This window comes from Methylobacterium sp. UNC300MFChir4.1, from assembly GCF_900110155.1.
Lineage (GTDB): Bacteria > Pseudomonadota > Alphaproteobacteria > Rhizobiales > Beijerinckiaceae > Methylobacterium.
Genome location: NZ_FOCS01000001.1, coordinates 648874 through 704930 on the forward strand (window position 1 = coordinate 648874; position 56057 = coordinate 704930).

At 72.2% G+C, this 56057-nt stretch carries 53 protein-coding genes, 1 riboswitch and 1 other annotated feature (2 of these 55 only partly in view); of the genes, 19 read left to right on the forward strand and 34 right to left on the reverse strand.

The features are described 5' to 3' along the window. The 3 genes in view from BMY19_RS03135 to BMY19_RS31570 are tightly spaced (at most 47 nt apart) and all read right to left on the reverse strand, a layout consistent with a single transcriptional unit that may run on beyond the window. Window positions 1-203, reverse strand: the 5' end (the start) of a protein-coding gene (locus tag BMY19_RS03135; protein WP_100250856.1) for a metal ABC transporter permease. Its footprint begins 622 nt before the window's first position; 203 of the gene's 825 nt are visible here — the first part of the coding sequence; its start codon is at window positions 201-203; its stop codon lies beyond the left edge, outside the window. A gap of 47 nt (window positions 204-250) precedes the next feature. Beyond that, window positions 251-1048, reverse strand: a complete 798-nt coding sequence (locus tag BMY19_RS03140; protein ID WP_100250804.1) for a metal ABC transporter ATP-binding protein — start codon at window positions 1046-1048, stop codon at window positions 251-253. After that, on the reverse strand, window positions 1045-1179 hold the full coding sequence (locus tag BMY19_RS31570) for a hypothetical protein (protein ID WP_020094646.1): 135 nt from the start codon (window positions 1177-1179) through the stop codon (window positions 1045-1047). The genes BMY19_RS03140 and BMY19_RS31570 overlap by 4 nt, the downstream gene beginning before the upstream one ends. Before the next feature lie 124 nt (window positions 1180-1303). On the opposite strand from BMY19_RS31570, the gene BMY19_RS03145 reads away from it, so the two are divergent. After that, on the forward strand, window positions 1304-1789 hold the full coding sequence (locus tag BMY19_RS03145; protein WP_020094645.1) for a transcriptional repressor: 486 nt from the start codon (window positions 1304-1306) through the stop codon (window positions 1787-1789). A 37-nt stretch (window positions 1790-1826) separates the two neighbouring features. On the opposite strand, the gene BMY19_RS03150 is transcribed toward BMY19_RS03145, so the two are convergent. Further along, the gene (locus tag BMY19_RS03150) at window positions 1827-3332 is read right to left on the reverse strand and encodes an undecaprenyl-phosphate glucose phosphotransferase (protein ID WP_020094644.1); all 1506 of its coding nucleotides are present in this window, start codon (window positions 3330-3332) and stop codon (window positions 1827-1829) included. Window positions 3333-3667: 335 nt separating this feature from the next. Next, window positions 3668-4027, reverse strand: coding sequence for a heme-degrading protein HmuQ (locus BMY19_RS03155; RefSeq protein WP_100250805.1), 360 nt, complete (start codon window positions 4025-4027; stop codon window positions 3668-3670). Between the two features lie 355 nt (window positions 4028-4382). Here BMY19_RS03155 and BMY19_RS03160 point away from each other — a divergent pair, with 355 nt between their 5' ends. Next, complete coding sequence (locus tag BMY19_RS03160) at window positions 4383-4820, forward strand: helix-turn-helix domain-containing protein (protein WP_020094642.1); 438 nt, start codon at window positions 4383-4385, stop codon at window positions 4818-4820. A gap of 60 nt (window positions 4821-4880) precedes the next feature. On the opposite strand, the gene BMY19_RS03165 is transcribed toward BMY19_RS03160, so the two are convergent. From BMY19_RS03165 to cbiE, 4 genes are read right to left on the reverse strand one after another with little or no spacing between them, the layout of a single operon-like run. Further along, window positions 4881-6200, reverse strand: a complete 1320-nt coding sequence (locus BMY19_RS03165) for a cobyrinic acid a,c-diamide synthase CobB (RefSeq protein WP_091926854.1) — start codon at window positions 6198-6200, stop codon at window positions 4881-4883. Then, entirely contained in the window at window positions 6197-6973 is a 777-nt protein-coding gene (cobM, locus tag BMY19_RS03170; protein ID WP_100250806.1) for a precorrin-4 C(11)-methyltransferase, read from the reverse strand. The genes BMY19_RS03165 and cobM overlap by 4 nt, the downstream gene beginning before the upstream one ends. Further along, window positions 6970-7374: a cobalamin biosynthesis protein gene (locus BMY19_RS03175; RefSeq protein WP_244534817.1), complete on the reverse strand. Its 405-nt coding sequence runs from the start codon at window positions 7372-7374 to the stop codon at window positions 6970-6972. The genes cobM and BMY19_RS03175 overlap by 4 nt, the downstream gene beginning before the upstream one ends. Further along, entirely contained in the window at window positions 7371-8591 is a 1221-nt protein-coding gene (gene cbiE / locus BMY19_RS03180; RefSeq protein ID WP_100250808.1) for a precorrin-6y C5,15-methyltransferase (decarboxylating) subunit CbiE, read from the reverse strand. The genes BMY19_RS03175 and cbiE overlap by 4 nt, the downstream gene beginning before the upstream one ends. On the opposite strand from cbiE, the gene BMY19_RS03185 reads away from it, so the two are divergent. Then, window positions 8590-9402: a cobalt-precorrin-6A reductase gene (locus tag BMY19_RS03185; RefSeq protein ID WP_100250809.1), complete on the forward strand. Its 813-nt coding sequence runs from the start codon at window positions 8590-8592 to the stop codon at window positions 9400-9402. The two genes, cbiE and BMY19_RS03185, sit on opposite strands and share 2 nt — an antisense overlap. On the opposite strand, the gene cobJ is transcribed toward BMY19_RS03185, so the two are convergent. The 9 genes from cobJ to BMY19_RS03230 all read right to left on the reverse strand — a co-directional run bounded on the left by cobJ (window position 9369) and on the right by BMY19_RS03230 (window position 18681). After that, the gene (gene cobJ, locus BMY19_RS03190) at window positions 9369-10130 is read right to left on the reverse strand and encodes a precorrin-3B C(17)-methyltransferase (protein ID WP_091680790.1); all 762 of its coding nucleotides are present in this window, start codon (window positions 10128-10130) and stop codon (window positions 9369-9371) included. The genes BMY19_RS03185 and cobJ overlap by 34 nt on opposite strands. Next, window positions 10127-10906 (reverse strand): precorrin-2 C(20)-methyltransferase, encoded by a 780-nt coding sequence (locus BMY19_RS03195; protein WP_012320065.1) that lies wholly within the window; start codon window positions 10904-10906, stop codon window positions 10127-10129. Before BMY19_RS03195 ends, cobJ begins: the two co-directional genes overlap by 4 nt. Further along, window positions 10906-11598 carry a precorrin-8X methylmutase gene (locus BMY19_RS03200; RefSeq protein WP_280141596.1) on the reverse strand — a complete coding sequence of 231 codons (693 nt, stop codon included), beginning with the start codon at window positions 11596-11598 and terminating at the stop codon, window positions 10906-10908. Before BMY19_RS03200 ends, BMY19_RS03195 begins: the two co-directional genes overlap by 1 nt. Continuing rightward, window positions 11595-12854 (reverse strand): precorrin-3B synthase, encoded by a 1260-nt coding sequence (locus BMY19_RS03205; protein WP_244534818.1) that lies wholly within the window; start codon window positions 12852-12854, stop codon window positions 11595-11597. The genes BMY19_RS03200 and BMY19_RS03205 overlap by 4 nt, the downstream gene beginning before the upstream one ends. A 74-nt stretch (window positions 12855-12928) precedes the next feature. After that, window positions 12929-16258, reverse strand: coding sequence for a cobaltochelatase subunit CobN (gene cobN, locus BMY19_RS03210; protein ID WP_100250811.1), 3330 nt, complete (start codon window positions 16256-16258; stop codon window positions 12929-12931). 46 nt (window positions 16259-16304) lie between these two features. Further along, window positions 16305-17339, reverse strand: a complete 1035-nt coding sequence (cobW, locus tag BMY19_RS03215) for a cobalamin biosynthesis protein CobW (protein WP_100250812.1) — start codon at window positions 17337-17339, stop codon at window positions 16305-16307. Beyond that, complete coding sequence (locus BMY19_RS03220) at window positions 17336-17737, reverse strand: DUF1636 domain-containing protein (protein ID WP_020094630.1); 402 nt, start codon at window positions 17735-17737, stop codon at window positions 17336-17338. The genes cobW and BMY19_RS03220 overlap by 4 nt, the downstream gene beginning before the upstream one ends. Beyond that, on the reverse strand, window positions 17730-18482 hold the full coding sequence (locus BMY19_RS03225; protein ID WP_020094629.1) for a CbtA family protein: 753 nt from the start codon (window positions 18480-18482) through the stop codon (window positions 17730-17732). Before BMY19_RS03225 ends, BMY19_RS03220 begins: the two co-directional genes overlap by 8 nt. Window positions 18483-18498: 16 nt before the next feature. Further along, window positions 18499-18681 carry a CbtB domain-containing protein gene (locus BMY19_RS03230; protein ID WP_026605173.1) on the reverse strand — a complete coding sequence of 61 codons (183 nt, stop codon included), beginning with the start codon at window positions 18679-18681 and terminating at the stop codon, window positions 18499-18501. Between the two features lie 34 nt (window positions 18682-18715). Continuing rightward, a riboswitch (cobalamin riboswitch) is annotated at window positions 18716-18911 on the reverse strand. Between the two features lie 161 nt (window positions 18912-19072). On the opposite strand from BMY19_RS03230, the gene BMY19_RS03235 reads away from it, so the two are divergent. Continuing rightward, entirely contained in the window at window positions 19073-20437 is a 1365-nt protein-coding gene (locus BMY19_RS03235) for a discoidin domain-containing protein (RefSeq protein ID WP_100250813.1), read from the forward strand. 22 nt (window positions 20438-20459) lie between these two features. Here the strand turns inward: BMY19_RS03235 and BMY19_RS03240 are convergent, their stop codons facing one another. From BMY19_RS03240 to secG, 4 genes are all read right to left on the reverse strand, one after another. Continuing rightward, a complete protein-coding gene (locus BMY19_RS03240; protein ID WP_100250814.1) occupies window positions 20460-22049 on the reverse strand; it encodes a S10 family peptidase in 1590 nt (529 codons plus the stop codon). Window positions 22050-22051: 2 nt separating this feature from the next. Continuing rightward, window positions 22052-22504, reverse strand: a complete 453-nt coding sequence (locus BMY19_RS03245) for a DNA polymerase III subunit chi (RefSeq protein WP_020094625.1) — start codon at window positions 22502-22504, stop codon at window positions 22052-22054. A gap of 58 nt (window positions 22505-22562) precedes the next feature. Then, window positions 22563-24191: a CTP synthase gene (locus tag BMY19_RS03250; protein ID WP_020094624.1), complete on the reverse strand. Its 1629-nt coding sequence runs from the start codon at window positions 24189-24191 to the stop codon at window positions 22563-22565. A gap of 156 nt (window positions 24192-24347) precedes the next feature. Next, window positions 24348-24782 (reverse strand): preprotein translocase subunit SecG, encoded by a 435-nt coding sequence (gene secG, locus BMY19_RS03255; RefSeq protein ID WP_100250815.1) that lies wholly within the window; start codon window positions 24780-24782, stop codon window positions 24348-24350. 305 nt (window positions 24783-25087) lie between these two features. Here secG and BMY19_RS03260 point away from each other — a divergent pair, with 305 nt between their 5' ends. Beyond that, on the forward strand, window positions 25088-25546 hold the full coding sequence (locus BMY19_RS03260; RefSeq protein WP_100250816.1) for a nuclear transport factor 2 family protein: 459 nt from the start codon (window positions 25088-25090) through the stop codon (window positions 25544-25546). A 55-nt stretch (window positions 25547-25601) separates the two neighbouring features. Here BMY19_RS03260 and tpiA read toward each other — a convergent pair whose 3' ends face one another. After that, window positions 25602-26363 (reverse strand): triose-phosphate isomerase, encoded by a 762-nt coding sequence (gene tpiA, locus BMY19_RS03265; RefSeq protein WP_020094621.1) that lies wholly within the window; start codon window positions 26361-26363, stop codon window positions 25602-25604. Between the two features lie 186 nt (window positions 26364-26549). Here tpiA and BMY19_RS03270 point away from each other — a divergent pair, with 186 nt between their 5' ends. The 7 genes from BMY19_RS03270 to glp all read left to right on the forward strand — a co-directional run bounded on the left by BMY19_RS03270 (window position 26550) and on the right by glp (window position 34361). Then, the gene (locus tag BMY19_RS03270) at window positions 26550-28451 is read left to right on the forward strand and encodes a peptidylprolyl isomerase (RefSeq protein ID WP_100250817.1); all 1902 of its coding nucleotides are present in this window, start codon (window positions 26550-26552) and stop codon (window positions 28449-28451) included. A gap of 3 nt (window positions 28452-28454) precedes the next feature. Beyond that, window positions 28455-29975: an anthranilate synthase component I gene (trpE, locus tag BMY19_RS03275; RefSeq protein WP_100250818.1), complete on the forward strand. Its 1521-nt coding sequence runs from the start codon at window positions 28455-28457 to the stop codon at window positions 29973-29975. Window positions 29976-30069: 94 nt separating this feature from the next. Continuing rightward, window positions 30070-30684: an anthranilate synthase component II gene (locus BMY19_RS03280; RefSeq protein WP_042672235.1), complete on the forward strand. Its 615-nt coding sequence runs from the start codon at window positions 30070-30072 to the stop codon at window positions 30682-30684. Window positions 30685-30718: 34 nt separating this feature from the next. Next, on the forward strand, window positions 30719-31756 hold the full coding sequence (gene trpD / locus BMY19_RS03285) for an anthranilate phosphoribosyltransferase (protein WP_100250819.1): 1038 nt from the start codon (window positions 30719-30721) through the stop codon (window positions 31754-31756). Continuing rightward, window positions 31753-32640, forward strand: a complete 888-nt coding sequence (gene trpC, locus BMY19_RS03290) for an indole-3-glycerol phosphate synthase TrpC (RefSeq protein ID WP_056528117.1) — start codon at window positions 31753-31755, stop codon at window positions 32638-32640. Before trpD ends, trpC begins: the two co-directional genes overlap by 4 nt. 3 nt (window positions 32641-32643) lie before the next feature. Next, window positions 32644-33135, forward strand: coding sequence for a cyclic pyranopterin monophosphate synthase MoaC (moaC, locus tag BMY19_RS03295; protein ID WP_056528122.1), 492 nt, complete (start codon window positions 32644-32646; stop codon window positions 33133-33135). Further along, window positions 33132-34361: a molybdopterin molybdotransferase MoeA gene (gene glp, locus BMY19_RS03300; RefSeq protein WP_100250820.1), complete on the forward strand. Its 1230-nt coding sequence runs from the start codon at window positions 33132-33134 to the stop codon at window positions 34359-34361. Before moaC ends, glp begins: the two co-directional genes overlap by 4 nt. Before the next feature lie 3 nt (window positions 34362-34364). Here glp and BMY19_RS03305 read toward each other — a convergent pair whose 3' ends face one another. Beyond that, a complete protein-coding gene (locus BMY19_RS03305) occupies window positions 34365-36149 on the reverse strand; it encodes a hypothetical protein (protein WP_100250821.1) in 1785 nt (594 codons plus the stop codon). A 208-nt stretch (window positions 36150-36357) separates the two neighbouring features. Between BMY19_RS03305 and BMY19_RS03310 the strand changes: the two genes are divergently transcribed. The 3 genes from BMY19_RS03310 to BMY19_RS03320 all read left to right on the forward strand — a co-directional run bounded on the left by BMY19_RS03310 (window position 36358) and on the right by BMY19_RS03320 (window position 39878). Continuing rightward, the gene (locus tag BMY19_RS03310; RefSeq protein ID WP_020094612.1) at window positions 36358-37860 is read left to right on the forward strand and encodes an NAD(P)/FAD-dependent oxidoreductase; all 1503 of its coding nucleotides are present in this window, start codon (window positions 36358-36360) and stop codon (window positions 37858-37860) included. Between the two features lie 268 nt (window positions 37861-38128). Then, window positions 38129-39412 carry a PQQ-dependent sugar dehydrogenase gene (locus BMY19_RS03315; RefSeq protein ID WP_020094611.1) on the forward strand — a complete coding sequence of 428 codons (1284 nt, stop codon included), beginning with the start codon at window positions 38129-38131 and terminating at the stop codon, window positions 39410-39412. A 148-nt stretch (window positions 39413-39560) separates the two neighbouring features. Continuing rightward, the gene (locus BMY19_RS03320) at window positions 39561-39878 is read left to right on the forward strand and encodes a c-type cytochrome (RefSeq protein ID WP_091680759.1); all 318 of its coding nucleotides are present in this window, start codon (window positions 39561-39563) and stop codon (window positions 39876-39878) included. Between the two features lie 107 nt (window positions 39879-39985). Here the strand turns inward: BMY19_RS03320 and lepA are convergent, their stop codons facing one another. The 3 genes from lepA to BMY19_RS03335 form a co-directional block, all read right to left on the reverse strand. After that, a complete protein-coding gene (gene lepA, locus BMY19_RS03325; protein WP_100250858.1) occupies window positions 39986-41788 on the reverse strand; it encodes a translation elongation factor 4 in 1803 nt (600 codons plus the stop codon). A gap of 225 nt (window positions 41789-42013) precedes the next feature. Then, on the reverse strand, window positions 42014-42214 hold the full coding sequence (locus BMY19_RS03330; protein ID WP_010682254.1) for a hypothetical protein: 201 nt from the start codon (window positions 42212-42214) through the stop codon (window positions 42014-42016). A 61-nt stretch (window positions 42215-42275) separates the two neighbouring features. Beyond that, on the reverse strand, window positions 42276-43061 hold the full coding sequence (locus BMY19_RS03335) for a HugZ family pyridoxamine 5'-phosphate oxidase (protein WP_091680758.1): 786 nt from the start codon (window positions 43059-43061) through the stop codon (window positions 42276-42278). Window positions 43062-43374: 313 nt separating this feature from the next. On the opposite strand from BMY19_RS03335, the gene BMY19_RS03340 reads away from it, so the two are divergent. From BMY19_RS03340 to BMY19_RS03355, 4 genes are all read left to right on the forward strand, one after another. Next, the gene (locus tag BMY19_RS03340; RefSeq protein WP_020094607.1) at window positions 43375-44085 is read left to right on the forward strand and encodes a response regulator transcription factor; all 711 of its coding nucleotides are present in this window, start codon (window positions 43375-43377) and stop codon (window positions 44083-44085) included. Window positions 44086-44102: 17 nt separating this feature from the next. After that, window positions 44103-45908 (forward strand): sensor histidine kinase, encoded by a 1806-nt coding sequence (locus tag BMY19_RS03345; RefSeq protein WP_020094606.1) that lies wholly within the window; start codon window positions 44103-44105, stop codon window positions 45906-45908. After that, on the forward strand, window positions 45908-46348 hold the full coding sequence (locus BMY19_RS03350) for an HPr kinase/phosphorylase (protein WP_100250822.1): 441 nt from the start codon (window positions 45908-45910) through the stop codon (window positions 46346-46348). Before BMY19_RS03345 ends, BMY19_RS03350 begins: the two co-directional genes overlap by 1 nt. A gap of 174 nt (window positions 46349-46522) precedes the next feature. Next, window positions 46523-46924 (forward strand): PTS sugar transporter subunit IIA, encoded by a 402-nt coding sequence (locus BMY19_RS03355; protein ID WP_010682249.1) that lies wholly within the window; start codon window positions 46523-46525, stop codon window positions 46922-46924. A gap of 10 nt (window positions 46925-46934) precedes the next feature. On the opposite strand, the gene BMY19_RS03360 is transcribed toward BMY19_RS03355, so the two are convergent. From BMY19_RS03360 to BMY19_RS03390, 7 genes are all read right to left on the reverse strand, one after another. Then, window positions 46935-47822 (reverse strand): EamA family transporter, encoded by an 888-nt coding sequence (locus tag BMY19_RS03360; protein WP_100250823.1) that lies wholly within the window; start codon window positions 47820-47822, stop codon window positions 46935-46937. 161 nt (window positions 47823-47983) lie between these two features. Next, a complete protein-coding gene (gene hslU, locus BMY19_RS03365) occupies window positions 47984-49297 on the reverse strand; it encodes an ATP-dependent protease ATPase subunit HslU (protein WP_100250824.1) in 1314 nt (437 codons plus the stop codon). 100 nt (window positions 49298-49397) lie between these two features. Continuing rightward, window positions 49398-50894 (reverse strand): SulP family inorganic anion transporter, encoded by a 1497-nt coding sequence (locus BMY19_RS03370; protein WP_100250825.1) that lies wholly within the window; start codon window positions 50892-50894, stop codon window positions 49398-49400. A 60-nt stretch (window positions 50895-50954) separates the two neighbouring features. Further along, window positions 50955-51010 (reverse strand) — a sequence feature (sul1 is cis-regulatory element that is thought to sense ions involved in sulfur or methionine metabolism; They are found in Alphaproteobacteria). 129 nt (window positions 51011-51139) lie between these two features. Continuing rightward, window positions 51140-52810, reverse strand: a complete 1671-nt coding sequence (locus tag BMY19_RS03375; protein ID WP_020094600.1) for a methyl-accepting chemotaxis protein — start codon at window positions 52808-52810, stop codon at window positions 51140-51142. A gap of 148 nt (window positions 52811-52958) precedes the next feature. Beyond that, a complete protein-coding gene (locus BMY19_RS03380; RefSeq protein WP_100250826.1) occupies window positions 52959-54647 on the reverse strand; it encodes a methyl-accepting chemotaxis protein in 1689 nt (562 codons plus the stop codon). Window positions 54648-55117: 470 nt separating this feature from the next. Beyond that, on the reverse strand, window positions 55118-55645 hold the full coding sequence (gene hslV, locus BMY19_RS03385) for an ATP-dependent protease subunit HslV (protein WP_020094598.1): 528 nt from the start codon (window positions 55643-55645) through the stop codon (window positions 55118-55120). A 124-nt stretch (window positions 55646-55769) separates the two neighbouring features. Further along, window positions 55770-56057 carry the 3' portion of an SGNH/GDSL hydrolase family protein gene (locus tag BMY19_RS03390; protein ID WP_100250827.1) on the reverse strand. Its footprint extends 522 nt past the window's final position, so 288 of the gene's 810 nt are visible here — the last part of the coding sequence; its start codon lies beyond the right edge, outside the window; it ends in the stop codon at window positions 55770-55772.

Sequence of the window (56057 nt, forward strand, 5' to 3'; positions counted from 1 at the left end):
GCGACCGCGAGGCCGGCCGCGAGGCCGCCCAGCGTCATCGCCGGCAGCGACAGGCCGGCGACGAGGAAGCCGACCGCGGCGCCGGGCAGGATCGCGTGGCTCATCGCGTCGCTCATCAGGCTCATACGGCGCAGCGTCAGGAACACGCCGATGGGCGGCGCCGAGACCGACAGGGCGAGGCAGCCCGCCAGGGCACGGCGCATGAAGCCGAACTCCACGAACGGCGCGAACAGGGATCCGAGCGGATCGGTCACGCGGCGTCCTCGTGGTGGTGATGGTCCGCGCCGCCATGGTCGTGCGCCGCCGCGACGGCTCGCGGCCCGGCGCAGATCGCCGCGCCCTCGTCCCAGGCCTCGGACAGGTTGCGGGCGCGCGCGAGGTTCTCGGCCGTCAGGACCCGCTCGGTCGGTCCCCAGGCCACGGGCTCCCGGGCGAGCAGCAGCGTCGTCGGGAAATGCGCCCGGACCTGCTGGAGGTCGTGGAGGGCCGCGACCACGGTCCGCCCCTCGCCGTGCCACGTGCGAATCAGCGCCAGGAGATCGTCGACCGTCCGCGCATCGATGCCGGTGAACGGCTCGTCGAGGAGCACGACCTGGCAGTCCTGCAGGATCAGACGGGCGAACAGGGCGCGCCGGAACTGTCCGCCCGACAGGGTACCGATCGGACGCGCCGCGAAGCCGTCGAGGCCGACCGCGGCCAGCGCCGCCTCGATCGCCGGGCGCCGCCGGGTGAGGCTGCGCCACGCCCCCGCGCGCCGCCAAAGGCCCATGCCGGCGAGATCCATGACGGTGAGCGGGAAGCTCCGGTCGATCTCGTCGACCTGCGGCATGTAGGCGAGGGCGCCCGCGCGCTCGATGCGGCCGTCCAGGCACCGGATCTCTCCGGCCATGCCCTTGAGGAGCGTCGACTTGCCGGCCCCGTTCGGGCCGACGAGGGCGAGCAGGTCGCCGGCCCGCACGGACCCGTCGAGGTGGTGGACCGCCGGATGCCGGTCGTAACCGAGGGTGAGACCGACGAGGCGGATCGGATCCGGGCGCGCGCCGCTCATGTCGCCAGCGCCCAGGCGATGGTCAGCCAGACCAGCGCCGAGAGCAGCGCGGCGAGCGCCAGCCGCAGGCCGATCCCGCTCTGGAACAGCGATCGCCGCGCCGCGTGTCTCGGGCTGGGAATGGTCGGCACGGAGTCCTCGTCGCGCGCTCACGCCGGCGCGGGCACCGCGCGGGGCTACTGGTGCGGTGCTGGGCGGCGGTGATACACTGTAACAAACCCGCGGGACAACCTGCGGATCACGTCTGGAGCGATCATGCACCGTCACGAGGGTCACGACGCGTGCCACGCCGGCACCGGTGACATGCTCGCGCGGGCCGAGGCCCTGTGTCGCGAGCGCGGTCTTCAGTTCACGCCCCTGCGCCGGGAGGTCCTCGAGGCGGTGGCCGAGTCCGCCAAGGCTCAGGGCGCCTACGATATCGCGGAGCGGCTGAGCGCGCCGGGCAAGCGCGTGGCCCCGGTCTCTGTCTACCGCGCCCTCGACTTCCTCATGGAGCAGGGGCTGGTCCACCGGATCGCGAGCCGCAACGCCTTCATCCCCTGCGCGCACGGCCACGCCCCCGGGGAGGGGGTCATCTTCCTGATCTGCCGCACCTGCGGCGGCGTCGACGAGGCCTCGTCGGAGGAAGTCGAGGGCAGCCTGGGGCGCACGCTGGAGCGGGCCGGCTTCACCCCGACCCACAGCATCCTGGAGGTCGAGGGCGATTGCGGCGCCTGCCGGGAGCGGAAGCAGGCCCCCTGAGGCGCCACTTCCAGGGCGGACGGGCGCCGGGTGCCGGTCAGAAGGCGTTCTGGTAGGCGCGGCGCGAGACGACCGTCTGGATCATGATCTGGATGTCGAACCAGATCGACCAGTTGTCGATGTAGTGCAGGTCGCAGGCGACGCGCCGCTCCATGGCGAGGTCGGTCTGCGTCTCGCCGCGGTAGCCGTTCACCTGGGCCCAGCCGGTGATCCCGGGCTTCACGTTGTGCCGGCGGGCGTAGAGGGCGATCCGGCGCTCGAAGCTCCGATCGTGCGCCAGCGCGTGCGGACGGGGTCCGACCAGCGACATCTCTCCGCGCAGGACGTTGATCAGCTGGGGCAGCTCGTCGAGGTTCGTCCGGCGCAGGATCGCGCCGATCCGGGTGATGCGGCTGTCGTTGCGGGTCGCCTGCCGGAAGGCGGCGTTCGGATCCGCCCGCATCGACCGGAACTTGAAGACGCCGAACGGCTGCTGGTTGAAGCCGTAGCGCTTCTGCCGGAAGAAGACCGGGCCGGGGCTGTCGAGCTTGATCGCCACCGCGATCGCGGCGAGCAGCGGCGACAGCGACACGAGGGCGATGGTCGCCACCGTCAGGTCGAGGGCGCGCTTCAGCATGACCTCGCCGACGTTGAGCGGACGGCGGCCGATGTTGATCCCCGAGACGCCGCCGACCCGGGCGACCTGCAGGTCCGGGAACCGGTCGAGGACCGCGCCGGGACGCAGGTGGAGGGCCGAGGGCACCCGCAGGAAGGCGTCGATGCAGCGCTCGACCTCCGCGGTGTCGGCCCAGGGCACCAGCACGAAGACGTCGTCCGGCCGCAGGAAGCGGACGACGGAGACGGCGAGGTCGAGATCCTCCTGCAACTGGTCGTGGCGCGTGGCCGCGTCGGCGCCGGGATCGACCCGCCGCAGGTAGCTCGTCCCGATGATCCGCGAGCCGAGCTGGTCGACCTCCTTGCCGGCGTAGAAGCGCGCGATGTCCTCCTCGTAGCCCACGAGGTGGATCCGGCTGGCGGTGGCCGATCCCGCGCTCAGCCGCTCGCGCACGAGCCGGCGCACCGCGGCCCGCGCCGCGATGAGCACCGGCAGGCCGGCGGCGAAGATCCCGAGCGAGACGAGCCGCGAGTAATCGTTGGTCGTCTTCGTCATGAAGCTGACGACGAGCACGGCGGCCCAGGCGATCAGCCAGAGCGAGGCCACCCGCTGGACGCCTGGCTTCTGCGCCATCACGTTCTCGAGGCTGTACTCCTCGCGCAGGACGTTCGTGGCGACGATCACCAGCGCCAGCAGCGCCGACAGCCGCGAGCCGCGGACGAGACCCGCCCACACCGTGCCGTCCTGCGCGAGGACTTGGTACGCGCATTCGAGGCCCAGCGTGACCGCCACGATCGCCGCGATGTCGGTGGCGGCGAGAGTCATGGACAGGGCGATGCGTGCCAGCGCACGGCCGCGGCGCGGCAGCAGGGCCGACCACACATTGCGGCGGCGCTCCGCCGAGGTCGGCAGCGCCTGAAACGTCTCCGGAAGCCGATCGTGAAACATCTGACCCGCAACGTCCCGTCTTAGTCGGACTCTGTACCAGTCTGAGACACGAAAGGTTTCAGCGCCGCCTGGTGACGGTCACGGAGCAAGCCGCGGGCCCGGCGGGTTCACGATCGCAGTCGCGGATGAGCGCTGCGACTTAGGGCCTGCTTCCGGAGGAGGCAATACATAGTTAATGCTGAGTGACTGTTCGGCGCAGCCGGCCGTCGCGAGGTTTGACGGGCGGGCGTTTTCGCCGGAGCTATTTCAATTCACGCGAGTTTCTTTCATCGCGGTTTCAACCGGATCGGCGCCTCGAATGACCCCGGCCGAAGGGCAGCCGGGGTCCGCCGCGTTCAGACGGCGTCCGCGTCCTGGCGCGCGTCCTGGCGCGCATCGGCCGTCCCGCCGACCGTCTGGATCGTCTCGAAACCCTCGAATTGGGGATGGCCGAGATACAGGGGCTTGGTCGATGGCACGCGGCCATGCGCCTTGCGGAACTGCTCGGACCGGGTCCAGGCCTCGAAATCGGCACGCGATCGCCAGATCGTGTGCGAGGCGTAGAGCACGTGGTCCTCGTGCTCGGGGCCGCGCAGCAGGTGAAACTCGACGAAGCCCGGCATCTCGCCGAGGTGGCTGTCGCGCCCGAGCCAGACGGCCTCGAAATCCGCCGTCGCGTCCTTAACGACCTTGAAGCGATTCATCGCGATGAACATGCGTGCCTCCTGCGCGGTACCGAACCTACATGCCTCTGTGGTCCTAAGGGGTACCGCCGCGCGGCGACAAGGCGCACCTCGAAAGCAGCCGTGACCTCCACGTCGACATTTGAGCAACAATGTTGCAAAGATGTGTGGGCTTAAACTAGAAGATGTAACCTTCGACTTGCGAAGCTTGACAACTTGGTGTCCTACTGCGCCGCGGTTCACCTGTGTCGGGATCAGGGCTATAGCCGGACATCGCCACGGAGTACCGGCAACCTGACGTGCAGGACATGCGACTAAGGGGCGGACGGTGAAGCGGCGCGACAGCGAGGCGAAGACACCCCGTCCGCAGGAGGATGCAGCCCACGCCATGGACAAGGATTCCTCCGGCCAGACGATGCCGAAGCAGACGACGGACGTCGATCGCCTCGTCGGCATCCGGATCACAGCGCTGCGCAAGGCTCGCGGCATGAGCCAGACCGCGCTGGGCAACGCGGTCGGCGTGACCTTCCAGCAGGTTCAGAAATACGAGAAGGGCCAGAACCGGGTCGGGGCCGGCCGGCTGCGCGAGATCGCGCGCCTCCTCGAGGTTCCGGTCTCCGCGTTCTTCGAGGAGAACGAGCCGCGCGAGAACGCGCAGGAGGACGTGTTCGGCTTCCTCAGCGCCCACGGCGCCATCGAGCTGCTGCGCGCCTACGCCCAGATCGAGGACGAGCAGATGCGCCGCGACGTGCTCGCGCTGGTCCGCAGCGCCGCGCGACTCGCGCAGAACCGCGGCGCAACCGCGCCGACGACGGATCCGGCCTGACCGGCGCGCGAAACAGGCTTCACCTCGGGGACCTTCGAAGCGGCTGCGCCGAGCCCGGCGTCACGGCGGATCGGTCGCGATCAGGTGGAAGAAGCTGCCGGTGACGGGTCCGACCCGGTGGCCGGCCAGTCCCAGATCGACACCTTCGGCATCCGTCACGCGGGCGAGCGCCGTTTCCTCAGGCGCGATCGGCGAGAGTTCGCTGGCGTAGTGGAATTCGTGGCCGACGAGGCGCGTGCCCGCGGCGCCGAGCAGGCCGGATTCGCAGAGTTGCGCGACGCGATAGCCGAGATGCAGCTTGCGCCGGTGATACGAGGTCGCGACCGGTAGCAGTCCGGCCATGGCATGGGTCGCTCCGTCGGCATCCTGCAACGTCTCGCCCAGCACCATGTAGCCGCCGCACTCCCCGTGGACCGGCCGGGTCCGCGCGAAGCGGCGCAGCCCGTCTAGGAAGCGGGTCGCGCCGGCGATCGGGCCCGCGTGCAGTTCCGGATAGCCGCCCGGCAGCCAGCAGACGTCGCAATCCTCGGGCGGTCCCTCGTCGGCCAAGGGCGAGAACGGCACGAGTTCGGCGCCGGCCATCCGCCACCCGGTCTCGAGATGCGGGTAGAGGAAGCTGAACGCGGCGTCCCGGGCGACCGCCACGCGCTGTCCGGGCGGCCGGGGCAGGCGGCCACCGGAGGGCGGTACGGTGCCGCTCGCGCAGGCCGTCACGGCGTCGAGGTCGATGCCCGCCTCCGCGAGGTCGGCGAGCCTGTCGAGGCGCGCGGCGAGATCCGCGGTCTCGCCGGCCTGCACGAGCCCCAGGTGGCGCTCGGGCAGGACGAGCTGCGCGTCGCGCATCAGCGCGCCGAGCACCGGCAGCCCTGCGCGCTCCATGCCGGCTTCGACGAGGCGCCGGTGACGGGCGCTCGCCACCTTGTTGAGGATCACGCCGGCGATCCGGATGCGGGGATCGTAGAGCTTGCAGCCGAGCGCCACGGCGGCCGCCGATTGCGCCGCGCCCGACACGTCCACCACGAGGACCACCGGCCAGCCGTAGCGCGCGGCGATATCGGCGTTCGCCCCGGTGCGGTTCTCGGCCGCCCGGACGCCGTCGAACAGGCCCATGGACCCCTCGGCGATCAGCAGATCGGCCGCCGCCGCCGTCGCGCCCGCCAGCGCGTCGAGGAGCGGCGGCGCCATGGCGAAGCTGTCGAGGTTGAAGCTCGGATGGCCGGTCGCGGCGTGGTGGAACGCCGGATCGATGTAGTCCGGGCCGCACTTCGCGCCGCGCACCCGCAGGCCGCGCCGGGTGAGGGCGCGCATGAGCGCGAGGGCGACGGTCGTCTTGCCGGAGCTGGAGCGCGGCGCCGCGACGAGGAGGCCGGGGGCGCTCACGACCGCGACCCCATCGTGCCGCCGGGACGGTAGCGCCGGTCGTAGTCGGGCGCGTAGAGGGCGCTCTCGCGGAACTCCGCGGCGCCCAGCGCCGGTCCGACCAGGATCAGGGCGGTGCGCTCCAGACCGGCCTCCGCGACGAGCCCGGGCAGCGCGGCGAGATCGCCCACGAGCGCCCGCTCGTCCGGCCAAGAGGCTCGGAACACCGCCGCCGCCGGGCAGGACGGGCCGTAGAAGGGGATCAGCTCGGCGGCGACGGCCTCGACGACGTGGATCGACAGGTGAATCGCCAGGGTCGCGCCGGTGGCCGCGTAGGCCGCGAGCGTCTCCCGCTTGGGCATGGCGCTCGCCCGCCCGGAGGTGCGGGTCAGGACCACGGTCTGGGCAACGCCCGGGACCGTCAGCTCCCGACGCAGCAGCGCGGCCGCGGCCGCGAAGGCGGGGACACCCGGCGTCACCGTGTAGGGAATGGCCAGCGCGTCGAGCCTGCGCATCTGCTCGGCCAGGGCGCTCCAGATCGACAGGTCGCCGGAATGCAGGCGCGCCACGTCCTGGCCGGCCGCGTGCGCCGTCCGGATCTCCGCCAGGATGGCGTCGAGGTCGAGGGGCGCCGTGTCGATGATCCGGGCACCGGGCGGGCACCAGCCCAGGATCTCGGGTGCGACGAGCGACCCGGCGTAGAGGCAGACGGGGCAGGCCGCGATGCGGTCGCGCCCGCGCACCGTGATCAGGTCGGCCGCGCCGGGGCCGGCGCCGATGAAGTGGACGGTCATGGTTCCCGTGTCGTGTCGTATCGGACGGCCAGGGCGCAAGTGGCGCCGCCGCTCGCGATCCGGGGTAGGGCGAGGCGGCTCCGGGGCCCGGCGCCGGCGAGGGCCGCCGCCTCGGCCAGCGAGCCGACGCCGCGCAGGCGCTCGATCCGCGCCGAGCGGGTGACGATCTCGGCGTCGCGGGCCTCCAGCGCGGCGGCGGCGATGGGATGCGGTGCCAGGCCGAACCGGGCCGTCGCCGCGCGGATCGCCGGGTCCGACGCCCGGTCGTCCGCCGTGGCCACGGCCGCGAGGCTCGACCGCGCGGCGCCGACCAGGGCGAGGGCGCGCTCGATCAGCTCCGCGATCTCCTCGGCCTCGGTGCCCCGGCGGAACCCGATGCCGGCGACCAGCGCTCCGGTCACGTTTTGGTCCAGGCCCACTGGATCACCGTCATGGCCGGGCGCCAGCCGTGCATTCCCCCGACCGGGCTCGCCCGCTCCACGCCGTAGCGGCGCAGGCTCCCGCCATGCGCCGCGAAGGCCGCGAGCAGCGCGGCCTCTCCCTCGAGGGTCACGGCGTTGGCGACGCAGCGACCGCCGCCCCGCAGCGCCGCCAGCACGGTCGCGAGGACCCCCGGCTCCGAGACGCCGCCGCCGATGAAAACCGCGTCCGGCGCGGGCAGGCCGGCGAGCGCGCCCGGCGCCGTGCCGGCAACGACGGCGAGGTCCGGGGCGCCGAGCGCGACGGCGTTGCGGCTGATCCGCTCGACGCGGTCCGGCCTCCCCTCGATCGCGGTGGCGCGCAGGCTCGTGTGGCGCAGCATCCACTCGATCGCGATCGAGCCGGCGCCCGCACCGACATCCCAGAGATGCTGTCCCGGATGCGGGCGCAGCGCCGACAGGGTCAGGGCCCGGATCTCGGACTTGGTCAGCTGCCCGTCATTCTCGAACAGGTCGTCGTCGAGGCCCGGCGCGAGGGGCAGGGCGCGGCCGGCACCCGCCACCGCGAGCGCCACCGTGTTCAGCGGATCGAAGTCGGCGCCGTCGAACGCGTCGGCGCGGAGCGTGCGGACGCGTTCGCGCGGCCCGCCCATCGCCTCCAGCACCGTCAGCGTCGACGCGCCGAAGCCCCGGTCGCGCAGCAAAGCGGCGAGGGCGCCGGGCGTCGTGCCGTCCCACGACAAGACGAGGAGCCGCGCACCCGGCTGGAGATGCGGGACGATCCGGGTCAGTGCGCGACCGTGGAGCGTGACCAGGGCGCACTCGGCGAGCGGCCAGCCGAGCAGAGCGCAGGCGAGGCTGAAGGCCGAAGGCTGCGGGAAGGCGCGGATCTCGTCCGTCGGCACCAGCCGGGCGATCTCGGCGCCGATGCCGTAGTGGAACGGGTCGCCCGTGGCGAGGATGCAGGTCGGCCGGCCGCGCCGCGCCAGGATCTCGGGATAGGCCTCGTGGATCGGGCTCGGCCAGGGCCGCGTCTCCGCGTCGAGCGGCCCGGCGAGGGCGAGGTGGCGCCGGCCGCCATAGACCACTTTAGCGGCGTCGAGCGCGGCGGCGGCGGACGGCGTCAGCCCGGCCCGACCGTCCTCGCCGATCCCGATGATCGACAGCCACGGGGCGCTCGACAGCGAGTCAGCGCTCATGGACAAGGCGCCCATGAACACGCCGCCCCCGATCACCGGCACGATGCGGATCCTGATCCTCGGCGGGACCGGTGAGGCGAGCGCCCTGGTGCGGTCGCTCGCGGGTCAGGCGGATCGCGCCGTGACCCTCTCGCTGGCGGGACGGACGGCGGCGCCGAAGCCCGAGCCGGTCCCGACCCGGATCGGCGGGTTCGGCGGCGCCGAGGGCCTCGCCCGCTACCTGGAGGCCGAGGCGATCACCCGCCTGATCGACGCGACCCACCCGTTCGCCGCGCGGATCTCGGCCAACGCCGCGCGCGCGGCGGCCCTGACGGGCGTGCCGCTCCTCGCGATCCGCAGGCCGGCCTGGAGCCGGGAACCCGGCGACGACTGGGTCGAGGTCGACGGGATGGAGGAGGCGGTCGCCGCCCTCGGCGCGGAGCCCCGGCGCGTGTTCCTGACGATCGGTCGACAGGAGGCCGGGGCCTTCGCGGCGGCGCCCCAACACAGCTACCTGGCGCGGACGGTCGAGCCGCTGGGCGGCATCCTGCCGGTGCCGCATCTGATTGCCCTGGAGGCGCGCGGACCGTTCGACGCCGCGTCCGAGACGGCCCTGATGCGGGCGAGCCGGATCGAGATCGTGGTCAGCAAGAACGCGGGCGGCGCGGCGACCTACGGCAAGATCGCGGCGGCGCGCGGCCTCGGAATCCCGGTCGTGATGGTGCGGCGGCCGGGCAAGCCCGACGTGCCGAGCGTCGCGGACGCCGCGGGCGCGCGCCGCTGGCTGGACGCGGGCGATCACGCCGGTCCCTCGACCTTGCGGGCCGTGTAGACGAAGGGCGCCCGGCCCGCGCGCGGGATGAGCCGCGTCGTCGAGGCGCCCAGGATCACCATCGTGGCCATGTCGGCCGGCACCGCGGGCGCCTCGGCGAGGGTCGCGACGCGGATCGCCTCGTCCGGCCGGCTGACGGCGCGGGCGAACATCACCGGCGTCTCGGGCGCGCGGATCCCGGCCGCGATCTCCAGCGCCGCCCCGAGCTGCCAGGGCCGGGCGGTGGAGATCGGGTTGTAGAGCGCCACCACGAAATCCGCGCGCAGCACCGCCTCCAGCCGCGCGGTCACGACCGGCCAGGGCTTCAGGTTGTCCGAGAGCGAGAGCGCGCAGAAGTCGCCGCCGAGCGGTGCCCCGAGCCGGGCCGCGGCGGCGAGCATCGCGGTGATGCCCGGCTCCACCGTGATGGCGAGGTCGCGCCAGCCGGGCTCGCCGTACTCGACCGCCTCGAACACCGCCGCGGCCATGGCGAAGACGCCGGGATCGCCGCCGGAGACGACCGCGACCCTGCGGCCGGAGGCGGCGAGCTGCAGCGCATGGCGCGCCCGGTCGACCTCCACCCGGTTGTCGCTGGCGTGCCGGACGAGGCCGGGACGCTCGGGCACGCGGGCCACGTATGGGAAATAGCCGACGACGTCCTCCGCCGCGTCCAGCGCCCGGCGGGCCGACTCGGTCAGCAGGGCCGCGTCGCCCGGCCCGAGGCCGACGACGGTGAGGCTTCCGCTCACGGTCGCCGGCCCTCTCCGGGCAGGAGCACCATCGAGAAGTAGGGCGCGTCGTCGTCGGCCTTGTCGGCCAGCATCACGACCCGCTCGCCCGCCATCGTGCCGCGCTCCACGTAGACCGCGCGCGCGAGCAGCCCGGCGGCCGACAGGGCGGCCCGGACCTTCGGCAGGTGCCGCCCGAGCTTCATCACCACGGCCGCGTCCGTGCCGCGCAGGCGCTCGGTCAGCGCGTCGAGCGACAGGGTCGCCGGCAGGACGGTGAGGACGTCGTCGCCCCAGGTGATCGGCGTGCCGGCCCGGGTCCAGCAGCCCGACATGCCGGTGACGCCCGGAACCACCTCCACGGGGAAGCGGTCCTTCAGGCGCCGCCACAGGTGCATGAACGACCCGTAGAAGAACGGGTCGCCCTCCGACAGGATCGCGACGTCCCGCCCGGCGCCCAGGTGGTCGGCGAGCTGCCCGGCCGCGTCGTCGTAGAAGCCGGCGAGCGCCGCCACGTAGTCCGGGTGCTCGGGGTGGATCTCGGTCGTGTAGGGATAGGCGAGGGCCATCTCGCGGGCCGGGTCGCGCAGGATCGCGTCCGCGATGGTGCGGGCGTTGCCGCGCCGGCCGCGCTTGCAGAAGTGCACCAGCACCGGCGCGCGCATCAGGATGCGCTGCGCCTTCACGGTCAGCAGCTCCGGATCGCCCGGGCCCATGCCGACGCCGTAGAGCGTGCCCGTCACCGCGGCCGCGGGGATCTCCTCGGTCGGGCCATCGAGGCGCTCGAAACCGTCCATCACTCGACCTCGCTGGCGAGCGCGTTGACCGCCGCGGCCGTCATGGCGCTGCCGCCGCGCCGCCCGTGCACGACCACGCACGGCACGCGGCCGTCCCGCGCCAGGGCCTCCTTGGACTCCGCCGCGCCGACGAAGCCGACCGGGATGCCGATCACCGCGGCGGGTGGCGCCACGCCGGCATCGAGCAGTTCCAGGAGCCGGAACAGGGCGGTCGGGGCGTTGCCCACCGCCACGACGCTGCCCGGGAGGTGCTCCCGCCACAGCTCCATGGCGGCCGCGGACCGGGTCGTGCCGAGGCTCTTGGCGAGATCCGGCACGCGCGGGTCGCCCAGGGTGCAGATCACCCTGTTGTCGGCGGGCAGGCGCGCCCGGGTGACGCCGTCGGCGACCATGCGGACGTCGCACAGGATCGGTGCGCCGGCCTTCAAGGCCGCGACGCCGGCCTCGGCGAAACCGGGCGCCATCTCCACGTCGGCCGGCAGGTCGGTCATGCCGCAGGCATGGATCATGCGGACGACGACGCGCTCGGCGGCGCCCGACCAGCGCCCGAGATCGGACTCGGCGCGGATCATCGCGAAGGAGCGCGCGTAGATCGCGCCGCCGTCGCGGATGTAGTCGTAGCGGGACGGGGACTCGTGCGCCGCGGCCGGCTCCGATCCTGTCTGGCGCAGGGCGTTCTGGCTCGCGCTCATGCCGGTCTCCTGGTCCTCCCGCAATCTGAAGGGGTGATCTCCGGCGCGAAGGCGGCGGAGAGCCCGTCGATCTCGGCCCTTCCTAGCCGCTCCAGCACGGCCTCGATAGGGAGATCCATCGCCGGCTCATCGCCGGGCGCGCCCCCGATCACCACGCCGTAGAGCCCGTCGCGGCCGACGAGGGTCAGGTCCGCCGGGCCCGGCCGCGCGCAGCCCTTGGCGCAGCCCGAGACGTGCGCGGCATGCCCCGCGACCGCCAGGGGGCCGAACGCCCCCGCGAGGCGGGCCGCGTCCGCGAGCGTGGGAGTCGATCCGGAGGCGCAGCCCGGCGCCCCCGTGCAGGCCGCGATCGCGCGCCGCGGATCGTCGGGGACGACGATGAACTCGGCCGCGAGCGCCGCCGTCGCGGCCGCATCCGAGCTCGATGCCGGCACCAGCATCACGAAACCGCGCGTGGGGGAGAGGCGGATCTCGTCCGCCCCGAGCGCCGCCGTTGCGTCGATGATCCGGTCGAGGGCGTCGGCGGTACAGCGTCCGAATGGCGCGTCGACGGCGACGCTTCTAAGGTCGCGTCCGCCCGCCGGACGTGCCGGCTCCCATTCCCGTGCGAAGCTCCGGTGCGCCTGCGCCGGTCCTGCGGGGGACTCTCCTGACGGAAGCGCCTCGGTCAGCGCGGTCCGCTCGTCGTCCGAGAGGTCGCGGATCCGGCGCCGACCGGTCCGCGCGAAGGCGCCGAGCAGGGCCGCCACGTGGCCGGGCGCCGCGTCGGCTGCGCAGGTCAGGAGCTTCCGCGGGGTCTCACCCTGCGCGACCGCGATCGCGACGCGGCCGGGTCCCTCGGCGACGACGCAGAAATCCGCTTCCGGCAGCGCCCGGCCGGGGCGGCCCTCGACAGCGACCAGGGTCTTGGCCGGCAACTCCGGGATCGCGAGCCCCGCGGTCTCGATCGCCCGGGCGAGGGCCGGCACGTCGATCGTCTCGTCCGGGTCGTGGCCGGCCAGGGGGCTCGTGAGCGTCAGGCGCTGGGGGCCGCCGTCGGCGCGCACGTCGCCGAGGCCCCGGGCCGCGAGCCAGGTGGCCAGCGGCGCGCGCGTCGCCTCGGAGACGCCGCGGATCTGGAGATTGGCCCGGGCGGTGAGATCCAGGTGCCCGTTCCCGAAGCGCCGCGCACCCTCCGCCACGGCGCGGGCCTGATCGAGGGTCAGGATCCCGAGCGGCGGGTGGACGCGCGCGAGCAGGCCGTCGCCCGTCGGCATGGGACGCGTCAGACCGGGGCACCAGCCCCGGCGGGCCGGCGCCTCGGGCAGGGCGCGCCGATGCGGGGCCGCGCTCACTCGGCGGCCTCGCGCAGCAGGGCGTCGGCCGGGAGGGCGTTGCGTCGGCTGTGCCAGAGGCCGCGGTCCCGGGCGGCGTCGAACCGCTCCAGGATCGCGCGGGCCGCGGCGGGGTTGGCGGCGCGCAGGCGCTCGAACACCTCGGCGTCGGCGATCCAGGCCGCGTAGAGCGCCTCGAAGCCCGCATTTGTCACCGCGTCGCTCGCGGCGGCCAGGACGAAGACCGCGTCGAGCCCCTGGGCGAGCTCCTGCGCGCCCCGGTAGCCGTGGCGCAGCTGGGCCGCGATCCAGCGGGGATCGGCGAGGCGCCCGCGGATCAGGCGGGCGGAATCCTCCCGGGCCGTCCGCGCCTTCGGCCGTTCCGGGACCGACACGTCGAGGCTGTAGAGGGCGGGGCTCGCCCCCTCCAGGGCCGCGGCCGCCGCGAAACCGCCCATCGCGTCGACGGCGGCGTCGCCGTCGAACAGGTCGCGCTCGGCCACGTCGAAGGCGTGGAGATAGGCGTCGGCCGCCGCGACGCGGGCGGCGAAATCGGCGTCGGGCCCGTCGCGGTCGCCGTAGGCGTGGCCGCTCGCGGCCAGGTAGGCGCGGCCGAGGTCGGCGCGGCCGTCCCAGGCGCCGTCGAGGGCCGTGGCGGCGGTGCCGGCGCCGTAGCGGCCGGGCGCGGCCCCGTAGACGCGCACCGACGCATCGCCCCGCCGGCGCGCCGCCGCGAGGGGATTCTCGTCGTCGGCCTCGTCCCGGTCCGCCACGGCGCGGGCGGCGCGGTCGAGCAACGCCAGCGTGTCGGGGAAGGTGTCGCGGAACGCGCCGGAGACGCGGACGGTGACGTCGATTCGCGGCCGGTCCAGCATGGCGAGGGGCAGGATCTCGAAGCCGGTGACGCGGGTGCTGGCATGGTCCCAGACCGGCCGCACGCCCATCAGGGCCAGGGCGTGGGCCACGTCCTCGCCACCGGTGCGCAGGGTCGGCGAGGCCCAGAGATCCATGACGATCCGGGCCGGATAGGCGCCCTCGTCCTGGAGATAACGGGTCACCACGGCGGCGGCCGCCCGCTCGCCGAGGAGCGCGGCGGCGCGGCTCGGGATGGCCCGCGGGTCGAGGGTCGCGAGGTTGCGCCCGGTCGGGAGCACGTCGGCCCGCCCACGGGACGGCGAGCCGGAGGGGCCGGGCCGGACGAACCGCCCGTCGAGGGCCGCGAGCAGGCCGGCCCGCTCGGAGGCGGCGCTCGCCGCGACGGCGTCCGCGGCCCCGTCCGGGGCGCGGGCGAAGACGTGCAGTCCGTCGCGGAAGACGGTCTCGCCGAGATCGCAGAGATGGGCGTCGAGCCGCGTCAGCGCCTCGTCCATCGGCGTGTCCGCGCCGATCCCGGCACCGTCCAGCAGTCCGGCCGCCCCGGCCTCCTCCAGGATGGCGCGGGCGATGAGGTCGGCGCGGCGGGGGTCGAGCACGCTGGCCGCCGAATACTCCTCCACCAGCTCGCGGAGCCGGGCCGCCTCGGGCGTCAGCGCGTGGACGGCGGTGTCGGGCGTCAGGTGCCCGAGCGCGACCCCGCCCAGGCGGCGCTTGAGCGGCGCGGCCTCACCCGGGTCGTCGACGATGAACGGGTAGATCACGGGCAGCCCGCCGACGCAGAGCGCCGGGAAGCAGTCGGGCGACAAGGCCACGGCCTTGCCCGGCAGCCACTCCGCGGTGCCGTGCGTGCCGAGCTGCACCAGGGCGTCGAATTGCTGCCGCAGGCCGAGATGGAAGGCCAGGTAGGCGTGGGTCGGAACGCGGTCGAGGTCGTGGTAGCCGGTCTTGCGATCGGGGTCGCGGCCGCGGTCGGGCTGGAGGAAGACCGCGAGGCCGCCGTCCCGGACCACCCGGAACCGGAAGGCGCCGTCGACGCAGGCCGGGTCCGCCTCGGCCTCGCCCCAGCTGTCGGTGACGGCGGCGCGGACGTCCTCGGAGAGCGTGCGCCACCACGCCGCGTAGGCCGCGAGCGGCACCCGGAACGCGGCCGGGCCCTCCGTGAGCGCCGCCATCAGCGCTCCGGGCTCCGGAAGCGCGCCCGCCGCGTAGCCCGCGGCCGCGAGGTCGGCGGCGATCGCGCGGGCGCTCGCGGGCGTGTCGAGGCCGACCGCGAACCCGGCCCGGCCGCCGCGGGCGGGATAGTCGGACAGGACCAGGGCGACGCGCCGCGCCGCCCGGGGCAGGGCGGCCAGCCGCAGCCATCCCGCGGCCCGGTCGGCGAGCGCGGCGATGCCGGCCTCGTAGGGCACGGCGCGCCGCTCGGCGAAGCCGGCGATCTCGGCGCTCTCCTCCTTGAACGAGATCGGGAAGCCCGAGAGCCGGCCGTCGAATTCCGGTAGCGCGACCTGCATGGCGAGATCGGCCGCGCCGAGACCGCGGGCGGAGGCCTCCCAGGCCGCGCGGGGCGACCCGACCGTGAAGGCCTGCAGCACCGGGCAGTCGCCGCCGTCGAGCACGAAGCCGGTCTCGTCCTCGCGGGCCGAGAAGGCGGTGGCGGCGATCACGAGATCGGGCCTGCGCGCGCGCACGGCCGCGGCGACCGCGGCGGCGGCCTGCGGCTCCTTCAGGCTCGACACGGCCATCGGGAGCACGCCGATCCCGCGCGCCCGCAGGGCGGCGGCGAGGGCGACGAACGGGCCGGTGTCGCCTCCGAGCACGGCGGAGCGGTAGATCAGCAGGAGCGCGACGGGTTCCGCCGCGCTGCGCGCTCCGGCGAGCGGGACCGCGGTTGCGGCCGCGGCGAGGGCTGCCTCGAAGGGAAGAACTCCGCAACCGGGGCACCAGGGAAAGCCGCGCGGGAGCGGCACGGGCGGCTCGACCGGTCCGTCGGCGCCCAGGCGAATCGCCAGGCGCCGCAGCATCCGCCGCAAATTGTCGGGGCCGCCAGCCCGGAAATAGGCGTCGAGCTGCCCGGCGAGGTCGGGATCGGTGGAGAAGGCGGCGAGGCGCGGATCCGGCCGGTCGTCGCCCGGCAGGACCGCGAGGACGACGCCGTGCGCCCGCGCGGCCTCGGCGCAGCGCTCGATCCCGTAGCGCCAGTAATCGAGGCCGCCCAGGCAGCGGATCACCACGACCTTGGCGCGCGCCACGACGCGCTCGACGTAGAGGTCGACCGAGAGCGGGTGCCGCAGCCTGGCGAGCTTCGCGAGCCGCAGGCTCGGCAGGCCGGGCTCCGCGGCGTGGGTCTGCCCGACCGACGCGAGGTCGCTGTCGGTGAAGGACAGCACCACGAGGTCGCCGGGCTCCTGCCCGAGATCCACGGCCGCCTCGCCCTCGTCGAGGGAGACGGAATCGATGCGCACGAGGTGCACCGCGGCGACCCCTAGAGCGAGTCCGGGCGGGCGTGCGCGACCGGCCTCATCCCGCGAGGGCCGAAGCGACGGCGTCCTTGTCGAAGCCCTTCAGGCCGATCACCACCAGCGTCCCGTCGCGGGCTTCCCCGGCCCGCCAGGGGCGGTCGAAGTGATGGGTCACGCGCCGGCCGACACCCTGCACCACGAGGCGCATCGGCTTGCCCGCGACCTCGGCGAATCCCTTGATGCGCAGGACGCCGGCGGCCTCGGCCGCCGCCTCGACCCGGGCCGCGAGATCCCCCGCGGTCACCGCCGGGCGCACCGGCAGCGCCACGGTCTCGAAATCGTCGTGGTCATGGTCCTCGCCCTCGCCGTGATGCGAGGGGCGGGCGTCGAGATCGTCCTCGGCGGCCGCGCCGAGGCCGAGCAGCACCCGCGGGTCGATGGCGCCGTTCTCGGTCTCGACCACCTTCACGGCGCGGGGCAGGTGCCCCTCGACCTCGGCGCGGACCCGCGCCCGCGTCGCGGCGTCGATCAGGTCGGCCTTGTTGACGACCACGAGGTCGGCGCAGAGGAGCTGGTCCTCGAACACCTCCTCCAGGGGGTTGTCGTGGTCGACCGACTGGTCGGCGGCGCGCTGGGCCGCGAGGGCCTCCGGATCCTCCGCGAAGGCGCCCGAGGCCACCGCCGGGCCGTCGACAACCGCGACCACTCCGTCGACGGTCACCCGCGAGCGGATCGCCGGCCACTGGAACGCCTGGACCAGCGGCTTCGGCAGGGCGAGGCCGGAGGTCTCGATCAGGATGTGCTCCGGCGGCTCGGCGCGGCCGAGAAGGGTCTCCAGCGCCGGCACGAAATCGTCCGCGACCGTGCAGCAGATGCAGCCGTTCGGCAGCTCGACGATGGCGTCCTCGGTGCAGCCCTCGACGCCGCAGGCGGCCAGGAAGGACTTGTCGAAGCCGATATCACCGAACTCGTTCACCAGGATCGCGAGGCGGCGCCCCTTGGCGTTCTCGACCACGTGGCGGACGAGGGTCGTCTTGCCGGCCCCGAGGAAGCCGGTGACGATGGTGCAGGGGATCTTGTTCACGAGGGTCATTCCGCGGGCTCCAGGGTGCCGGCGGGGACCGGGCGGGGTTCTGGGAAAGGGGGAATGCGGGCGATCACGCCCTTGCGGAACGCCTCCGGACGCTCGCGCCAGGGCACGATGCCGTCCGGGGTCGCCGCGTAGGCCGCGAGCCCGCCGAGGATGATCTCGGCCGAGGCGGCCGGATCCATGTCGCCGTAGACGTAGGTCCAGCGGTCGGCCGCGGCGACCGCCACGGTGCAGGGCCGCTTGCAGACCGAAAGGCACTCCACCGCCTCGACCCGCAGGTCCGGCGTGGCGCCGCTCCGCGCTCGAAGCGCCTCCAGCAGGCGGGCCCCGGCGCGGGGCCCGTCGGGGTCGTCGTCCGGCCGGCGGCAGGTGGTGCAGACGTAGAGAACGGTCTCAGGCACGGGCCGCTCCCCGATCCGCGCCGCGGGCGAAGGCCTGCCACGCCCAGCCGAGCCCCAGCCCGATCAGGATCCAGAACACGAAGCTGATGGCGAGCGACCGCGCGGCGAATTGCGCGGCGAGCGCGGCCGGAAGTTCGGACGCGGCCTCGGGCGCCTGCGGGGCACCGACGACGTGCGGCGCGATGATCAGGACGAGCCCCCCGAGGATCGTGATCAGCGCGCGGCGAATCGTGATCAGGTAGAGCCCCATGCCGGTCGCCGCGGCGGTCATCACCCACCACGCCTGCCGCGTCGCGAGCGGGGCCGCCGCGCTGCCGGGCAGTTCCGGCGGCAGGCCGAGACCCGGCGCGAGCGCGACGCTGGCGAAGGCGGCCACCGCGAAGGCGAGGCCGACCTGCGGCGTGGGTTCGCGGCTGCAGGCGAGCATCACCGCGCCGAGCAGCAGCGCGTAGCCGACGCCGCCCACGAGTGTCGCGAGCCCGGTGAAGGCCATCCGCGGCAGGCCGGGCGCGGGCTGCCATTCCGGCGCGGCGTCGGGCGCGGCGTGGTCGTGCCCGGCATGGGCGAGCACGATCGGGAACGCCTTGATCGGGAGCGCCTTGGCAGCCCGGTTCGGCGCCTCCTGCTGCTCGTAGCGCTCGGCCGCGACGATCAGCGGCGAGGTCAGCGTGAGTTCGAGGCCCGTCACGATGGCAGCCGCGAAGAAGCCGGCGGCGAGGGCCGCCGACAGGAGCCGGATGATCATCCCTGGTCCGGGGACGTCAGTGGCAGGGGAAGTTCTGGGTGTGCCGGAAATCGTGCGCCGCGTTGTGGAGCGCGATCGCCGGCGAGAAGCCCGCCATGAACAGCAGGCCGAGGCCCAGCACGGCCGCGAGTGCGACGGCGATCGGGCGCTCCGACGCGCGGGTGCCGGCGGCGATGGGGGCGAGGGTTTGCGTCGTCATCAGAAGCGTCTCCAGCCGCCCCACCGGCGGCATTGCGGGATCCTGTCGCGACGGCAGGTCTCCTGGCTCGCGGCTCGGCGCGCCCACCGCCTTCCCGGATCGCTCCGGTGGCGCTTGGCGGGCGCTCGCCGCTCACAGTTGCGGGGGCAGCCGCGGAATCGGGGCTTCAAACCCCTCACCGCATTCCCTTTTCACCCCGTCTCCGGGGCACCGTCGCCCGGCCGTTGTAGACGCATGACCGCCGGGACACAACGGAGCGGCGCCGGATCGCGGCCGTTTCCCGCGCCCGCCCCGCGATCGGGGCGGGCTTGACGGCCGCGCCCCGGAGCGGGCACCGCCGCACCCGATACCCGCCCGGCCCCGGCGCGGGCGCTGAACTCTCGGAGACCCGATGGCCCCGACAGACGATCCGACCCCGGTTCTCGTCGATCTCGCGGCCGGCCGTGAGCCGCGGATCGTCTCCGATGCGGGCACGGGAACGACGTGGCTCGAGGTCGACCTCGGCGGCCGCTTCCCGATCCATTCCGTCGCCCTGCGGCCGGGGGAGGGGGCGGTTCCCGCGGAGCCTGGCGACGTCGCGGTGGCGGTCTCGCAGGACGGCGTGACGTGGGCCGAGCCGGACCTTGCCGGCTGGACCGCGACCCCGGACGCCCTCGTCGCCGCGATCGTCCCCGACGAGCGGGCCTGGGCGCGCGCGGTCCGGATCGCCGCGCCTGAACCGGCCCGGATCGCCGGCATCGGCATCCGCGCCGACGAGGCCGCGGTCGACCTGATCGCGCTGCGGGCGATGCTCGGCCTCGACGTGACGCTCCTGAACGAGACGCCCGGCGCCAACGTCTACGTCACCTACGCGCTCCAGTCGGCGCCCGACCGCGCCAGCCATGCCCTGGTCGGCCTGTCGCTGTTCGAGAACGGCGCCTTCGGCAACTGCCTCGTCCAGTACATCATCGCGGTGACGATCGCGAAGGCGCTCAACCTGAAATACATCAAGGTGCCCAAGGTCGACCGCAGCAAGGTGATCTTCCTGACCGAGCGGCTGACCTGCGACGGCCTCACCTTCATCCCGCCGGACGAGCCGCTGCCGGCGGACGGCTACTTCCTGTCGGGCCTGTACTTCGACCCGACGCAGTTCGAGCGCGTGACCGCGCTGCGGGGGCCGACGGATTCGCGCGCGATCGTGCAGAGCGTGATCCGGCCGCTGTTCAACGGCCTGCCGAAGAGCTTCCCGGTGAAGCCCGACGACCAGCTCCTGATCCACATCCGGTCGGGCGACATCTTCAGCACCTGGGTCGATCCGCACTATCCGCAGCCGCCCTTCGCGTTCTACCGGATGGTCATCGGCCGGCTCCTGGCCGAGGGCCGGATCCGCTCGGTCAAGCTCGTCTTCGAGAACAGGCTGAACCCGGTCATCGCCGAGGTGGAGGCGTACGCGGAGCGGCGCGGATTGCCGGTGGAGATCCAGAGCGAGTCGCTGATCTCCGACGTCGCGGCGCTCGTGAACGGCCGCTACCTCGTCTTCGGGCTGGGGACCTTCGGGCCGGGGATCTGCCACCTCTCGGACCACGTCGAGCAGGTCTTCTACTTCGCGTCGAACTGGCCGCAGGGCTTCCAGTCGATCCCCACCATCGGGAAGGTGGTCGAGGTCCGCGATCTCGAGGGCCGCTACATGAAGGTCGGCGAGTGGCAGAACACCGACGCGCAGCGCCGGACGATGGTGGATTACCCGGCCGAGGCCCTCGCCTTCGACGACGCGTGACCGGCGCGGTGGGCCTGAGGCGCTACGGCGCGGTCCTGAGATGCTCGGCGGGGGCTCCGGCCGGCCGGGTCGAGCCGGCGTCGCGCACCTTCAGGGCGTCCGTGTACATCCGCTCCACGTCCGTCCGGAAGGCGGCGCGCGAATCCGGACGCGTGTAGAACATGTGCCCGCCCGGATAGACCGCGAGGCTCAGGCGGCCGGCGGCGTAGGCCGGGACCTGCGCCAGCAGGAGCTTCGAGGCGAAGTAGGGCGTCACCAGGTCGGTGAAGCCGTGCGCCACGAGGACGCGCAGGTTCCCGTCGAGCGCCAGATCGCCCTTCAGGTTCGACAGGACCTCCGGGGCCTGCCGGCCCGAGCCCCAGTTCCAGCCGCGATTGACGGCGTTGTTCAGGAGCTCGTAGCGCATGTTGGTCACCGGCCATTTCAGCGTCCGCGCGTAGAGGTCGAGCATCGCGCTCGTCAGCGGTGCCTGGAGGGCGGTGAGCTGGGGATCCTCGAAGCTCGACTGGGCGGCGTCCGGGTTCGGGTCCCAGCCGGTGATGCCGGTGTCGTAGGCGCTGGTCACGCGCCCCTCGGCGCGGTCGATCTCGCGCTGGACGCTCCGGGTCGCGAGGCGCGCCGCCTGGGCACGCACCAGGGCGGGGTCGAGACCGACGAGGGGCGCGACCTTCTCGGTCATCCGGGCGACGGCGGCCGTGTCGCTCGGCCCCTTGAGCAGGTCGCTCAGGTACGGGCCCGAGGCGTAGGCCTCCGCGTCGCCGAGCAGGGTCGGCGTCGGCACCGTGCCGGCCCGCTCGAGCGCGCCGGCCGCCAGCGAGGGCAGCTTCAGCACGTAGCCCCACGGATTGGCCCGCGGCGTCTCCAGCCACGCGAAATCGAGCACCGGCGAGAGCAGCACCATGCCGGACAGGCCGACGCCGATCTCCTCCTGGAGCTTCTCGGCGATCAGCGGGCCGCGGAAGCCACCGTAGCTCTCGCCGACGAAGAATTTCGGGCTCGCCATGCGGTCGTTGACGCGCAGGTAGCGCGCGATGGTCGCCGCCAGGGTCGAGGCGTCGGAATCGATCGACCAGTAGGCCTTGCCGTTCCCGTCCGCGGCCCGGCTGTACCCGGTCCCCACGGGATCGAGGAAGATGAGGTCGGTGAAGCCGAGCCACGTCCCGTCGTTGGGCGTCAGCGTCACCGGCTGCGACGGGCTGATGCTGTCGCCGCCGACCGGCAGCCGCCAGGGCCCGATCGCCCCGATATTGAGATAGGCCGAGGCGGCGCCCGGGCCGCCATTGACCGCGAAAGTGACGGGACGCTCCCGGCCGGCCTGCGGCGCCATCGTGTAGGCGACGTAGGCGATCTCGGCCTGCAGCTTGCCCGCCTCGTCGACGAGGGGCAGGCTGCCGGCGGTGGCGGTGAAGTCGAGGGTCCGGCCGTCCGGCAGCGTCACGCTCTGCTTGGTCGTCGAATCGGGCGGCAGGCGGCGCCCCTCCGGGCCGCGCTGCGCCGGTTTGCTCTCCGCGGGATGGCCGTGCGGCGCGTCCTGGGCGAGGGCCACTGTGGGCGCTGCGAGGGCCAGGGCGAGGGCGAGCGCGGCGCGCCCGAGACGTGCGTGGGGGGCCATTATCAAGCCTTCTTGTTCCAGCGTCCGGACTCGTCCTGCTGCCAGTAGGCCACCGCGTGGCCGGCGTCCTTGGCCTGCTTCCACTGCTCGCGGGCGCGCAGCAGCGCGTCCTGGTCAGTCCCGTCGAACAGGATGCAGATCCGCTCGTACTGCCCGGCGTCGGGCGGCAGGTCGGCGCCCTCCACCAGGAAGCGGATCGAGGCGGTGTTGGGATTCACGTCCCGGAGCGTGAGCACCACCGGCTGGCTCGCGGCGTCGGGCTCGCGGTCGGTGCCGTGCGGCAGGAAGCTCTCGTCGGAATAAGTCCAGAGGTGGTCATCGAGCGCCTGCAGGCGCTCCTCGCTCGCCGCCTGGATCGCGGCCTGCCAGCCGCGGTCCAGCGAGCGCTCGACGAGGTTCGGCAGCACCTTCTCCAGGGGCTGCCGCTGCATGTGGTAGAAGAGGATCTCGGTCACGGCACCGAGGATATAGGGCCGCGGACCGCCGCGCGAGCAGCGGCGCGCCGCCGCGGCCTCAGACCAGGCGGCTCTGCTCGATCGCGGCGCCGACGAAGCCCTTGAACAGCGGGTGCGGCTCGAACGGGCGCGACTTCAGCTCCGGATGGAACTGCACGCCGATGAACCACGGGTGCCCGACATGCTCCACCGTCTCGGGCAACAGGCCGTCGGGGGACACGCCGGAGAAGCGCAGGCCCTTGGCCTCCAGCCGCTCGCGATAGGCCATGTTGACCTCGTAGCGGTGGCGGTGGCGCTCCGAGATCTGATCGGACCCGTAGATCTGGGCGATCTTGGACTCGGGGTCGAGCTTCGCCTCGTAGGCGCCGAGCCGCATCGTGCCGCCGAGATCGCCGGCCGCCGCGCGCCGCTCAAGCTCGTTGCCGCGCAGCCACTCGGTGAGCAGGCCGACCACCGGCTCGGCGGTGTCGCCGAACTCCGTGGAGTTGGCCTCCGGCATCCCGGCCAGCGAGCGGGCCGCCTCGATCACCGCCATCTGCATGCCGAAGCAGATGCCGAGATAGGGGATGCGCTTCTCGCGGGCGTAGCGGGCCGCGCGGATCTTGCCCTCGGCCCCGCGCTGGCCGAAGCCGCCCGGCACGAGGATCCCGTTGAGGCCTTCGAGGAAAGGCGCCGGATCCTCGCGCTCGAACACCTCGGCCTCGATCCACTCGAGATTGACCTTCACCCGGTGGCTGATGCCCCCGTGGGTCAGCGCCTCGGTCAGCGACTTGTAGGCGTCCTTCAGCCCCGTGTACTTACCCACGATGGCGATCGAGACCTCGCCCTCGGGATTGCGCACGCGCTCGGCGATGGTCTGCCAGCGGCCGAGATCCGGCTCCTCGCCGTGCTCCAGGCCGAAATGGCCGAGCACCTCCCGGTCGAGGCCCGCGGTCCGATAGGAGAGCGGCACCTCGTAGATCGAGGCCACGTCGAGGGCCTCGATGACCGCGGTCTGGCGGACGTTGCAGAACAGCGCGAGCTTGCGCCGCTCGTCCATCGGGATCGGCCGGTCGCAGCGGCAGAGCAGGATGTCGGGCTGGATGCCGATGGAGCGCAGCTCCTTCACGGAGTGCTGGGTCGGCTTGGTCTTCAGCTCGCCGGCGGACGGGATGTAGGGCAGCAGCGTCAGGTGGACATAGCAGCAGGTGCCCCGCGGCAGCTCCTGCCCGAGCTGCCGGATCGCCTCGAAGAACGGCAGGCCCTCGATGTCGCCGACCGTGCCGCCGATCTCCACCAGCACGAAGTCGAAGCTGTCGTTGCCGTCGAGGACGAAGTCCTTGATCGCGTTGGTGACGTGCGGGATCACCTGGATCGTGGCGCCGAGGTAGTCGCCGCGGCGCTCCTTGGCGATGATGTCCTGGTAGATCCGGCCCGTCGTGATGTTGTCGGCCCGGCTCGCCGGAACGCCGGTGAAGCGCTCGTAATGCCCGAGGTCGAGGTCGGTCTCGGCGCCGTCGTCGGTGACGAACACCTCGCCGTGCTGCGTCGGGCTCATCGTGCCCGGATCGACGTTCAGGTAGGGGTCGAGCTTGCGCATCCGGACCCGGTAGCCGCGGGCCTGGAGGACCGCCGCCAGGGCCGCCGAGGCGAGGCCCTTGCCGAGGGAGGAGACCACGCCGCCGGTGATGAAAACGTACCGCGTCATGGGCCTCGGTCCATAAAGAAGCTGCTGGCATTTGCCAAACGACGGAGGCCCCGGCCCGCGCATGGGCTGGGGATCGCGGAACGCATGGCGTGGACCGGCCAAGCGCCGGTCCGTCGGGACAAGGGTCGGACGCTGCGCCGCTCGCGGCGCGCGCCGTCAGCGCGACTGCGGCGCGTCCGGAACCGCCGGCTGGGCGGGGGCCGGCTGCGCGGGGGCCGGCTGGGCCGGGGCGTTCGCGGGCGCCCGGTCCTGCTGCTGGCGGAGCGTGTCGAGCAGGTTGTCGGCACCGGTCGGCTGCTTGGCCGGCTGGCCGGAGGTCTGCGGCGCGCCGGTTTCGAGGATCGACTTCGGCGCCGCCGAGCGGTGCGACAGGATCGCGAGGGTCAGGCTGGTCGCGAAGAACAGGGCCGCCAGGATCGCGGTAGCCCGCGTCAGAGCGTTGGCCTGGCCGCGGCCGGTCATGAACCCGCCGACGCCGCCACCGCCGCCACCGCCGCCGAGCCCGAGTCCGCCCTCGGAGCGCTGGAGCAGCACGACGCCGATCAGCGCGAGCACGATGATGAGGTGGACGACGATCAGGACGGTCTGCATCGGTGTTCCGGGATCTTCTTCAGCGCCGCGCGCCGGCAGCGGGCACCGGAAGACGAACGCACGAGGGCCGGGGCCCGCGATCGTCCACGAACCGCCCCGACGCACGGGCGTGCGGCGGGGGCTTCGGGGGACGCTTCGGGCGGACCGGCCGGAATTCGGCGACGGCATACACCACCGGTCGCCCGCCGCCAACCTGACGCGCGCGGCCGACTGTCCGCTCCGACCCTCGCCTTCGTCGGCGCACCGTGCTCTCTGCCGGGGCAGGGCGGCCGACCGAACGCGCCGCCCGGTCCGGGAGGCAAGCCATGTCCGTGTCACGCCGTGCGGCGCTCGCCGCCGCCATCGCCGCACCCGTCCTGATCCGCCCGGGCTCCGGCTCCGCGGCCGGAACCGATGCCTCCGGCCGGGGCGCCGCGGTCGAGCAGGCGGTCGACGCCCTCACCAAGGCTCTCCTCGCCGCCGACGGTCCGGCCCTCGACGCCCTGACCCTCGACGGGCTGAGCTACGGCCATTCCAGCGGTCAGGTGCAGGACAAGGCGGCCTTCATCGAGACGCTGACCAGCAAGCGCTCGACCTTCCCGAGCATCACCCTGTCGGACCGCTCCGTCTCGGTGGTCGGCGACGACGCCATCGCGCGCCACGTCTTCACCGGCGAGGTGGTCTCGGGCGGCAAGACGTCGCCGGTCTATATCGGCGTGATGCAGGTCTGGCACAGCGACGGCGGCCGCTGGCGGCTGCTCGCCCGGCAGGCCTTCAAGATCTGACGGTCGCGCGGCGCGTCTGTCGCGCCGCGCCCAGCCAGGCTTCGCGGGCCCGCGCTCAGGCGTAGGCGGCGCAGATCCCCAGGAAGTCCTCCGCCACGAGGCTCGCGCCGCCCACGAGCGCGCCGTCGACGTTGTCCACCGACAGGAGTTCCTTGGCGTTCCCGGGCTTCACCGAGCCGCCGTAGAGGATGCGGATCTTCTGCGCCTCGTCGCCGACGAGCTTGTCGAGCATCTCCCGCAGGGAGGCGTGGACCTCGGCGATGTCGCGCGGCGTCGGCGTCCGCCCGGAGCCGATCGCCCAGACCGGCTCGTAGGCGATCACCGTGTCGGCCGCCGTCGCGCCCTTCGGCAGGCCGATGGCGAGCTGGGCGCGGACGATGTCGAGGGCGCGGCCCTGCTCGCGCTCCTCGATGGTCTCGCCGACGCAGACGATGCCGCACAGGCCGGCGCGGCGGGCGCCCAGCGCCTTGGCGTGGACCCCGTCGTCGGTCTCGTGATGGTAGGCCCGGCGCTCGGAATGGCCGACGATCACGTACTTGGCGCCGAGATCGGCGAGCATCTCGGCCGAGATCGAGCCCGTGAAGGCGCCGCTCGGCCGGGCGTGCAGGTTCTGGCCGCCGATCGCGATCGGCGACCCGGCCGCCGCCGCCACGCAGGATCCAATCAGCGTCGCAGGCGGGCAGATCAGCACGTCGATGCGCGACGCGAGGTCCGGCGAGAGCCCGTCGCGAATCGCCTCGACAACCTGGATGGATGCCCGGGTCCCGTTCATCTTCCAGTTGCCGGCGACAAGCGGCTTGCGCCCAGACTGCGTCATTCCTGCCCTCGCTCCGCCGCGGCTTTCTCGAAGTCGCCGGGGCCTACCAGAGCGAGCTTGAGCGTGCAAACGGCCGGGACCGCCCGAGCCTTTGCCTGTGGACGCGAATGGTCTATCGCGGTCGGCTCTCAGGGACAGCGCCGGTCCGGTGACGGGGCGGCTGCCGAAGGTACTCGATCACAGACCATGCTTCAGGGCATCCGCAACGCCAGCCAGCACTGGCTCGGCAAGATCGTCTTGACGATCATCTTCACGCTGCTGATCGCCGGTGTCGGCATCTTCGGGGTGGAGGAGTTCTTCCGCGGCGGCGCGAGCAACAAGGTGGCCACGGTCGGCAGCACGCCGATCACGGCCGAGCAGGTGCGCCAAGCCTACCAGAACCAGCTGCAGCGCTATCAGACCCAGCTGAAGCGTCCGCTGACGCCCGACCAGGCGCGGATGCTCGGCCTGGACCGGCAGGTGATGTCCCAGCTGATCACCGAGGCCGCCCTCGATCAGAAGACCCATGATCTCGGCCTCACGGTGCCGGATTCCTCGGTGATCAAGGCGATCCACGAGGAGAAGAGCTTCCAGAACCAGCAGGGTCAGTTCGAGCCGCAGCTCTTCTACCAGACCCTGCAGCGCGCCGGCCTCAACGAGGGTCTGTTCGTGCGCGAGCAGCGCTCGGTGATCGCCCGCCTCCAGCTGGCCGAGGCGGTGTCGTCGGACCTGCACGTGCCGCTCGCCATGCGGGAGGCCGTCCATCGCTACACCACCGAGCGCCGCGCGGCCGCCTACCTGATGCTGACGCCCTCGGTGGCCGGCCAGATCCCCGAGCCGACGGACGACGAGTTGAAGACCTGGTACGAGGCCAACAAGTCCGGCTTCCGGGCGCCGGAGTTCCGGGCGGCCAACCTCCTCGTGGTCGAGCCCGAAGCGATGGCGAAGCCCGACGCGATCACCGAGGCTGACGCCCGCGCCGCCTACGCGCTGAACAAGGACCGCTACGGCACGCCCGAGAAGCGCACGATCCAGCAGATCGTGTTCCCCGACGCGGCCGCCGCCGAGGCGGCCCGCAAGGCGATCACGGACGGCTCCAAGACCTTCGACGCAGTGGCGGCCGAGCGCGGCACCGACGAGAAGGACCTGACCCTCGGCACGCTGACCAAGAGCGAGCTGTTCGACAAGGCCGTCGCCGACGCCGCCTTCGCGCTGCCCGAGGGCGGCGTGAGCCAGCCGGTCCAGGGCCGGTTCGGCACCGTGCTGCTGCGCGTGACCAAGATCGAGGCCGGGACGGTGAAGCCGTTCGAGGCGGTGGACGGCGAGATCCGCAAGGCCCTCGCCCTGGCCCGCGCCCGCGACGCCATGGAGACCACCCGCGACGCGATCGAGGACCAGCGGGCCGGCGCCAAGCCGCTGGCCGACATCGCGGCCGAGCGCGGCCTCAAGGTCGTCGCCGTGAAGGCGGTGGACGTGAACGGCAAGGGACCGGACGGGCAGCGGATCACCGACATCCCGGACCCCGAGACCACCCTGCCGGCCCTGTTCCGCGCCGAGATCGGCGGCGACAACGAGCCCCTGCGGACCAAGACCGGCGGCTACGTCTGGTACGACGTCACCGGGATCGACGCCGCCCACGACAAGCCCCTCGACGAGGTCAAGGACGGCGTGAAGGCCGGCTGGACCGCGACCGAGATCGCCAAGCGCCTCCAGGCCAAGGGCCGCGAGCTCGTCGAGAAGATCAACAAGGGCGAGACCATGGAGGCCGCCGCCCAGGAGGTCGGCGTCAACCTGCAGGAGGCGCAGGATCTCGCCCGCAACCAGGCCAAGGACATGCTCACGGCCGACGTCGTGAACCTGATCTTCGCGACCCCGGTGGGCAAGGCCGGCACGGCGGCTGCCGGCGATTCGCGGGCGGTCTTCAAGGTCACGGCGGCGACGGTGCCGGCCTTCGTGGCCGACAGCCCGAGCGACAAGCAGATCACGCAGAGCTTCCAGGCGGCGCTCGCCGACGACGTGCTGTCCGAGTACATCAGCGAGGTCCAGAAGAACGCCAGCGTGAAGGTCGATCCGGCCGCCCTGCGGCGCGCCATCGGCGGCGAGTACTGAGGCATGGCCGACGCGCCCGATTACGCGGCCTTCGCGGCGCGCTACGAGGCCGGGCAGCCGAGCCTCGTGGCGGTGAGCCTCGTCGCCGATCTCGAGACGCCGGTGGCGGCGTTCCTCAAGCTGCGCGCCGGCCATGCCGGGCCGGCCTTCCTGCTCGAATCGGTCGAGGGCGGCGCCGTCCGCGGCCGGTACTCGATGATCGGCCTCGATCCGGACCTGATCTGGCGCTGCCGGGCGGGCGCGCCCGCGATCGCGCGCGGGGCCGATCTCACGCGGTTCGAGCCGGATTCGCGGGCGCCGCTGGCGAGCCTGCGGGCCCTGATCGCCGAGAGCGCCATCGGCGAGTCGGACGGCCAGGACCTGCCGCCGATGGCCGCCGGCCTGTTCGGCTATCTCGGCTACGACATGGTCCGCGCCATGGAGCGGCTGCCGGAGCCGAACCCGGATCCGCTGGGCGTGCCGGACGCGATCCTGGTGCGCCCCCGGGTGATGGTGGTGTTCGATTCGATCCGCGACGTCATCACGGTCGTCTCGCCGATCCGGCCCGCTCCCGGCACCGCGGCCCGGGCCGCCCACGAGGACGCGCTGCAGCGCGTCGACCGGGTCGCCGCCGCCCTCGAGGGCCCGCTGCCGATCGAGGCGCGAGTGGACCTGTCGGCGGTCGCCCCGCCCGAGCCGGTCTCGAACACGCCGCCGGACGATTTCTTCGCCATGGTGGCGCGCGCCAAGGAGTACATCGTCGCGGGCGACGTCTTCCAGGTGGTGCTGTCCCAGCGGTTCTCGGCGCCGTTCACGCTGCCGGCCTTCAGCCTGTACCGCTCGCTCCGGCGGACCAACCCGGCGCCGTTCCTGTGCTACCTCGATTTCGAGGGCTTCCAGATCGTCTGCTCCTCGCCGGAGATCCTGGTGCGGGTGCGCGACGGCGTGGTCACGGTCCGCCCGATCGCGGGCACGCGTCGCCGCGGCGCGACCCCGGCCGAGGATTCCGCCCTCGCCGACGAGCTGCTCGCCGACCCGAAGGAGCGGGCCGAGCACCTGATGCTGCTCGACCTCGGCCGCAACGACGCCGGCCGGGTCTCGCGGATCGGCAGCGTCCGCGTGACCGACTCGTTCTTCATCGAGCGCTACAGCCAGGTCATGCACATCGTGTCGAACGTCGAGGGCGACCTCGACCCGCGCCACGATCCCCTGGACGCCCTGGCTGCGGGATTCCCGGCCGGCACGGTCTCGGGCGCCCCGAAGGTGCGGGCCATGGAGATCATCGACGAGCTGGAGCGCGAGAAGCGCGGGCCGTACGCGGGCTGCATCGGCTATTTCGGCGCGCGGGGCGAGATGGACACCTGCATCGTCCTGCGCACCGCGGTGGTGAAGGACGGGACCATGCACGTCCAGGCCGGGGCCGGGATCGTCTACGATTCCGATCCCGCCTCCGAGCAGCAGGAATGCGTCAACAAGGCCAAGGCGCTGTTCCGGGCCGCCGAGGAGGCGGTGCGCTTCGCCGCCCAGGCGAAGCGCGGCCAGTAGGGCGGACGCGCGGCTGCGCCGCCGTCCGACGCCGACGGTTGACCGCGCGGGTGCGAGCGGTCACATCGCCTGCATGCCCGAACGTGCCGCCGCGATGCCCAACGTCCTCGTCATCGACAACTACGATTCCTTCACGTGGAATCTCGTGCATCTGATCGGGCCGCTCTGCGGCGCGGTCGAGGTCGCGCGCAACGACGCGCTCACGATCGCCGACATCCGCGCCAAGGCGCCCGACGCGATCGTGCTGTCGCCGGGGCCGTGCACGCCCACGGAGGCGGGGATCTGCCTCGACGTGGTCCGCGACCTGTCCGAGGAGATCCCGATCTTCGGCGTGTGCCTCGGCCTCCAGGCGATCGGCCAGGCCTTCGGCGGCGACGTCGTGCGGGCGCCGCTGCCGCTCCACGGCAAGGTCTCGACCATCCGGCACGGCGCGCGCGGCCTGTTCCGCGGCCTCAACGACAGTTTCGAGGCGACGCGCTACCACTCCCTGGTGGTCGACCGCGCGACCTGCCCGACGGCCCTGCGGGTCACCGCCGAGGCCGACGGCCTGATCATGGGCCTGGAGCACGCCGACCGGCCGCTCCACGGCGTCCAGTTCCATCCCGAGAGCATCCGGTCGCAGCACGGCACGGAGATCGTGAAGAACTTCCTCGATCTCGCCGCCGCCTGGAACACGGCGCGTGACAGGACGCGTGCCGACGTGCATTGACGCCGGGGGCCGGGGCGGCCCTCCGTAAGAACCCATGGACAGCTTCAGACCCCATCTCGCGAAGGTCGCCGGGGGCCTCGCCCTCGACCGCGCCGAGGCCCGCGCCGCCTTCGACGACCTGCTGTCGGGCGAGGTCACGCCGGTCCAGGCCGGCGCCTTCCTGACCGCCCTCAAGGTGCGCGGCGAGACCGTCGAGGAGATCGTCGGCGCCGCCGAGGCCATGCGGGCGCGCATGACCCGCGTCGCGGCGCCCGCGAACGCCGTCGACGTCGTCGGCACCGGCGGCGACCATTCCGGCAGCGTCAACGTCTCCACTCTGGCGGCGATCGTCGTGGCCGCCTGCGGCGTGCCGGTGGCCAAGCACGGGAACCGGGCGGCGACCTCGCGCTCCGGCGCCGCCGACGTGCTCGCGGCCCTGGGCGTGCGGCTCGGGCTCGACCCCGCCGCGCAGGCCCGCTGCCTCGCCGAGGCCGGACTCTGCTTCCTGTTCGCGCAGGCCCACCACCCGGCGATGCGCCACGTCGCGGCGGTCCGGTCCGAACTGCCCGTGCGGACGATCTTCAACCTGCTGGGGCCGCTGAGCAACCCGGCCGGCGTCGGCTATCAGCTCTTCGGCGTCGCCCAGGAGGCGCTCGCGGAGCCGCTGACTCGGGTCCTGGCCGAGCTTGGCAGCCGCCGGGTCTGGACCGTCCACGGGTCCGACGGGCTCGACGAGATCACCGTCACGGGCCCGACGCGGGTGGTCGCCCTCGACGAGGGGCGGCTATCCCACTTCACCATCGACCCGCGCGACTTCGGTCTGGCGCTGCGCGCGCCCGAGGAGCTGCGCGGCGGCGACCCGGCCGACAACGCGCGGTCCCTGGAGGCCGTCCTGGCGGGGGCGCGGAACGCCTACCGGGACATCGCGGTCCTCAACGCGGGGGCGGCGCTCGTGGTCGCGGGCGCCGCGGAGGCCCTGGCGGACGGCGTCGCGCGGGCGCAGGATGCCGTCGATTCCGGGGCCGCCCGGGCGACGCTCGCCCGCCTCGTCCGGGCCTCGAACGACCACTCCAACGGGCAGGAGGGCCGATGAGCTCGCTGACGCACGAGGCGACCCCGGAGACCGGCGCCGGGACGCCGACCGAGCGGCCGAACGTCCTCGCCCGCATCGAGGCCTACAAGCGCCGCGAGATCGCCGAGGCGAAGCTGCGCGTGCCGCTGGCCAAGCTGGAGCGGAAGGTCGCGCAGGCGGAGCCGGTGCGCGGCTTCGCGGCGGCGATCCGAAGCCATCTCGCCGCGGACCGCCCGGCGCTCATCGCCGAGGTGAAGAAGGCCTCGCCCTCGAAGGGCCTGATCCGCGCCGATTTCGACCCGGCAAGCCTCGCCGCCGCCTACGAGGCCGGCGGCGCCACCTGCCTGTCGGTGCTGACCGACGAGCCCTCGTTCCAGGGGCGGCCGGAGTACCTGACGGCGGCGCGCGCCGCCTGCGCGTTGCCCGTCCTGCGCAAGGATTTCCTGTTCGAGCCCTATCAAGTCTACGAGGCCCGGGCCTGGGGCGCCGACTGCATCCTGGTCATCATGGCCTGCCTCGACGACGACGAGGCCGTCGCCCTGGTGGAGACGGCGCACCTCCTCGGGATGGACGTCCTGGTCGAGGTGCACGACGAGGCCGAGCTGGCGCGGGCGATCCCCCTCGGCACGGCGCTGATCGGCATCAACAACCGCAACCTTAAGACCTTCGAGGTCTCGTTCGAGACCGCGATCCGCCTGGCGCCGGGGATCCCGGCGGACCGGATCGCCGTGGCCGAGAGCGGCATCGGCGACCACGCCGACGTGGTCCGGCTGCGGGACAACGGCCTCGGCGTGGTGCTGGTCGGCGAGAGCCTGATGCGGCAGCCGGACGTCGCGGAGGCGGCCCGCGCCCTGCTGTTCGGCGCCGCGGAGGCCAAGGGCGGCAAGCCGCGGAAGAAGGCGTAAGGCATGCGGCCGGGCTCGACGCTGACCCATCTCGACACCAGCGGCGCGGCCAACATGGTCGACGTCACCGACAAGCCCGCCACCGACCGGACGGCCCGGGCGGAAGGCCAGATCGTGATGAGGCCGGAGACCCTGGCCCTGATCCGCGAGGGCGACGCCAAGAAGGGCGACGTGATCGGCACGGCCAGGCTCGCCGGCATCATGGCGGCCAAGCGCACCCACGAGCTGATCCCGCTCTGCCACCCGCTGCTGCTGTCGAAGGTGCGGGTCGAGTGCGAGCCCGACGACGCGCTCCCGGGCCTGCGCATCGCCGCCGAGGTCCGGGTCCAGGGCCCGACCGGCGTCGAGATGGAGGCGCTGACCGCCGTCTCGGTGGCGTGCCTGACGGTCTACGACATGGTGAAGGCGGTCGATCGCGGCATGCGGATCGAGGGGATCCGGCTGACCGCCAAGGACGGGGGCCGCTCGGGCACTTACCGGGCCCCGGCGGAATGAGCGGCCTGATCCCGGTCGCCGAGGCGCTGGCGCGGGTGCTCGCGAGCGTCGCCGCGCCGGTCGAGCCGGAGACCGTCCCGCTGGCGCAGGCCTGCGGCCGGACGCTCGCCGCGGACGTCGTCGCCTCACGGACCCAGCCGCCGTTCCCGGCCTCTGCCATGGACGGCTACGCCGTGCGCGGCGCCGACGCCGGGGAGGTCGGGGCGACCCTGCGGCTGATCGGCGCCAGCGCGGCCGGTCACGGCTTCTCCGGCCGCATCGGCCCGGGCGAGGCGGTCCGGATCTTCACCGGGGCGCCGGTGCCGGAGGGCGCGGACGCGATCCTGATCCAGGAGAACGCCGCCGCCGAGGCGGGCGCGGTGCGCGTCCTGGAGCCCGTGGAGACGGCGCGGTTCATCCGCCGGGCCGGCCTCGACTTCACCGCCGGCGAGACCCTGATCCCGGCCGGCATGAGCCTCGATGCGCGGCGGCTGGCGCTCGCCGCGGCGGCCGGTCATCCGCGCCTCCCGGTCCGCCGCCGGCCGCGCGTCGCGATCCTCGCCACCGGTGACGAGCTGGTGGAGGCGGGCGCGACGCCCGGCTGGGACCAGATCGTCGCCTCCAACAGCCTCGCGCTCGGTGCCCTCGCCGCCGAGGCGGGCGCCGACATCGTCGATCTCGGCATCGCGGGGGACGACCACGACGCCCTGGCGGACGCGTTCCGTCGCGCCCGCGCGGCGCGGGCCGACCTGCTGATCACCCTCGGAGGCGCCTCCGTCGGCGACCACGATCTGGTTCAGGCCGCCCTCGCCAAGGAGGGGTTGGAGCTCGGCTTCTGGAGGGTCGCCCTCCGGCCGGGCAAGCCGCTGATGCACGGCCGCCTCGGCGACATGCTGGTCATCGGCCTGCCGGGCAATCCGGTCTCGTCCATCGTGTGCGGGCTCCTGTTCGTGGTGCCCGCCATCCGCGCGCTCCAGGGTGATCCGCGGGCCGGTGCCGACCGGAGCGAGCCGGCGACGCTCGGCCGCGACATGCCGGAGAATGACGGCCGGGCCGACTACATGCGGGCGAGCCTCGCCCTCGAGCCCGACCGTCTACCGGTCGCGACCGCCGAGCGGCGTCAGGACTCGTCGATGCTCGCCGTCCTCGGACGGTCCGAAGCCCTGCTGATCCGCGCCCCGCACGCGCCGGCCGCGCGCGCCGGCGATCCCTGCCGGATCATCCGCCTCGATCGGCGCCTGCTCTGATCGTCAGGGCGCGACGCGCCAGACCTTGAGGGGACCGGGCACGTCCAGCGGCACCAGGCGCGCGCTCCCGGCCGCGCCCGCGGCGAGCCGCGTGGCGAACGCCGTCTCCGCCTGAAGGTTCTCGGCCGGCCGGGCCGGGCAGGCGACGAGGTAGCGGACGTCGAACGCCGTCAGCACCCGGTCGAGGTCGGCCTCGGTGCCGCCCAGCCCCTCGATCGCCGCTTTGAGGCCGGGAATGGCCCGGTGATAGGGCGCGGCAACGATCCTGTGCGGGGTGCGGAGGAGGATCGACGGCCCCATGAAGATCGGGGCGAGCACGGTGCCTTCCGGCAGGTGCGCCAGGGGGCGGACCGCGGCGTCGCCGAGGCAGGCATTCGTCTTGGCCGCGTCGGGCGCGGTGCGCAGGCCGGGCGCGAGGGTCTCCGCCAGGAGCGCCGGGATCATCCAGAGGCTGCTGACCATCGCGGCGCCGAGCAGCGCGACGGGCCAGCGCCGCGCCCCGGCCGGCAGGGCTGCCCGTGCCAGCGCGCGGTCGAGGACCACGCCCGCCACCAGCGGCACGAAGCCGGAGACGATGTAGAGTCCGCGGAACTGCGCGACGCCGAGGATCAGCCCCGGCCACAGGAACAGCGCGACCACCGACCAGGCCCGGCGTTCGGGGCCGCGCCACACCATCCCGGCGGCCGTGAGACTCGCGAGGATCACGACCGGGTAGAAGACCAGCGCCTCCCACTGGCCGCGGGCCACGAACTTCACCAGCGGCGCCATCTCGTTGACCGTGAGCAGCCAGTGGATCCGCACCAGCGGCGGCATGTCGGGGAACGGGCCGCCGAGGCAGGACGGGAAGGCGGCGGCGAACCCGACGAGCAAGACGCTTCCTACGAAGCCTGCGAGGGCGAGGCGCGCCGGAACCGTCGCGAGGCGCTCGCCCGCACCGGCGGCGATCGCGGCGAGGGTGAGGCCGCCCAGGGTGAGCCAGAGCCAGGGTGGCGAGAGCGCGTCGCAGTGGGAGACACCCCAGAGGGAGGGGGCCGTCTGGACAGCGAACAGCGCGGGGGCGGCGAGGCCGAGACCCATGCCGAAGCCCGCGAGCGACGCCAGCGCGGGCCGTCCGCGCAGGCACCAGTCGCCCGTGAGGAAGAGGGCCGCCAGCGCGACGAAGGGCAGGCCCTCGAGCCCGATCGCCAGCGACACGGCCGCCAGGATCCCGCTGATCAGGCCGGGTCGCAGGCCGCCGCGGATCATGCAGAAGGCGAGACCGAGGATCGAGAGAATCTGCAGATTGTGGTGGTCCACCCGCCCCGCCTGGAACTGGATCGTCACACCGAAGGTCTGCGTGGCCGCGATCACGGCCAGGAGCGCGGCACGGCTGCCGAAGCTGTGCCGGACGCCGCGATACAGGAGCCAGCCGTAGAGCCCGAAGAGCAACACGGGCCAGAGTGCCGCCGTCAGGCCCTCGGCGAGCGCGGGGCCCGTCAGGGGCGTGAGCGCCAGGATCAGGCCGGCGATGGGCGCGTCGACGAGGCGCGACCAGTGGCTCGGCACGCCGCCCGGGGGCAGGAATCGGTACTGGACGTTGTCGTACCAGCCCTGGCCGGCCAGCAGGTCGCGGACTTCCACGAGGCGCATCGCGTCGTCGGTATCCGGGACGCGCAGGTGCTGGACGGTTTCCCAAACCGCGTGGGGCGCGTTCATCGTCGCGATGCACAGGGCGGCGAGGATCCACAGCAGCGTGAGGGCCTCGATCCGCCCGCGCGGTCGGGAGAGGGGTAGCGCCGGAGCCGGCATGGTTGGTGGATCACCCGGGCGGGCGGTCGATGCCCTCGCCGGCATGCTCGCGCGGTTCCGCTTAACGCGCGGTCAAAGGGCACCGGATGCGCGGCCCGGCCGTCGAGCCGGCCCCGCGGCGCCAGCGATTCCTTAACCACGACCGGGCATCCTGGCGACCGGTCGGCGTCCTGCGCGTCGCGCGCCGCACCAATCGCCGGAGCATGGGATGAGCCACCACACCGAGACGCTGGTGATCGGCGCCGGGCCTGCGGGTCTGACTGCCGCCTACCTGCTGTCGAAGAAGGGCCGCTCCGTCACCGTCCTGGAGCGGGATCCGGCGCAGGTCGGCGGGATCTCGCGCACCGTCTCGCACAACGGCTACCTGTTCGACATCGGCGGCCACCGGTTCTTCTCGAAATCCCAGGCCGTGGTCGATCTCTGGGACGAGATCCTCCCCGACGACTTCATCGAGCGTCCGCGCCTGTCGCGGATCTACTATCGCGGGCGCTACTACGCCTACCCGCTGAAGGCCTTCGAGGCTCTGCGCAACCTCGGGATCCTCACCAGCGCGGCCTGCGTCGCCTCCTACCTCTACGCCCGCCTGCGGCCGGTGGCGGAGCCCAAGACCTTCCACGCCTGGGTCCGCAACCAGTTCGGCGAGCGCCTGTTCTCGATCTTCTTCAAGACCTACACCGAGAAGGTGTGGGGCATGTCGTGCGACGCGATCTCGGCCGACTGGGCGGCGCAGCGCATCAAGGGGCTCGACCTCGGCGCGGCGATCCGCGACGGCATCAAGCGGTCGCTGGGCCTGCGCAAGGCGCCGAAGGCCGGCGGCCCCGTCATCAAGACGCTGATCGAGTCGTTCCGCTATCCCCGCCGCGGCCCCGGCATGATGTGGGAGGCGGCCGCCGCCAAGATCCGCGCCCAGGGCGGGCAGCTGAAGCTCGACCGCGGCGTCGACTCCCTCAGCTACGATGCCGGCACCGGCATCTGGACGGTGGCGGCCCGCCGCTCGGACGGCAGCCGCGAGACCTTCACGGCCCGCAACGTCGTCTCGTCCGCGCCGGTCCGCGAGCTCGTCGATGCCATCCGCCCGCGGCCGCTCAGCACCTTCAACGCCCGGGCGCTGAAGTACCGCGACTTCCTGACGGTGGCGCTCATCGCCAAGTCGGACAAGAACTTCCCGGACAACTGGATCTACATCCACGACCCGTCGGTGAAGGTCGGCCGGGTGCAGAATTTCCGCTCCTGGTCGCCCGAGATGGTGCCGGACGCGGACCACACCTGCCTGGGCCTGGAGTATTTCTGCTTCGAGGGCGACGGCCTCTGGAACGCCGACGATTCGGAGCTGGTGGAGCTCGCCAAGCGCGAGATCGGTCAGATCGGCCTGATCGACCCGGCCGACGTCGTCGATGCCTGCGTGGTCCGCCAGCCGAAGGCCTACCCGGTCTACGACGAAGAGTATGCCGGCCACGTCGTCACCGTGCGGCGGGAGCTGGAGCGGGATTTCCCGAGCCTGCACCTCGTGGGCCGCAACGGCATGCACAAGTACAACAATCAGGACCACGCGATGATGACCGCGATGCTGACCGTGGAGAACATCCTCTGCGGCCGGCGCCGGCACGACGTCTGGCGGGTGAACGAGGACGCCGAGTACACCGAATCCGGCGTGTCCGGGGCCGACGTCGCCCTGGGCAGCGAGCGCCTCGTGCCGCGCAAGGTCGCCTGAGGCCAGTTCCGGTCGGCCTCCCGTCTTTGCGAGCGAAGCGAAGCAATCCAGGGCGGCGCTGAGCGCCTCGAAGTCGCGCTGCCCTGGGTCGCTTCGCTTCGCTCGCGATGACGGAGGGTGCGACCCCACTGAGGTGACGATCGGAAACCCCGCGGACAGCGACAGGGCTCCTGCCGCGTCACCGGCGCGGCTTGCCGGTCTCTGCGGCGCCCCTATCGTTCCTTCCCGGTAATGCCCTGGTCCAAGGGCCGCCGGGAGGATTCTATCGATGCGATCTCTGCTTCTCGCCGCGCTCTTCGCGGGCGTGGCCATGCCGGCGGCGGTGCTCCCCGCCCTGGCGCAGGGTGCGGCCCCTGCCGAGACCAAGGCCAAGACCGACGACCTCGAGAAGCTCCAGGGCTTCCACAGCACCGACACCCAGGCCGCCGCCGAGATCCCGCAGACCGGCCGCCGCCCCGACGCGATCCGCAAGAACCTGTCGAAGATCAAGCTGCCGGACGGCTTCAAGATCGACCTGTACGCGGTGGTGCCGGACGCCCGCGCCATCGCGGTCGGTCCCAATGCCGGGGTGCTGTTCGTCGGCACGCGCAAGAGCAAGATCTACACGGTCACCGACCGCGACAAGGACCGGGTCGCCGACGAGGTCCGCCCCTTCGCGCCGGGCATCACGTTCAAGATCCCGAACGGCGTCTGCTTCTCGAAGGACGGCGTGCTCACCGTGGTCGAGCAGAACCGCGTCCTGGCCTTCCCGGCCGCCGAGTTCTTCTACGAGAACCCGGACGTCGCCGCCGGCGTGCTGGTCAAGCAGGGACAGCTGATCCCGGCCTCCGAGGAGAGCTTCAACCACACCGCCCGGGTCTGCCGGGTCGGGCCGGACGGCAAGACCTACATCGCGCTCGGCCAGCCCTACAACGTGCCGCCCGCCGAGAAGGCGGACCTCTACAAGAAGACCGGCATCGGCGGCATCATCCGCATCGACGCCGACGGCAAGAACCGCGAGGTCTACGCGACCGGCATCCGCAACTCCGTCGGGATGGATTTCAATACCGACAAGTCGCTGTGGTTCACCGACAACCAGGTCGACGGCATGGGCGACGACAAGCCGCCGGGCGAACTGAACCGCTCCACCAAGGCGGGCGAGAATTTCGGCTTCCCGTGGTTCGGTGGCGGCTCGGTCCGCACGGTCGAGTACAAGGACCAGACTCCGCCGGCCGACGCCGTCGCCCCGCAGGCCGAGCTGCCGCCGCACGCGGCCGATCTCGGCATGACCTTCTACAACGGCAAGCAGTTCCCGGCCGCCTACAAGGGCGGGATCTTCATCGCCGAGCACGGCTCGTGGAACCGCACCGAGCCGGTGGGTGCCCGGGTGATGTTCGCCAAGCTCGGGGCCGACGGGAAGGTCGAGTCGGTCAAGCCGTTCGCGGAAGGGTGGCTCACCGGCGACGGCGAGTATCTCGGCCGCCCGGTGGACGTCGCGGTGATGCTCGACGGCTCGCTGCTGGTCTCGGACGATTCCGCCGGGGCGATCTACCGGATCTCCTACGAGAAGTAGTCTGTTGTGACCTGGCGCCTCTCCTTGCGCGAGGCGCCAGGTCGCGGAAAGCCGCAACGCGCCCTCTCTGACGTGCGGGAGGGGGCGCGCGTCCCGTTCCGACGCGAGCGGGCAAGTCTTCACTGATCTCAGAGTTCGAGCCCGCCCGATGATCCGCCCGCTTCTCGTCCTCGCCGCCACCCTCGTCCCGCTCTCGGCGCAGGCCGGCGACGCGGCCGCGGGCAAGAAGCGCGCGACCGCCTGCCAGACCTGCCACGGCATGGACGGGCTCTCGAAGCTGCCGGAGGCGCCGAACCTTGCCGGGCAGGTTGAGCCCTACCTCGTGAAGGCGCTCACCGAGTACCGCGACGGCAAGCGGCAGAACGAGATCATGAACGTCGTGGCGAAGGAACTGTCGGACGCCGACATCGCCAATCTGGCGGCGTACTACGCGGGCATCCAGATCGACGTGCTGCCGCCGGGGTAAGCGGCACCACCGTCATTGCGAGCGCAGCGAAGCAACCCAGGGCGGCGGGCCATTGACGAGCGTCGCGCACCTGGTTTGCTTCGCTCCGCTCGCAATGACGCGGTGGATCAATCGTCCATCTTCAGGGCGGCGATGAACGCCTCCTGGGGTATCTCGACGCGCCCGAACTGGCGCATCTTCTTCTTGCCTTCCTTCTGCTTGTCGAGAAGCTTGCGCTTGCGCGAGATGTCGCCGCCGTAGCATTTGGCGGTGACGTCCTTCGACAGCGCCCGGATGGTCTCGCGGGCGATGATCTTGCCGCCGATCGCCGCCTGGACGGGGATCTGGAACAGGTGGCGGGGGATCAGGTCCTTCAGCTTCTCGCACATGGCCCGGCCGCGCGACTCGGCGCGGGTGCGGTGGACCAGCATCGAGAGGGCGTCCACCGGCTCGGCATTCACCAGGATCGACATCTTCACGAGGTCGCCCTCGCGGTAATCCGACACGTGGTAGTCGAACGAGGCGTAGCCCTTCGAGATCGACTTCAGCCGGTCGTAGAAGTCGAAGACGACCTCGTTCAGCGGCAGGTCGTAGACCACCATGGCGCGCTTGCCGACGTAGTTGAGGTCGATCTGCACGCCGCGGCGGTCCTGGCAGAGCTTCAGCACGCCGCCGAGATACTCGTCGGGCGTCAGGATCGTGGCGCGGATCCACGGCTCCTCGATCGTCTCGATCTTCATGATGTCCGGCATGTCGGCCGGGTTGTGCAGCTCCTTGGTCTCGCCGTCGCGCATCTTCAGGTGGTAGACCACCGAGGGCGCCGTGGAGATCAGGTCGAGGTTGAACTCGCGCTCCAGCCGCTCCTGGATGATCTCCAGGTGCAGGAGCCCGAGGAAGCCGCAGCGGAACCCGAAGCCCAGCGCCGCCGACGTCTCCATCTCGTAGGAGAACGAGGCGTCGTTGAGCCGGAGCTTGCCCATGGCGGAGCGCAGGTTCTCGAACTCGGCCGCGTCTACCGGGAACAGGCCGCAGAACACCACCGCCTGGACCTCCTTGAAGCCCGGCAGCATCTCGGTGGTCTGGCGCTCGTCCTCGGAGATCGTGTCGCCGACGCGGGTGTCGGCCACCTCCTTGATCGAGCCGGTGAAGAAGCCGACCTCGCCCGGGCCCAGCGCGTCGATGTCGGCCATCTTCGGCCGGAACACACCGATCCGGTCGACGCCGTAGACGGCGTCGGCGCCCATCATGCGGATGGTCATGCCCTTCTTGAGGGTGCCGTCGATGATCCGCACCAGCACGACGACGCCGAGATAGGCGTCGTACCAGCTGTCCACGAGCAGCGCCTTCAAGGGCGCGTCGCTCCTGCCCTTCGGCGGCGGCAGGCGGGTGACGATCGCCTCGAGCACAGCCTCGATGTTGAGGCCGGTCTTGGCCGAGATCGGCACGGCATCGGAGGCGTCGAGGCCGATCACCTCCTCGATCTGCTCCTTGACCCGGTCCGGCTCGGCGGCGGGCAGGTCGACCTTGTTGAGGACCGGGACGATCTCGTGGTTGGCGTCGAGCGCCTGGTAGACGTTGGCGAGCGTCTGCGCCTCGACACCCTGCGAGGCGTCGACCACCAGGAGCGAGCCCTCGCAGGCGGCGAGCGAGCGCGAGACCTCGTAGGCGAAGTCCACGTGGCCGGGCGTGTCCATCAGGTTCAGGACGTAGTCCTTGCCGTCCTGGGCCTTGTACTCCAGGCGCACGGTCTGCGCCTTGATGGTGATGCCGCGCTCCTTCTCGATGTCCATCGAGTCGAGCATCTGCTCGCTCATGTCGCGGAGCGCGACCGTGCCGGTGGCCTGGATCAGCCGGTCGGCCAAGGTCGATTTGCCGTGGTCGATATGCGCGACGATCGAGAAGTTGCGGATGGTGTCGATCGGGGCTGTCATCGGCATTCCGTTCGGGCGCGCGCCGGCGCGCACCGTCTGACGTCGGGACGTGTTCGGATGGAGCGGCTCCCGCGCGAGATAGCAGCGCGGCGGGAAGGCGCCAAGCGCGGCCTGAGCGCCCGGGGGGAGAGCGGGCCCGGTCGGTGATCGCACGCAAGCGAACGGGGGCCGGAACGAGCCGGCCCCCGGGTCACGATCGTGTCTGGCGCCGAGGAGCGATCCGGCTCAGCGACCGCGGTCGCGGATCAGTCGCTCGATCTCGGCCTCGCCGTGGGAGCGCGCCTTGGCCTCGGTCGGATGCTTCCGGTCCGAGCGCTGGTGCAGCTTGCCGTGCTTGCGGATGCTCCACTGGAACAGGGAGCCGCTCTCGCCGACCGGCTCCACGTCGAGGCTGAAGGGGTAGGTATCTGTCTGGGTATCGCTCATGGGGCCGATATGGGGCGGTCAGCGACCTTTCGCCATGCCTGATCGCCAAGTCCTTGCGCGTTTACGCGTCCGCACCGGTCGCGCGCGCCCGCGCGGCCATGGCAACGAGGCTTTTGCGCAGCGCACCCATGTCGGTGACGCGCTCCGGATAGGGGACGCGCACCGTGCGGTCGGCCGCCATCAGGTCCATGCCCTCGGGGTCGAGGCCGGTGAGTCGCCAGGGCAGGTCGGCCGCGCCGCCGGCGCCGGCAGCGTAGAGCGCCAGCGCGTCGGCGTGGTCGGCGTTCATGTGCTCGACGGCGCCCCGCTCGCCCGCCACGATCGCCTGCGCGTCCGAGAGGTCGAGGAGGAGCTGGTCGCGGGTCAGGGTCGCGGCCTTGGCGAAGCCGCCATTGAGGTGGCCGGCCTCCGGCGCCAGGGCGAAGAAGCCGAAATCCGGGAAATCGGCGTAGAGCTTGGCCTTCGGGTGCCGGGCCAGGAACCGCTCCCGGGCCCGCGCCTCGGCGGTCTGCAGAGCGCGTCCGACCACCGTCAGGCGGGGATGGGCGAGGGGATCGCCCTTGCCGCCCTGCGAGAACAGCAGCGAGCAGCGCGGGTCGGCGAGCAGGTTGCGGGTGTGGGCCGACAGCCGCGACAACAGCATCAGCGGCGTGCCGTCCGCGTCGGTGGCGATGGTGACGAGGGAGGCGAAGGGCGTGCCGTCCGGCTCCAGGGTCGCGAGCGCCCCGGACCGGACGCTGCGCAGGAGCGTGCGCGCCAGGCCGATCGCGTCGAACGGCGCCGCCTCGGCCGGCAGCGGACGGGCCGGTCCGCCCGCGCCGGGACCCGTGTCGATCGTCTCGCCCATGCGCGATTCCTCCCCTCCGGACAGCCGCCCGGTTTCGCCGCCACGTTAGCGGCGCAGCGTCGGCGGCGCGAGGCACCGCGACCGCGTCAGATGGGCCGCGGAAGGACCGGTGCGCTCCCGTGTTACGGCCAAGCTATGACCGCCGCTCGCTTTTTCCGATCGGCCGTACTAAAGCACCTGTCCCTTTGCGTGTGCCGGGCTGCGCCCAAACTGCCCGGTTCGCGTTTTTGTCTGCCCCCTCGGGGCCGGGACGTGGCGCGGCCTGTGCGAAGAGCCGGGACCGCGCCTGAGCCCGTTCAGTCAGGGACCGCGCATGCCGACCATCGCCCTCGTCGACGACGACCGGAACATCCTCACCTCTGTGTCGATCGCGCTGGAGACCGAAGGCTACCGCATCCAGACCTACACGGACGGGGCCTCCGCGCTGGACGGTCTGCGCCACTCCCCGCCCGATCTCGCGATCTTCGACATCAAGATGCCGCGCATGGACGGGATGGAGCTTCTCCGACGCCTGCGGCAGAAATCTGACCTTCCCGTGATCTTTCTGACGTCGAAGGACGAGGAGATCGACGAGCTGTTCGGCCTCAAGATGGGCGCGGACGACTTCATCCATAAGCCGTTCTCGCAGCGCCTGCTGGTGGAGCGGGTGAAGGCGGTGCTCCGGCGCTTCGCCAAGGAGGCCCCCGGCAGCACGCCCCGCGGCGAGGCCGAGGTCGCGGCCCGGTCGCTCGAGCGCGGCGCGCTGATGATGGATCCCGAGCGGCACACCTGCACGTGGAAGGGCGAGCCGGTGACGCTGACGGTCACGGAGTTCCTGATCCTCCAGGCGCTCGCCCAGCGCCCCGGCGTCGTGAAGAGCCGCAACGCGCTCATGGACGCGGCCTACGACGACCAAGTCTACGTCGATGACCGGACCATCGACAGCCACATCAAGCGGTTGCGGAAGAAGTTCAAGGTCACCGACCAGAGCTTCGACATGATCGAGACGCTCTACGGCGTCGGCTACCGCTTCAAGGAGGCGTGATCTCCAGGATCAGCCCCGTGGCCGCACGTACCCAGACCCAGACCGAGGATGCCCCGCCCCGCGCCTCCCTGGCCCAGACCCTGTCCCGACCGCTCGGCTGGCCCCGCGCCGTGTGGGAGGCGGTCGGCCAGCGCGCCTCGTCGAGCCTGACGCGCCGCATCGTCGTCCTCAACCTCGTCGGGCTGATCGCGCTCCTCGTCGGGTTCCTCTACCTCAACCAGTTCCGCCAGGGCCTGATCCAGGCCCGGATCCAGAGCCTCGCCATCCAGGGCGAGATCATCGCGGGGGCGATCGCCGCCTCGGCCTCGGTGGACACCGACACGATCCGCATCGATCCCGACAAGCTGCTCCAGCAGCAGGCCGGCGAGGCGGCGGAGGAGGAATCGCAGCCGCTCGCCTTCTCGCTGAACCCCGAGAAGGTGGCGCCGCTGCTGTCGCGCCTCGTGACGCCGACGGGCAACCGCGCCCGGGTCTACGACCAGGAGGGCGGCCTCCTGTTCGACACCCGCACCCTGTTCAAGCGCGGCGATGCCAGCCGGCCCGACCCGCTCGAGCCGAAGCCCCACAAGCCCGGCATCCTCGAATCCGCCTTCGAGGCGGTCCAGTCCAAGCTCGGCGGCCTGTTCCGCAGCCGGTCCGAGACCACCGAGGAGACGGGGCCGGTGAACGGGCACTCGCTCCGGGAGGTCCAGGCGGCGCTCGGCGGCAACCGCGGCAGCCTCGTGCGCCGGAACAAGCTCGGTGAGACCACCGTCTCGGTGGCGGTGCCGATCCACCGGGCGGGCTCGGTCCGCGGCGCCCTCCTGATCTCGACTCAGGGCGACGCCATCGACCGGGTCATCGCTTCGGAGCGGTTCGGTCTGCTGCAGGTCTTCCTCGTCGCCTCGGCGGTGATGGTGGTGCTCTCGTTCCTGCTGGCGGGTGCGATCGCGGGACCGGTCCGCCGCCTCGCGGAGGCCGCCGAGAAGGTCCGCATGGGTATCAAGACCCGCGAGGAGATCCCGGACTTCACCGAACGTACGGACGAGATCGGCCACCTGTCGGGCGCCCTGCGCGACATGACTCAGGCCCTCTACCGGCGAATCGACGCGATCGAGAGTTTTGCGGCGGATGTCAGCCACGAGTTGAAGAACCCGCTGACCTCGCTCCGCAGCGCGGTCGAGACACTGCCGCTCGCCAAGACCGACGAGTCCCGTGGCCGGCTGATGGCGATCATCCAGCACGACGTGAAGCGCCTCGACCGTCTGATCAGCGACATCGCCGACGCCTCGCGCCTCGACGCGGAGCTCGCCCGCGCCGAGGCCCGGCGCGTCGATCTCCGGCGGCTGCTCACCACCGTCGTGTCGGTCGCCAACGAGCGCCGGCGCCCGAAGGATTGCCTGATCCAGCTCGACGTCGAGGCGACGGGCTCGGAGCAGGACGCGCCGTTCACGATTATCGGCCACGACAGCCGGCTCGGGCAGGTGGTCAACAACCTCCTCGACAACGCCCGCTCGTTCTCGCCGACCGACGCGAAGGTCCGGGTCGTGCTGCGCCGCGTGCGCGGCGAGGTCGAGATGATCTGCGAGGACGAGGGACCTGGCATCCCGGAGCACGCCCTGGAACGGATCTTCGAGCGCTTCTACACCGACCGGCCGGAGCAGGGTTTCGGCCAGAACTCCGGCCTCGGCCTGTCGATCTCCCGCCAGATCGTCCAGGCCCATCGCGGCACGATCCGCGCCGAGAACCGGCCCGGCGCCCCCGACGAGGACGGCGAGCCGACGGTGCGCGGCGCCCGCTTCATCGTGCGCCTGCCGGCGGCGCCGCGGCAGCTCCACGCCTGATGGTCACCCTGCACGGCGCCTGCATCGCGCTGTGCGGGGCCGGCATCCTGATTCGGGGTCCCTCGGGCGCGGGCAAGTCCAGCCTCGCGCTCCTGCTCGCCGCCGCGCCGGACGGCGCCTTCGTGGCGGACGACCGGGTCGTCTGCGCGATTCGCGACGGGCGAATCACGGCCGGTCCCCATCCCGCGCTCGCCGGACGTGTCGAGGTCCGCGGCCAGGGAATCCTGTCGGCGGCCGATCTCGGCCTGGCGGTGCGGCCGGAGGCGGTGCTGCATCTCGCCGTCGACCTGGTGGAGACGGCACCGCGCTTGCCCGAGCCGCCGGAACCCGCCGACATCCTCGGACTCGCCGTTCCGCGCCTCGTCCTCGATCGGGGTGCGCGGGCGGCCAGCCTCGCACCGCTCCTGGTTCGTGCGGCGCTGCGAAAGCCGCGGCCGTGACTTCGCAGCCGCACAGGCGCCTCGATTCGCTCAAGACTGGTATCCCCCATGGCGCACACGTGGCGGCCGTGGCATGATCGCACCAATGTCCGGGCAAAAAAGTCGCGATCGCCTTGTGGGGGGCTGTGCGATGCACAACATGGCGGCACACACAGGACGTTGGAACACGTGTCGATGATTGGCATGGTGCTCGTCACCCACGGACTCCTGGCGACCGAGTTCAAGGCCGCGCTGGAGCACGTGGTCGGTCCACAGGATCAGATCGAAACGATCACGATCGGGCCGGAGGACGATATGGAGCTGCGACGCCGGGACATCATGTCCGCGGTCTGTCGCGTGAATACCGGGGACGGTGTGGTGGTGCTGACCGACATGTTCGGGGGCACGCCGTCGAACCTCGCGCTGTCCTGCATGAACGGCGGTTCGGTCGAGGTCGTGGCGGGGATCAACCTGCCGATGCTGATCAAGCTGGCCAGCGTCCGCGACGAGGAGAAGCTCGGCGACGCCGTGCTGCACGCGCAGGAAGCCGGCCGCAAATACATCAACGTCGCTTCGCGCGTCCTGGCGGGCAAGTAGTTCTCCGGGATCAAGCTTCCAGGACAGCCGCCGGCGGAGCCGCGCGCCGCGCGCTCACGGTGATTCCCACCGATGCCGCGATCACCAGCGCGATCGCCAGCCACTGGACGGCGCTGATTCGCTCTCCCAGCAGGACCAGACCCGCGCAGGCCGCCACGGCGGGCTCCAGGCTCATCAGCACGCCGAAGCTCTTGCGGTCCAGGCGGCGCAGGGCGACCATCTCCAGCGAGTAGGGCAGGGCGCTCGACAGCAGCGCTACCGCGAAGCCGGCGATGAGGAGTCCGGGCGCGAGCAGGGCCGGTCCGGCCTCCGCCACGCCGAACGGCGCCACGACGAGGGCCGCCGTCAACATGCCCAGGGACACGGCCTGGCCGCCGTCGATCCGCCCCGCGCGCTGCCCGAACAGGATGTAGAGCGCCCAGCACAGGGCCGCGCCGAGATCGAGGGCGACGCCGACCGGGTCGAGGCCGTCCGCGCCGGCGATCGGCAGCAGCAGCGCGAGCCCGGCCACCGCCACGCCGATCCACAGGAAATCCGAGCGGCGGCGCGACGCGATCAGCGCGACCGCCAGCGGCCCGACGAACTCGATGGCCACGGCCGGTCCGAGCGGCAGCCGTGCCAGCGCGAGGTAGAACAGGAGGTTCATCAGCCCGAGGGCCGTCCCGTAGAGGGCGATCCAGCCGGCCTCGTGTGCCGGAAGGCTGCGCCGCCAGGGCCGCCAGACGGCGATCAGGATCAGCGCCGAGAAGCCGACCCGGAGGGCCGAGGTCCCCGCCGCGCCGAGCGCCGGGAACAGGCTCTTGGCGAAGGTCGCGCCGCACTGGAGCGACACCATGCCGGTGACCAGCGCCGCCACGGACAGCACCGTATCGCCGAGGCCGAACCTGTTGCGTGACACGGGGGCGACATTCCTGAGGACCGGGACCCGGCGCGGGCATAGCAGATGCCGGGGCCGCCGCGGCCCACGCTCGGCCTCATGGCACACGCCATCCGCGCGCACGGCTCGTTGTCCCGGGCCAGCGGAGCGTCCGCCGGCCCGGCGTCGTCCGTGACAGGCCCTTACAGGATGAAGCGGCTCAGATCCGCGTTCGAGGCCAGATCCTGCACCCGGTCGCGCACGTAGGCCGCGTCGATCGGCACCGTCTCGCCGGACCGATCGGTGGCGGTGAAGGAGATCTCGTCGATCACCCGCTCCAGCACCGTCTGGAGCCGGCGCGCGCCGATATTCTCCACCGAGGAGTTTACCTCCACGGCGACCCGCGCGAGGGCGTCCACGGCGTCGTCGGAGAAGGTGAGGGTGACACCCTCGGTCTCCATCAGCGCGACCGTCTGCTTGAGAAGGCTCGCCTCGGTGGCGGTCAGGATCTGCTTGAAATCGTCCACCGTCAGCGGCTGCAATTCCACCCGGATCGGCAGGCGGCCCTGCAGTTCGGGGAGGAGGTCCGCCGGCTTCGAGACGTGGAAGGCGCCCGAGGCGATGAACAGCACGTGGTCGGTCTTTACCGGCCCGTGCTTGGTCGCGACGGTCGTGCCCTCGATCAGCGGCAGCAGGTCGCGCTGCACGCCCTCGCGCGAGACGTCGCCGGACGAGCGGCCCTCGCGGGCGCAGATCTTGTCGATCTCGTCGAGGAAGACGATGCCGTTGTTCTCGACCTCGCGGATCGCCTCGCGGACGAGCGCCTCGTCGTCGACCAGCTTGTCGGATTCCTCGGCCATCAGCGGCGCGTAGGCGTCCCGCACCAGCACACGGCGCGGCTTGCCGCGCTGGCCGCCGAGCGCCTTGCCGAGCATGTCGCCGATGTTGATCGCGCCCATCGAGGCGCCCGGAACGCCGGGAATCTCGAACATCGGCATGCCCGCGGGGGCGCCGGAGGTCAGTTCCAGCTCCACTTCCTTGTCGTCGAGCTCGCTGTTGCGGAGCTTGCGCCGGAAGCTGTCGCGGGTAGCCTGGCTCGCCGTCGAGCCGACCAGCGCGTCGAGGATCCGGTTCTCCGCGGCCGCCTCGGCCTTGGCCTTGACGCCCTCGCGCTTGACCTGCCGCGTCAGGCCGATCGCCACCTCGACGAGGTCGCGGACGATCTGCTCGACGTCGCGCCCGACGTACCCGACCTCGGTGAATTTGGTCGCCTCGACCTTGAGGAACGGCGCGTTGGCGAGCCGGGCGAGGCGGCGGGCGATCTCGGTCTTGCCGCAGCCGGTCGGCCCGATCATCAGGATGTTCTTGGGTGCGACCTCCTCGCGGAGCGGACCGGTCAGCTGCTGGCGCCGCCAGCGATTGCGCAGCGCGATCGCCACGGCGCGCTTGGCGTCGTGTTGCCCGACGATGAACCGATCGAGCTCGGACACGATCTCGCGGGGAGAGAACGTCGTCACCGCTTTGCCATCCCTGTTCCCGGCCCGAAAACGGCCCCGCGCCGGGAATGGGGTCGCGCGCGGCCCCGCGCAAGGGGCCACGCGTCGGCCGGTCGCCGCCTCAGTGCGCCGCCGGGACCGCCGCGGCGTCGCCCTTGTCGTGCCGGCCGAACCGCTCCAGCAGGGTCGCGCTGGCCTCGTTGAGGCCGATGACCGCCACGTCGCGGCCCCGGGCGCGGGCCTTGAGCACCACCCGGTCGAGGGCCGCAATGGCCGAGATGTCCCAGAAATGCGCCGCGTGGACGTCGATGACGAGGCGCTCGACCGGCTCCAGCACGTCGATCGCCTCCGAGAAAGTCCCCGCCGAGGCGAAGAACACCTGCCCGGTGACGGTGTAGGTCCGGGTGCGGCCGTCGGCCGAGAGGGCGGACGTGATCCGGTTGAGCCGGGCGACCTTGCCGGCGAAGAACACGCCGGACAGCAGCACGCCGACCAGCACGCCGATCGCGAGATCCTTGGTGGCGACCACGACCAGGACGGTCGCCAGCATCACCGCCGAGGAGGGCAGAGGGTTGGTGCGCAGCCGCAGCAGCGAGCGCCACGAGAAGGTGTTGATCGAGACCATGATCATCACGGCCGTCAGCGCCGCCACCGGCACGACGGCCAGCAGGTCCTGCAGTGCCACGAGGAGCACCAGCAGGAACGCGCCGGCCACGAGCGTCGAGAGGCGGCCGCGGGCGCCCGACGAGACGTTGATCACCGACTGGCCGATCATCGCGCAGCCGCCCATGCCGCCGAACAGGGCCGAGGTCATGTTGGCCACACCCTGGCCCATGCACTCGCGATTCTTGTCGCTGGCCGTGTCGGTCATGTCGTCGACGATCTGCGCCGTGAGCAGGCTCTCCAGCAGGCCGACCGCGGCGAGCGTCGCCGCGTAGGGCAGGAGGATCCGCAGGGTCTCGAGGGTGAGGGGCACGTCCGGCAGGGCGAAGCTCGGCAGCGTCGAGGGTAGGGCGCCGAGATGGGCGACCGTGCGCACGTCGAGGTGGAAGATCGCGGTGATCGCCGTCAGCACCGCGATGGCGACGAGCGGCGACGGGATCGCGCGGGTGATCCGCGGGAATCCGTAGATGATCGCCAGACCGAGGGCGATCAGCCCGTAAGTCGCCGGCGTGACCCCGGTGAGCTCGGGCAACTGCGCCAGGAAGATCAGGATCGCCAGCGCGTTGACGAAACCGGTCATCACCGATTGCGAGACGAACCGCATCAGCCGGCCCAGCCTGAGCAACCCGGCCAGGATCTGGATGACGCCCATCAGGATCGTGGCGGCGAAGAGGTACGGGACGCCGTGCTCGCGCACGAGGTCGACCATCACCACCGCGGTCGCGGCGGTGGCGGCCGAGACCATGGCCGGGCGACCGCCGGCGAAGGCGATGGTGCAGGCGATGACGACCGAGGCGTAGAGGCCGACCTTCGGGTCGACCCCGGCGATGACCGAGAAGCCGATGGCCTCTGGGATCAGCGCGAGGGCGACGACGATCCCCGACAGGGTGTCGCCGCGCAGGTTGGAGGTCCACGACCGGAGATATCCGGCGTTCCGGGCTGCGTGTGTTGACATCGATGAATCCGCACGAGCGGCGTGCCCGCGTCGCTGGCGGGTCAGAGCGCGTCTCGAATGCGTGGTCCGGCGGATCGGCGGCCGGAAGAGCCACCCGGGCTTTCACCGGGTCCTTGCGAATGCGCCGACCCTAGGGGCGCACGCGCTGCAATGCAACAACGTGGCGGGAAACGCTCGGCGACGCTTCCGTCATCGCGGGTCCGGCTCCGCGGTTCCGAAATGACGGGCGCGTCGGTCCGGCCACCTCAGGCCGCGCGGACCTGGGTCACGAAGCCCGCGACCTCACCGCCGAGCCCGTTCGAGCGGCGCGCGATGTCGGCGGCGGCGTCGAGGACTTCCGCGGCGCTGGCGCCCGTCTCGCGGGCCGCGCCCAGAACCAGCGCCATCGTGTCCGTGACGGCGCGGGTACCGCTGGCGGCTTCGGAGACGCTGCGGGCGATCTCCTGGGTCGCCAGCTGCTGCTCCTCGACGGCGGCGGCCACGCCGAGGGCGATCCCGTGGACCTGCTCGATCGTGCCGCCGATCTCCTCGATCGCCGCGACGGCGTCGTGGGTCGCGGTCCGCATCGCGGCGATCTGCCCGGCGATCTCCTCGGTGGCCTTGGCGGTCTGCGTCGCGAGATCCTTCACCTCGGTGGCGACGACCGCGAAGCCGCGCCCGGCCTCGCCGGCCCGTGCCGCCTCGATCGTGGCGTTGAGCGCCAGCAGGTTGGTCTGCCCGGCGATGGTGGAGATGAGGGAGACGACCTGCCCGATGCCGTCGGCGCTGCGGGCTAGGGCCTGGACGCTTGCCCGGGTCCGCCGCGTCGCCTCGACGGCGCTCTCGGCGGCCGTCGAGGTCTGGGTCACCTGGACGCCGATCTCGCTGGCGGTGGCGGCGAGCTCCTCGGTGGCGGCGGCGACGGCCTCGACGTTGTGGGCCGTCGTCTCGGCGGCGCGGGTGACCGCCTGCGACTGCGTGCCGGCGTGCTCGGCGTTGCCCGCCATGGTCGCGGCGGCACGCTCCAGCCCGGCGGCGGCCCCGGCGAGGTGCTCGACGAGTCCGCCGATGCTGCCCTGGAACCGCTCGGCGAGCCCGGCCATCTCGGCGCGCTTGCGCGTCGCCGTGTCGGCCTCCAGCCGCTGGTGCTCGTGCCGCAGGCCCTCGGCCTCCCGCATCGTGTCGCTGAAGACCTGCATGCTCGTCCAGATCGCGCCGATCTCGTCGCGTCCCGGCTTGACGGCGGGCAGGGTGTGGTCGCCGCGCGAGAGGCGCTGGATCGCGTCCGAGACCGCCCGCAGCGGCCGGGCGATCTGCCGCTGACCGATGAGCAGGCCGAGGGCGCAGCAGATCACGGTGCCGATCAGGGCGAGGCCGAGCAGGAGGAGGGTGCGCGTCTCGAACAGGGCCTGGGTGTCGGCCTTGATCGCCGCCATCTCGCCCCGGCCCTGCTTCACCAGGGCGTCGATGCTGGCCTGGAAGGCCTTGCGGTTTGCCCGGTTGGCGTCGTTGAACCCGAGCTCCGCGGCCGCCTTGGGGCCGGTCGTGTCGCCCGCGTCCGCGAGGGCGCTGCGGAGGGCGCGGAACGCGTCGGCGTTGCGCACCATCGTCTCGAAGAGCGGCCGCTCGGCCTCGGTCACCCGCGGTGCCCAGTCGGCCCGCAGCGCGTCCATCTCGGCGAGACCCTTGCGGATCCCGGCGGTGTACTTCGCGGCTTCCGCGCGGTCGGCGGAGGCGTAGACGCCGCGCGAGTCCATGGTGACTTCGGCGGCGAGGCGGTTGAAGTTCGCGGCGTCGAGCGCCCGGATCGACGCGCTCTCGACGCTCGTCAGCGATCGCTCGAAGCTCTTCAGCGTCGCGACGCTGACTCCTGCCACGACCAGCGTCGTCAGGCTGCAGGCGCCGACGAAGCTCAGGAGTTTTCCGCCGATTTTCATTGCTATCCGACCGTCGAGACGCGATTGGCGTCAAAATGCCGGTTATTCGTCAAGACGTCGTAAACTGAGCTGATCCGGAATTATTTGTCACGCCTCTGAGCAGGGTCCTTATGAGGAAGGGGCGCGGCGGGCGCCGCGCCCGACCCGATCAGGCCGCCCGAACGGTGTCGAGGAAGCGGCTGACCTCCGCAGTCAGGTGCTCGGATTGCCGGGACAGCTCCGAGGCCGCGTCGAGAACCTGGCCGGCGGCGACGCCGGTCTCCTCGGCCGCGCCGGCGACGCCGGAGATGTTGCTCGTGACCTCGCCGGCGCCGACGGCCGCCTGCGCGACGTTGCGGACGATCTCCTGGGTCGCCGCACCCTGCTCCTCGACCGCGGCGGCGATCGAGGTGGCGACGCCGCTGATCTCGCGGATCCGGTCCGTGATGCCGGCGATCGACGTCACCGCCTGCCCGGTCGAGGCCTGGATCTGCGCGATCTGGCCGGAGATCTCGTGCGTCGCCTTGGCAGTCTGCTCGGCCAGGGCCTTCACCTCGGAGGCGACGACCGCGAAGCCCTTGCCGGCGGCCCCGGCGCGGGCCGCCTCGATGGTGGCGTTGAGGGCAAGCAGGTTGGTCTGGCCGGCGATGTTGGAGATCAACCCGACCACGTCGCCGATCCGCGACACGGAATTGCTCAGTTCCTGGACGAGTGCGCCGGTCTGATCGGCGTCGGAGACGGCCCGCTGCGCCAGATGCGCCGAGCCGTCCACCTGCCGGCCGATCTCCTGCACCGACGAGCCGAGTTCCTCGGCCGCGGCCGCGACGGTGTTGACGTTGGAGGCGGCCTCCTCGGCGGCCGCCGCGACCGTGTTCGACTGGCTCGAGGTCTGGGACGCCGTCGCCGACATGGTCCGGGCGGTCGCCTGCAGCTCGGTGGCCGAGGACGAGACCATGCCGACGATGCCGCCGACCGCGCGATCGAAGCTGTCGGCGAGTTCGATCATGGTCCGGCGCCGCTCGGCCGCGGCGGCCGCGTCGTCGATCCGCTTCATCTCGGCCTCCTCCGCGGCCTTCTTGGCGACCATCGCCTTGATCCCGTCCACGGCACGCCCGACCGCGCCGATCTCGTCGCCGCGGGCGGCCTCCTTGATCTCGGCCTCGATCTCGCCGCGGGCCATGCGCTGCAGCACGGCCACGAGGCGGCCGAGGGGGCGGGTCAGCATGGCGAAGACGAGGAAGGCCAGCAGCCCCGCGATGACGACGCTGGCGACGCTGCCGAGCAGGCTCGCGAGGTAGGCGGCGCCGAAGGAGCGCGCCTGCTCGTCGCTTCGGGCGGCGAGGAGGTCGCGCTCCGCTTTCTCGGCCTCGCCGATCTTGGCGCGCAGGGCGTCCATGGACGCCTTGCCGGCGCCGCTCGCCTCGATCTGCCGGGCCTTGTCGAGGTTCCCCGCCTCGACGAGGGCCATCTCCTTGGCGGCGATATCGTTCGACCATGTCTCCGCCGAGCCGCGCACGGCCTCCAGGCGCGCCTGCTGGGCGGCGTTGTCGGCGGTGAGCGACTTGGCGCTCTCCAGCGACACCTTGAAGGACTTCTGGCCGGCGCGGAGCGGCTCCAGAAATTTCGGATCGCCCGCGATCAGGTAGCCGCGCAGGCCGGTCTCCTGATTGACCATCGCCTGCGTGAGGCCGTCGAGGGCGGAGATGACCTGATAGGAGTGCTCCGTGAGATGATTGACGCGCTCGATCGAAGACAGGTGAATGTATCCGATGGCGCTGATCCCCACCGTGACCGCCGCCAGGCTGCCGAATGCGGCAGTCAGCTTCGTTACGATCCGGACATCGTTGATCGAGCGCATAGTTAGTCCCCAGGGCCCCATTCGGGAATTCGGATTTGGTTCCCTGGCGGTTGTGATAAATTATACGCTGTAAATTTTCTCTTACAGCGGGCTGTATCGCCCGGATGAACCCGGTTGAACGGCGGTTGAAAACCTGCTGTCAGCAATCGAGCGTCGGTGATCGTCCCGCGCACTGTTGTCGTCGGCGAGTACAACCTGAGATAAGAGGCGCCGGGCCGGATTTCGTTGCGGCGCTACGATTCGTGCGCGGCTTCGAGGAAGGTTTGCAGGATGCGAAGACCGGCGCCGTAGCGTATTCGCCCGCGGCGCGTTTCGCGCGGAAGCTGTGATGACCCGCTTTCAGCCGGGCAGACCCCGCGCCGATGCGCGTGCGCCCGCGACGGGATCCGGGCGACGCGGGCACACCGTGTGCGATCGAGCGCGCGGCGACGGCGGTAGAGCCGGCGAGCCCGGCTCTGCCCGGCCGGGTCTCAGGTATCCAGCGCCTCGATGACGAGGTTTCCGTTGGTGTAGACGCAGATCTCGGCGGCGATCGTCATGGCCCGCCGCACGATCGCCTCGGCGTCGAGGTCGCCGTCCTCCAGCGCGCGGGCGGCCGCCAGGGCGTAATTGCCGCCAGACCCGATGGCCATGACGCCGCTCTCGGGCTCCAGCACGTCGCCCGAGCCCGACAGGAGCAGGCTGACCTCGCGGTCGGCGACGAGCATCATCGCCTCGAGCCGGCGCAGGTAGCGGTCCGTCCGCCAATCTTTCGTGAGTTCCACGCAGGCCCGGGTCAGCTGACCGGGATACTGCTCCAGCTTGGCTTCGAGGCGCTCGAACAGCGTGAACGCGTCCGCGGTGGCGCCGGCGAAGCCGCCGATCACCGCACCCTTGGCGAGGCGCCGGACCTTGCGGGCGTTCCCCTTCACGATGGTCTGGCCGAGGCTGACCTGACCGTCGCCGCCGATAACGACGCGGCCGCCCTTGCGGACCATCAGGATCGTGGTCGCGTGCATCTGGGGGACGGCGCCCCGGTCGTCGTACCTGAATGCGTCCTGGCTCAAGATTCGGCTCCGCTCTCGATCGCGCCGAGATGGGGAGCTTCGCCGGCCGAGTCCAGCCGGCGCCGGGATCGCGCGCCTACTCGGCGACCGGCTCGGGGCTGCGCACCGGGCCGGCATCCTGCAGGATCGACTGCGCGGCGGCCTCGGCCAGGAGCGCGTAGCCGCGGTCGGCCATGTGCAGGCCGTCGGCGGCGAAGAGCTGCTTGGTCGTCAGCTTACCCTCGCGCACCCAGCCGTGCATCAGGTCGGCCCGGCGGATCACCGGCACGTCGAGCTCGTCGCCGATGCTGCGCACCGCGTCGCGGAAGCGCGAGGCGCCCGGCGTGGATTCGAGCTTCGGGCACCATTGCGGCTCCATCAGCAC

Coding starts and splice junctions, on each gene's coding strand:
- BMY19_RS03240 (WP_100250814.1), bottom strand. CDS start 22,049: ATGGCCCCCCACGCACGTCTCGGGCGCGCCGCGCTCGCCCTCGCCCTG.
- lepA (WP_100250858.1), bottom strand. CDS start 41,788: ATGACAGCCCCGATCGACACCATCCGCAACTTCTCGATCGTCGCGCAT.
- BMY19_RS03160 (WP_020094642.1), top strand. CDS start 4,383: ATGGACAAGGATTCCTCCGGCCAGACGATGCCGAAGCAGACGACGGAC.
- BMY19_RS03340 (WP_020094607.1), top strand. CDS start 43,375: ATGCCGACCATCGCCCTCGTCGACGACGACCGGAACATCCTCACCTCT.
- BMY19_RS03355 (WP_010682249.1), top strand. CDS start 46,523: ATGATTGGCATGGTGCTCGTCACCCACGGACTCCTGGCGACCGAGTTC.
- BMY19_RS03250 (WP_020094624.1), bottom strand. CDS start 24,191: ATGACGCGGTACGTTTTCATCACCGGCGGCGTGGTCTCCTCCCTCGGC.
- BMY19_RS03280 (WP_042672235.1), top strand. CDS start 30,070: ATGCCCAACGTCCTCGTCATCGACAACTACGATTCCTTCACGTGGAAT.
- BMY19_RS03155 (WP_100250805.1), bottom strand. CDS start 4,027: ATGTTCATCGCGATGAATCGCTTCAAGGTCGTTAAGGACGCGACGGCG.
- BMY19_RS03230 (WP_026605173.1), bottom strand. CDS start 18,681: ATGACGACGCAAACCCTCGCCCCCATCGCCGCCGGCACCCGCGCGTCG.
- BMY19_RS03330 (WP_010682254.1), bottom strand. CDS start 42,214: ATGAGCGATACCCAGACAGATACCTACCCCTTCAGCCTCGACGTGGAG.
- trpC (WP_056528117.1), top strand. CDS start 31,753: ATGAGCTCGCTGACGCACGAGGCGACCCCGGAGACCGGCGCCGGGACG.
- BMY19_RS03305 (WP_100250821.1), bottom strand. CDS start 36,149: ATGCCGGCTCCGGCGCTACCCCTCTCCCGACCGCGCGGGCGGATCGAG.
- BMY19_RS03260 (WP_100250816.1), top strand. CDS start 25,088: ATGTCCGTGTCACGCCGTGCGGCGCTCGCCGCCGCCATCGCCGCACCC.
- BMY19_RS03200 (WP_280141596.1), bottom strand. CDS start 11,598: ATGAGCGCGAGCCAGAACGCCCTGCGCCAGACAGGATCGGAGCCGGCC.
- BMY19_RS03270 (WP_100250817.1), top strand. CDS start 26,550: ATGCTTCAGGGCATCCGCAACGCCAGCCAGCACTGGCTCGGCAAGATC.
- BMY19_RS03205 (WP_244534818.1), bottom strand. CDS start 12,854: ATGCCGACGGGCGACGGCCTGCTCGCGCGCGTCCACCCGCCGCTCGGG.
- BMY19_RS03380 (WP_100250826.1), bottom strand. CDS start 54,647: ATGCGCTCGATCAACGATGTCCGGATCGTAACGAAGCTGACTGCCGCA.
- moaC (WP_056528122.1), top strand. CDS start 32,644: ATGCGGCCGGGCTCGACGCTGACCCATCTCGACACCAGCGGCGCGGCC.
- BMY19_RS03335 (WP_091680758.1), bottom strand. CDS start 43,061: ATGGGCGAGACGATCGACACGGGTCCCGGCGCGGGCGGACCGGCCCGT.
- BMY19_RS03195 (WP_012320065.1), bottom strand. CDS start 10,906: ATGGACGGTTTCGAGCGCCTCGATGGCCCGACCGAGGAGATCCCCGCG.
- tpiA (WP_020094621.1), bottom strand. CDS start 26,363: ATGACGCAGTCTGGGCGCAAGCCGCTTGTCGCCGGCAACTGGAAGATG.
- cobM (WP_100250806.1), bottom strand. CDS start 6,973: ATGACCGTCCACTTCATCGGCGCCGGCCCCGGCGCGGCCGACCTGATC.
- BMY19_RS03370 (WP_100250825.1), bottom strand. CDS start 50,894: ATGTCAACACACGCAGCCCGGAACGCCGGATATCTCCGGTCGTGGACC.
- BMY19_RS03375 (WP_020094600.1), bottom strand. CDS start 52,810: ATGAAAATCGGCGGAAAACTCCTGAGCTTCGTCGGCGCCTGCAGCCTG.
- BMY19_RS03350 (WP_100250822.1), top strand. CDS start 45,908: ATGGTCACCCTGCACGGCGCCTGCATCGCGCTGTGCGGGGCCGGCATC.
- BMY19_RS03315 (WP_020094611.1), top strand. CDS start 38,129: ATGCGATCTCTGCTTCTCGCCGCGCTCTTCGCGGGCGTGGCCATGCCG.
- BMY19_RS03150 (WP_020094644.1), bottom strand. CDS start 3,332: ATGTTTCACGATCGGCTTCCGGAGACGTTTCAGGCGCTGCCGACCTCG.
- cobW (WP_100250812.1), bottom strand. CDS start 17,339: ATGACCCTCGTGAACAAGATCCCCTGCACCATCGTCACCGGCTTCCTC.
- hslV (WP_020094598.1), bottom strand. CDS start 55,645: ATGCACGCGACCACGATCCTGATGGTCCGCAAGGGCGGCCGCGTCGTT.
- BMY19_RS03310 (WP_020094612.1), top strand. CDS start 36,358: ATGAGCCACCACACCGAGACGCTGGTGATCGGCGCCGGGCCTGCGGGT.
- BMY19_RS03145 (WP_020094645.1), top strand. CDS start 1,304: ATGCACCGTCACGAGGGTCACGACGCGTGCCACGCCGGCACCGGTGAC.
- BMY19_RS03140 (WP_100250804.1), bottom strand. CDS start 1,048: ATGAGCGGCGCGCGCCCGGATCCGATCCGCCTCGTCGGTCTCACCCTC.
- secG (WP_100250815.1), bottom strand. CDS start 24,782: ATGCAGACCGTCCTGATCGTCGTCCACCTCATCATCGTGCTCGCGCTG.
- cbiE (WP_100250808.1), bottom strand. CDS start 8,591: ATGAGCGCTGACTCGCTGTCGAGCGCCCCGTGGCTGTCGATCATCGGG.
- trpE (WP_100250818.1), top strand. CDS start 28,455: ATGGCCGACGCGCCCGATTACGCGGCCTTCGCGGCGCGCTACGAGGCC.
- BMY19_RS03320 (WP_091680759.1), top strand. CDS start 39,561: ATGATCCGCCCGCTTCTCGTCCTCGCCGCCACCCTCGTCCCGCTCTCG.
- glp (WP_100250820.1), top strand. CDS start 33,132: ATGAGCGGCCTGATCCCGGTCGCCGAGGCGCTGGCGCGGGTGCTCGCG.
- trpD (WP_100250819.1), top strand. CDS start 30,719: ATGGACAGCTTCAGACCCCATCTCGCGAAGGTCGCCGGGGGCCTCGCC.
- BMY19_RS03235 (WP_100250813.1), top strand. CDS start 19,073: ATGGCCCCGACAGACGATCCGACCCCGGTTCTCGTCGATCTCGCGGCC.
- BMY19_RS03225 (WP_020094629.1), bottom strand. CDS start 18,482: ATGATCATCCGGCTCCTGTCGGCGGCCCTCGCCGCCGGCTTCTTCGCG.
- BMY19_RS03185 (WP_100250809.1), top strand. CDS start 8,590: ATGGACAAGGCGCCCATGAACACGCCGCCCCCGATCACCGGCACGATG.